At 67.4% G+C, this 57,414-nt stretch carries 50 protein-coding genes (2 of these 50 cut by a window edge); 23 read left to right on the top strand and 27 right to left on the bottom strand.

Annotated features, from left to right (window positions below):
- The 9 genes from HYU53_05225 to HYU53_05185 all read left to right on the top strand — a co-directional run.
- Window positions 1–376, top strand: the 3' end of a protein-coding gene (locus HYU53_05225) for an ATP phosphoribosyltransferase (protein MBI2220590.1). The gene continues 509 nt to the left of window position 1, outside the view; 376 of the gene's 885 nt are visible here — the last part of the coding sequence; the start codon falls outside the window, past its left edge; its stop codon occupies window positions 374–376.
- 1 nt (window position 377) lies between these two features.
- Window positions 378–1,616, top strand: coding sequence for a histidinol dehydrogenase (gene hisD, locus HYU53_05220; protein MBI2220589.1), 1,239 nt, complete (start codon window positions 378–380; stop codon window positions 1,614–1,616).
- On the top strand, window positions 1,613–2,641 hold the full coding sequence (locus HYU53_05215; GenBank protein MBI2220588.1) for a histidinol-phosphate aminotransferase family protein: 1,029 nt from the start codon (window positions 1,613–1,615) through the stop codon (window positions 2,639–2,641). The genes hisD and HYU53_05215 overlap by 4 nt, the downstream gene beginning before the upstream one ends.
- Window positions 2,638–3,225, top strand: coding sequence for an imidazoleglycerol-phosphate dehydratase HisB (gene hisB, locus HYU53_05210; GenBank protein ID MBI2220587.1), 588 nt, complete (start codon window positions 2,638–2,640; stop codon window positions 3,223–3,225). The genes HYU53_05215 and hisB overlap by 4 nt, the downstream gene beginning before the upstream one ends.
- Window positions 3,226–3,239: 14 nt before the next feature.
- Entirely contained in the window at window positions 3,240–3,833 is a 594-nt protein-coding gene (hisH, locus tag HYU53_05205) for an imidazole glycerol phosphate synthase subunit HisH (GenBank protein ID MBI2220586.1), read from the top strand.
- A complete protein-coding gene (gene hisF, locus HYU53_05200; GenBank protein ID MBI2220585.1) occupies window positions 3,827–4,582 on the top strand; it encodes an imidazole glycerol phosphate synthase subunit HisF in 756 nt (251 codons plus the stop codon). Before hisH ends, hisF begins: the two co-directional genes overlap by 7 nt.
- The gene (locus HYU53_05195) at window positions 4,576–5,265 is read left to right on the top strand and encodes a 1-(5-phosphoribosyl)-5-[(5-phosphoribosylamino)methylideneamino] imidazole-4-carboxamide isomerase (protein ID MBI2220584.1); all 690 of its coding nucleotides are present in this window, start codon (window positions 4,576–4,578) and stop codon (window positions 5,263–5,265) included. The genes hisF and HYU53_05195 overlap by 7 nt, the downstream gene beginning before the upstream one ends.
- A gap of 196 nt (window positions 5,266–5,461) precedes the next feature.
- On the top strand, window positions 5,462–7,759 hold the full coding sequence (locus HYU53_05190; GenBank protein MBI2220583.1) for a M28 family peptidase: 2,298 nt from the start codon (window positions 5,462–5,464) through the stop codon (window positions 7,757–7,759).
- 9 nt (window positions 7,760–7,768) lie between these two features.
- Complete coding sequence (locus tag HYU53_05185) at window positions 7,769–9,082, top strand: MFS transporter (protein ID MBI2220582.1); 1,314 nt, start codon at window positions 7,769–7,771, stop codon at window positions 9,080–9,082.
- Window positions 9,083–9,093: 11 nt separating this feature from the next.
- Here HYU53_05185 and HYU53_05180 read toward each other — a convergent pair whose 3' ends face one another.
- Together HYU53_05180 and HYU53_05175 are read right to left on the bottom strand one after the other, a co-directional pair.
- Complete coding sequence (locus tag HYU53_05180; GenBank protein ID MBI2220581.1) at window positions 9,094–10,065, bottom strand: hypothetical protein; 972 nt, start codon at window positions 10,063–10,065, stop codon at window positions 9,094–9,096.
- 42 nt (window positions 10,066–10,107) lie between these two features.
- Window positions 10,108–10,437, bottom strand: coding sequence for a hypothetical protein (locus HYU53_05175; GenBank protein ID MBI2220580.1), 330 nt, complete (start codon window positions 10,435–10,437; stop codon window positions 10,108–10,110).
- Between the two features lie 114 nt (window positions 10,438–10,551).
- On the opposite strand from HYU53_05175, the gene groEL reads away from it, so the two are divergent.
- Window positions 10,552–11,550: a chaperonin GroEL gene (gene groEL, locus HYU53_05170; protein MBI2220579.1), complete on the top strand. Its 999-nt coding sequence runs from the start codon at window positions 10,552–10,554 to the stop codon at window positions 11,548–11,550.
- An 87-nt stretch (window positions 11,551–11,637) separates the two neighbouring features.
- Window positions 11,638–12,276, top strand: a complete 639-nt coding sequence (locus HYU53_05165; protein MBI2220578.1) for a lipid-binding SYLF domain-containing protein — start codon at window positions 11,638–11,640, stop codon at window positions 12,274–12,276.
- Between the two features lie 20 nt (window positions 12,277–12,296).
- On the opposite strand, the gene HYU53_05160 is transcribed toward HYU53_05165, so the two are convergent.
- Window positions 12,297–12,641: a hypothetical protein gene (locus HYU53_05160; GenBank protein ID MBI2220577.1), complete on the bottom strand. Its 345-nt coding sequence runs from the start codon at window positions 12,639–12,641 to the stop codon at window positions 12,297–12,299.
- 276 nt (window positions 12,642–12,917) lie between these two features.
- Here HYU53_05160 and HYU53_05155 point away from each other — a divergent pair, with 276 nt between their 5' ends.
- From HYU53_05155 to HYU53_05145, 3 genes are all read left to right on the top strand, one after another.
- The gene (locus HYU53_05155) at window positions 12,918–13,688 is read left to right on the top strand and encodes a hypothetical protein (GenBank protein MBI2220576.1); all 771 of its coding nucleotides are present in this window, start codon (window positions 12,918–12,920) and stop codon (window positions 13,686–13,688) included.
- 139 nt (window positions 13,689–13,827) lie between these two features.
- Window positions 13,828–13,980 carry a lmo0937 family membrane protein gene (locus HYU53_05150; protein MBI2220575.1) on the top strand — a complete coding sequence of 51 codons (153 nt, stop codon included), beginning with the start codon at window positions 13,828–13,830 and terminating at the stop codon, window positions 13,978–13,980.
- A gap of 656 nt (window positions 13,981–14,636) precedes the next feature.
- Window positions 14,637–15,026: a response regulator gene (locus tag HYU53_05145; protein MBI2220574.1), complete on the top strand. Its 390-nt coding sequence runs from the start codon at window positions 14,637–14,639 to the stop codon at window positions 15,024–15,026.
- Window positions 15,027–15,042: 16 nt separating this feature from the next.
- Here HYU53_05145 and HYU53_05140 read toward each other — a convergent pair whose 3' ends face one another.
- The 6 genes from HYU53_05140 to HYU53_05115 all read right to left on the bottom strand — a co-directional run bounded on the left by HYU53_05140 (window position 15,043) and on the right by HYU53_05115 (window position 21,338).
- Window positions 15,043–15,696 carry a Crp/Fnr family transcriptional regulator gene (locus HYU53_05140; GenBank protein MBI2220573.1) on the bottom strand — a complete coding sequence of 218 codons (654 nt, stop codon included), beginning with the start codon at window positions 15,694–15,696 and terminating at the stop codon, window positions 15,043–15,045.
- 296 nt (window positions 15,697–15,992) lie between these two features.
- Window positions 15,993–17,003, bottom strand: a complete 1,011-nt coding sequence (locus HYU53_05135; GenBank protein MBI2220572.1) for a glycosidase — start codon at window positions 17,001–17,003, stop codon at window positions 15,993–15,995.
- The gene (locus HYU53_05130) at window positions 17,000–19,288 is read right to left on the bottom strand and encodes a glycosyltransferase family 4 protein (GenBank protein ID MBI2220571.1); all 2,289 of its coding nucleotides are present in this window, start codon (window positions 19,286–19,288) and stop codon (window positions 17,000–17,002) included. Before HYU53_05130 ends, HYU53_05135 begins: the two co-directional genes overlap by 4 nt.
- Window positions 19,289–19,328: 40 nt before the next feature.
- Window positions 19,329–19,529: a hypothetical protein gene (locus tag HYU53_05125; protein MBI2220570.1), complete on the bottom strand. Its 201-nt coding sequence runs from the start codon at window positions 19,527–19,529 to the stop codon at window positions 19,329–19,331.
- A 100-nt stretch (window positions 19,530–19,629) separates the two neighbouring features.
- Window positions 19,630–20,322 (bottom strand): hypothetical protein, encoded by a 693-nt coding sequence (locus HYU53_05120; GenBank protein MBI2220569.1) that lies wholly within the window; start codon window positions 20,320–20,322, stop codon window positions 19,630–19,632.
- A 122-nt stretch (window positions 20,323–20,444) separates the two neighbouring features.
- Window positions 20,445–21,338: a tetratricopeptide repeat protein gene (locus tag HYU53_05115; protein MBI2220568.1), complete on the bottom strand. Its 894-nt coding sequence runs from the start codon at window positions 21,336–21,338 to the stop codon at window positions 20,445–20,447.
- A gap of 25 nt (window positions 21,339–21,363) precedes the next feature.
- Here HYU53_05115 and HYU53_05110 point away from each other — a divergent pair, with 25 nt between their 5' ends.
- Window positions 21,364–22,839, top strand: a complete 1,476-nt coding sequence (locus HYU53_05110; protein ID MBI2220567.1) for a hypothetical protein — start codon at window positions 21,364–21,366, stop codon at window positions 22,837–22,839.
- On the opposite strand, the gene HYU53_05105 is transcribed toward HYU53_05110, so the two are convergent.
- Entirely contained in the window at window positions 22,798–24,660 is a 1,863-nt protein-coding gene (locus tag HYU53_05105) for a S9 family peptidase (GenBank protein MBI2220566.1), read from the bottom strand. The genes HYU53_05110 and HYU53_05105 overlap by 42 nt on opposite strands.
- Window positions 24,661–24,813: 153 nt before the next feature.
- Here HYU53_05105 and HYU53_05100 point away from each other — a divergent pair, with 153 nt between their 5' ends.
- The gene (locus tag HYU53_05100) at window positions 24,814–25,740 is read left to right on the top strand and encodes a TIGR01777 family protein (protein ID MBI2220565.1); all 927 of its coding nucleotides are present in this window, start codon (window positions 24,814–24,816) and stop codon (window positions 25,738–25,740) included.
- On the opposite strand, the gene HYU53_05095 is transcribed toward HYU53_05100, so the two are convergent.
- The 4 genes from HYU53_05095 to ada are packed head-to-tail and all read right to left on the bottom strand — an operon-like array spanning window position 25,670 to window position 31,120.
- Window positions 25,670–26,152, bottom strand: a complete 483-nt coding sequence (locus HYU53_05095; GenBank protein ID MBI2220564.1) for a hypothetical protein — start codon at window positions 26,150–26,152, stop codon at window positions 25,670–25,672. The two genes, HYU53_05100 and HYU53_05095, sit on opposite strands and share 71 nt — an antisense overlap.
- A 19-nt stretch (window positions 26,153–26,171) precedes the next feature.
- Entirely contained in the window at window positions 26,172–28,775 is a 2,604-nt protein-coding gene (locus HYU53_05090) for a PIG-L family deacetylase (protein ID MBI2220563.1), read from the bottom strand.
- A gap of 47 nt (window positions 28,776–28,822) precedes the next feature.
- A complete protein-coding gene (locus HYU53_05085) occupies window positions 28,823–30,058 on the bottom strand; it encodes an FAD-binding oxidoreductase (protein ID MBI2220562.1) in 1,236 nt (411 codons plus the stop codon).
- Between the two features lie 21 nt (window positions 30,059–30,079).
- Window positions 30,080–31,120, bottom strand: a complete 1,041-nt coding sequence (ada, locus tag HYU53_05080) for a bifunctional DNA-binding transcriptional regulator/O6-methylguanine-DNA methyltransferase Ada (GenBank protein MBI2220561.1) — start codon at window positions 31,118–31,120, stop codon at window positions 30,080–30,082.
- Window positions 31,121–31,223: 103 nt separating this feature from the next.
- On the opposite strand from ada, the gene HYU53_05075 reads away from it, so the two are divergent.
- Window positions 31,224–32,357 carry a hypothetical protein gene (locus HYU53_05075; protein ID MBI2220560.1) on the top strand — a complete coding sequence of 378 codons (1,134 nt, stop codon included), beginning with the start codon at window positions 31,224–31,226 and terminating at the stop codon, window positions 32,355–32,357.
- Here HYU53_05075 and HYU53_05070 read toward each other — a convergent pair.
- The gene (locus tag HYU53_05070) at window positions 32,332–33,384 is read right to left on the bottom strand and encodes a PD40 domain-containing protein (protein MBI2220559.1); all 1,053 of its coding nucleotides are present in this window, start codon (window positions 33,382–33,384) and stop codon (window positions 32,332–32,334) included. The two genes, HYU53_05075 and HYU53_05070, sit on opposite strands and share 26 nt — an antisense overlap.
- A gap of 37 nt (window positions 33,385–33,421) precedes the next feature.
- Here HYU53_05070 and HYU53_05065 point away from each other — a divergent pair, with 37 nt between their 5' ends.
- Together HYU53_05065 and HYU53_05060 are read left to right on the top strand one after the other, a co-directional pair.
- Entirely contained in the window at window positions 33,422–34,699 is a 1,278-nt protein-coding gene (locus HYU53_05065) for a hypothetical protein (protein MBI2220558.1), read from the top strand.
- Between the two features lie 72 nt (window positions 34,700–34,771).
- Window positions 34,772–35,758, top strand: a complete 987-nt coding sequence (locus tag HYU53_05060; protein ID MBI2220557.1) for an NAD(P)H-quinone oxidoreductase — start codon at window positions 34,772–34,774, stop codon at window positions 35,756–35,758.
- A gap of 31 nt (window positions 35,759–35,789) precedes the next feature.
- Here the strand turns inward: HYU53_05060 and HYU53_05055 are convergent, their stop codons facing one another.
- Genes HYU53_05055 through HYU53_05030 form a run of 6 tightly spaced genes read right to left on the bottom strand, consistent with a single transcriptional unit; the run spans window position 35,790 to window position 43,568 of the window.
- A complete protein-coding gene (locus tag HYU53_05055) occupies window positions 35,790–37,724 on the bottom strand; it encodes a type IIA DNA topoisomerase subunit B (protein MBI2220556.1) in 1,935 nt (644 codons plus the stop codon).
- 17 nt (window positions 37,725–37,741) lie between these two features.
- A complete protein-coding gene (locus HYU53_05050) occupies window positions 37,742–38,245 on the bottom strand; it encodes a DinB family protein (GenBank protein ID MBI2220555.1) in 504 nt (167 codons plus the stop codon).
- A complete protein-coding gene (gene odhB, locus HYU53_05045) occupies window positions 38,245–39,534 on the bottom strand; it encodes a 2-oxoglutarate dehydrogenase complex dihydrolipoyllysine-residue succinyltransferase (protein MBI2220554.1) in 1,290 nt (429 codons plus the stop codon). The genes HYU53_05050 and odhB overlap by 1 nt, the downstream gene beginning before the upstream one ends.
- A 10-nt stretch (window positions 39,535–39,544) precedes the next feature.
- Window positions 39,545–42,406, bottom strand: coding sequence for a 2-oxoglutarate dehydrogenase E1 component (locus HYU53_05040; protein MBI2220553.1), 2,862 nt, complete (start codon window positions 42,404–42,406; stop codon window positions 39,545–39,547).
- 29 nt (window positions 42,407–42,435) lie between these two features.
- The gene (locus HYU53_05035) at window positions 42,436–42,960 is read right to left on the bottom strand and encodes a DUF1572 family protein (GenBank protein ID MBI2220552.1); all 525 of its coding nucleotides are present in this window, start codon (window positions 42,958–42,960) and stop codon (window positions 42,436–42,438) included.
- 11 nt (window positions 42,961–42,971) lie between these two features.
- Complete coding sequence (locus tag HYU53_05030) at window positions 42,972–43,568, bottom strand: hypothetical protein (GenBank protein MBI2220551.1); 597 nt, start codon at window positions 43,566–43,568, stop codon at window positions 42,972–42,974.
- A gap of 44 nt (window positions 43,569–43,612) precedes the next feature.
- Between HYU53_05030 and HYU53_05025 the strand changes: the two genes are divergently transcribed.
- Together HYU53_05025 and HYU53_05020 are read left to right on the top strand one after the other, a co-directional pair.
- Complete coding sequence (locus tag HYU53_05025; protein ID MBI2220550.1) at window positions 43,613–46,000, top strand: DNA topoisomerase IV subunit A; 2,388 nt, start codon at window positions 43,613–43,615, stop codon at window positions 45,998–46,000.
- 15 nt (window positions 46,001–46,015) lie between these two features.
- Window positions 46,016–46,921, top strand: coding sequence for a PhzF family phenazine biosynthesis protein (locus HYU53_05020; protein MBI2220549.1), 906 nt, complete (start codon window positions 46,016–46,018; stop codon window positions 46,919–46,921).
- Window positions 46,922–46,988: 67 nt separating this feature from the next.
- Here the strand turns inward: HYU53_05020 and HYU53_05015 are convergent, their stop codons facing one another.
- Both HYU53_05015 and HYU53_05010 read right to left on the bottom strand, forming a co-directional pair.
- Entirely contained in the window at window positions 46,989–49,208 is a 2,220-nt protein-coding gene (locus tag HYU53_05015; protein MBI2220548.1) for a glutamine synthetase III, read from the bottom strand.
- Between the two features lie 278 nt (window positions 49,209–49,486).
- Window positions 49,487–50,302 carry a DUF1684 domain-containing protein gene (locus tag HYU53_05010; protein MBI2220547.1) on the bottom strand — a complete coding sequence of 272 codons (816 nt, stop codon included), beginning with the start codon at window positions 50,300–50,302 and terminating at the stop codon, window positions 49,487–49,489.
- On the opposite strand from HYU53_05010, the gene HYU53_05005 reads away from it, so the two are divergent.
- Complete coding sequence (locus HYU53_05005) at window positions 50,295–50,960, top strand: hypothetical protein (protein ID MBI2220546.1); 666 nt, start codon at window positions 50,295–50,297, stop codon at window positions 50,958–50,960. The genes HYU53_05010 and HYU53_05005 overlap by 8 nt on opposite strands.
- On the opposite strand, the gene HYU53_05000 is transcribed toward HYU53_05005, so the two are convergent.
- Window positions 50,870–52,444: a B12-binding domain-containing radical SAM protein gene (locus HYU53_05000; protein MBI2220545.1), complete on the bottom strand. Its 1,575-nt coding sequence runs from the start codon at window positions 52,442–52,444 to the stop codon at window positions 50,870–50,872. The genes HYU53_05005 and HYU53_05000 overlap by 91 nt on opposite strands.
- A gap of 130 nt (window positions 52,445–52,574) precedes the next feature.
- Between HYU53_05000 and dinB the strand changes: the two genes are divergently transcribed.
- Window positions 52,575–53,636: a DNA polymerase IV gene (gene dinB, locus HYU53_04995; GenBank protein ID MBI2220544.1), complete on the top strand. Its 1,062-nt coding sequence runs from the start codon at window positions 52,575–52,577 to the stop codon at window positions 53,634–53,636.
- 342 nt (window positions 53,637–53,978) lie between these two features.
- Here dinB and HYU53_04990 read toward each other — a convergent pair whose 3' ends face one another.
- The 3 genes from HYU53_04990 to HYU53_04980 form a co-directional block, all read right to left on the bottom strand.
- Window positions 53,979–54,887, bottom strand: a complete 909-nt coding sequence (locus HYU53_04990) for a hypothetical protein (GenBank protein ID MBI2220543.1) — start codon at window positions 54,885–54,887, stop codon at window positions 53,979–53,981.
- Between the two features lie 143 nt (window positions 54,888–55,030).
- Complete coding sequence (locus HYU53_04985; GenBank protein ID MBI2220542.1) at window positions 55,031–56,731, bottom strand: hypothetical protein; 1,701 nt, start codon at window positions 56,729–56,731, stop codon at window positions 55,031–55,033.
- Between the two features lie 16 nt (window positions 56,732–56,747).
- Window positions 56,748–57,414: the 3' portion of a hypothetical protein gene (locus HYU53_04980; GenBank protein MBI2220541.1), read on the bottom strand. It continues 329 nt past the right edge of the window; only the last 667 of its 996 coding nucleotides appear in the window; the start codon falls outside the window, past its right edge — the gene reads right to left on this strand; its stop codon occupies window positions 56,748–56,750.

The raw sequence follows: 57,414 nt of genomic DNA, 5'->3' as shown, positions 1-57,414 counted from the left end.
GTCGTTGCGCGCCAACCGCCTCCGCGTGATCGACACCGTCCTCGAGTCGAACACGCAGCTCATTGCCAACGCCGCGTCGATGAGCGACGAGTGGAAGCGGACGCGTGTCGAGCACCTGTCGCTCCTGCTGCGCGCGGCGATCGCGGCGCAAGGCCGGGTGGGGATGATGCTCAACGTGCGGCGAGGCGATCTGCAGGGGGTCCTCGATCTCCTGCCCGCGCTGCGCCGCCCGACGATTTCGCCGCTCAGCGAGGACGACTGGGTGGCGGTGAACACGATCCTCGAAGAACGGACGGTCCGGGAATTGATCCCTCGCCTGAAGGCCGCGCGTGCCGAAGGCATCGTCGAGTACCCGCTCAACAAGATTGTGGTGTGACGTGCGAGTGATAGCGTCGTCCAACGAACACGCTGTCGCCCGGATCCTCCGCGGCGCGAGGCAGCAGGATGCCGGCGTCGTGCGGCGCGTGCGGGGCATCGTCGCCCGCGTGCGGCGGCACGGCGACGCGGCGTTGCGCGCGTACGCCACGAGATTCGACGGGCTCCGCACGCGCGAGCCGCTGTTCGTAGACCCGGCCAGGATCCGGGTGGCCGGGCGCGACGTCGAACCGGCACTGCGGCGGGCGATCCGTACCGCCGCGGCGAACATCGAACGCGTGGCGCGACGCGAAGTGCCGCAAAGCCGTACAGTCCGCGCTGGCGCCGGGGTCACCATCGAGCTTTGGACGCGCGCTCTCGCGCGCGTCGGGTGCTACGTGCCGGCCGGCCGGAACCCCCTGGTCTCGTCGCTGCTGATGACGGCGATACCGGCGCGCGTGGCCGGCGTCCCGTCGATCACCGTGGCCTGCCCGAACCCGGTGCCCGCCATTCTCTATGCCGCGCGCGTCGCGGGCGTCACGCGCGTGCTGCGCGCGGGGGGCGCCCACGCCATCGCCGCGCTCGCCTATGGCACCGAGACGGTGGCGGCGGTCGACAAGATCGTCGGCCCCGGCAACGCGTATGTGGCCGCCGCGAAGGCGCTCGTGGCTGCCGACTGCGCCATTGATTTCTACGCCGGGCCGACCGAGCTGGTCGTGCTGTCGGAGGGCGGCGATGCGGAGTGGATTGCCGCGGACCTGATCGCGCAGGCCGAACACGACCCGGACGCGCGCGCGATTCTGGTGACGACCGACGCCCGGCTGGCCGAGGGTGTCGCGGCGCGCGTGCGTGCCGGCGCGGCGTCGTTCGGCGCCGCGGCCGAGAGCGTCCGGCGCAACGGCGCAGCCATCGTGACTCGCACGCTGCGCGAGGCGGTGGCGCTCGTCGATCGCATTGCGCCCGAACATCTCTGGTGCGACAACGACGGCATCGCCGCCTCCATCCGCAACGCAGGCACGATCTTCGTCGGCCCATACAGCGTTCCCGCGCTGGGCGACTACGTGACCGGCTCGAATCACGTGCTGCCCACGGCCGGGGCCGCGCGCGCGCGCGGCGGGCTGAGCGCCGCGGACTTCGTCCGGACCACCACGGTTCAGCACGTGACGAGGCGCGGCGTCGCCGCGCTTCGGCCCGCCGGCGTCCTGCTCGCCCGCTCCGAGGGGCTGCACGGCCACGCGCGGTCGATCGAGGTGCGCCGATGAATGCCACGACCGGTTACCGGCGCCCGCAGGTCGCGTCCGAGGGGTTGCGGCTCCACCTCAACGAGCACACGGGTGGCTGCTCGCCTCGCGTGCTCGCTCGGCTTCGGGCGCTCGACGCCACCGCCGCGTCGTTCTACCCCGACTACGCCGCGGCGGTCGCGGCCACGGCGACATGGTTTGCCATCCGCCCGGACCAGTTCGTGTTGACCAACGGGATGGACGAAGGGATCTTCGCGGCGGCCATCCTTGCGCTTCGCGGCCGGTCCGACGCCGAGGGCATCGTGATCGAGCCCGCGTTCGAGGTGTACGACGCGTGCGTGCGGTGCCTGTCGGGGCGCGTCGTGCGCGTGAGCCTCGGAGCGGACTTCACGCTGACCGCCGGACAGGTGCTCGACGCGCTGACGCCGCGCACCCGGATCATCTTCCTGAACACCCCGCACAACCCGAGCGGCGCGGTCGTGCCGCGAGCCGTCATCCAGCAGATTGCGGCAGGCGCGCCCGGCGCGATCGTCTTCGTGGACGAAGCCTACGTCGACTTCGCCGGCGGGTCGGTCGTCGACCTGGCCGTCACGTCGCGCAACATGCTGGTCGGACGTACGTTCGCCAAGGCGCACGGGCTGGCCGGGTTGCGCCTTGGCGTGGTCGTCGGAGCAGAGGACACGATCGCGGCGCTGAAGGCCATCGTCCCCCCCTACAGCATCAACTCGTACGCCGCTGCGGCGCTCGTCGCCGCGCTCGAAGACCGCGACTACGTCGAGGACTACGTGAGGCAGTCCGAGCGCTCGCGGCAGATGCTGTATGCCTTCTGCGAGCGGCGCGGGCTGTTCGCCTACCCGAGCGCCGCGAACTTCGTGCTGATCCGCGCCGGCGATCGGGCCAGGCCGCTGGCGGCCGCGCTGTCGTCGCGCGGGATCTTCGTGCGCGATCGCTCGGACCAGCCCGGCTGCGGCGGCTGCATCAGGATTACCGCCGGCCTCGTGCAGCACACGCAGGCGGCCATCGATGCGTTGGAGGAGCTGCTATGAGGCGGGGCGTCATCGATCGTCGGACCACCGAAACGCAGATCCTCGTGACGCTCTCGCTTGACGGCAAGGGGCGCTACGCCGTGTCCACCGGCATCCGGTTCCTGGATCACATGTTGGAGCTCGTGGCGCGCCACGGCGGCTTCGACCTGACCGTCCGGGCCACGGGAGATCTCGACGTTGACCAGCACCACACCGTGGAGGATCTCGGTATCGCGCTTGGCGAGGCGGTGTCAGCCGCGCTCGGCGACCGCCGCGGCATCAATCGCGCCGGATACTTCGTCATGCCGATGGATGAGACGCTGGGCGTCGCCGCACTCGATCTCGGCGGCCGGCCGCATGCCGTCGTCGATCTGAAGCTCCGGGTCAGGCGCGTCGGCGACCTGCAATCCGAACTGCTGCACGACTTTTTCGGCGGCTTTGCGCAAGGCGCCCGCGCCAACGTGCATCTCAAGGTGCTGTACGGGCGCTCCAGCCACCACCAGATCGAGGCGCTGTTCAAGGGCTTTGCCCGCGCGCTGCGCATGGCGTGCAACCGCGACGCGCGCCTCCGGCGCACGATGCCGAGCACGAAGGGGCTGCTGTGACCGGCTCGGTTGAGGTGACGCTCCTCGATTACGGTGCCGGCAACCTCTCGTCGGTTGAGAAGGCGCTCGTGCACGTGGGGTTCCGCGTGAGCCGCGCGCGGCGCGCGGCCGAGATCGTCGACCGCGGCGCACTCATCATTCCTGGTGTCGGACATTACGCCGCGACCGGCGCCCTCGGGGGCGAGTTTCGCGCCGCAGTGGCGCAGCACATCCGGCGCGGCGCGCCTCTCCTGGGTATCTGCCTCGGCCTGCAATATCTGTTCGAGGGGAGCGATGAAGCGCCGGACGTGCCGGGGCTTGGGCTGCTCGCGGGGCGCTGCTTCCGGCTCGGTGGCGACGTCAAGGTTCCCCACGTGGGGTGGAACACGCTCGAGACCGTTGGCGACTCGCGCCTGTTGCAGGGCATCGGCCGCCTCGCCGTGTACTTCACGCACTCGTACGCGGCGCCGGTGACCGGCCAGGCCGTCGCGACGACCACCCACGGCCTTCCGTTTGCGAGCGTCGTCGAGCGCGCGAACGTGTTCGGCGTCCAATGGCATCCGGAGAAATCCGGAGAGGCGGGCCTCTCGGTCCTGCGCAATTTTCTGGAGGTCGCGCGATCGTGCTGACCAGGCGAGTCATCGCGTGTCTGGACGTCCGCAACGGCTGCGTGGTGAAGGGTGTGCAGTTCGAAGGGCTGCGGAACGCCGGCGACCCGGCGGCGCTCGCGCGCCGTTATTACGAAGAGGGGGCCGACGAGATCGTCATCCTCGACGTCACCGCCACGATCGAGGAGCGCCTGGCCCTCGCTGATACCGTCGCCGCGGTCGCACGCCAGGTGTTCGTGCCGCTCGCCGTCGGCGGGGGCATTCACACGCTGGATGCGGCCTCGGCGGTGTTCGATGCCGGCGCGGACAAGGTGTGCGTCAACAGCGCCGCCCTTGCGGACCCTCCGCTCATCACGCGCATCGCGGAGCGTTACGGCAGCCAGGCGGTTGTCGTCGCCATCGACGCGAAACGCGAGGGGGCGGGCTACGCGGTGTATTCGCGCTCCGGGCGGGTCCCAGCCGCCCGGGACGCGATCGAGTGGGCCCGCGAGGCGACCGACCGCGGTGCCGGCGAGCTGCTGCTGACATCGATCGATCGCGATGGCACCCGCGCCGGATTCGATTGCGCGCTCACCGCCGGCGTGTCGTCCCTCGTCGCCATCCCGGTGATCGCATCGGGTGGCGCCGGCGCGCCCGAACATTTCGCCGAGGTGTTCACCGACGGGCGCGCCGATGCGGCGCTCGCCGCGTCCATTTTCCATTTCGGCGATCACGCCATCGCGGCGCTCAAGGGCTATCTCTCGTCGCGGGGAGTGCCAGTCCGATGCTGATCCCGGCGATCGATCTCCAGGGGGGACAGGTCGTGCAGCTCGTGCAGGGCGAGTCGCTGGCCCTCGCGTTCGACGATCTGGACGAGTGGCTGCAGAAGTTCGCCGCGTTTCCTCTCGTGCAGGTGATTGACCTCGATGCCGCGAAGGGAACGGGACGCAACGATGCGCTCGTCCAGCGCGCCTGCGCGGCGTTGCCGTGCCGGGTGGGCGGCGGCGTACGGAGCGTCGAAAGAGCCGTGCAGTTGCTCGAGGCGGGCGCGCGCGAGGTGATCGTCGGCTCCTCCCTGTTCCGAGATGACGGGGTCGATGTCGAGTTCGCGCGTCGAGCCGCCACGGCGGTGGGCGTCGAGAGACTGGTCGCCGCCGTCGATTCGCGCAAGGGCAAGGTCGCCGTCCGGGGCTGGAGGGCGTCCGTGGACCTCGAACCGGCGGAGGCGGCTCGCGCCCTCGAGCCGTTCGCCGGCGGCTTTCTCTACACCATCGTGGACGGCGAAGGGCTCATGCAGGGCATCGACCTCGCCGCGGTACGCGCGGTGCGGGACGCCACCAGCCGGCGGGTCACCGCGGCCGGCGGCATCCGGTCCAGGCGTGAAATCGACCTCCTCCACGAAATGGGAGTCGACGCGGTGGTCGGGATGGCCGTGTACACCGGAAAAATCGACCTTCGGCCTTCTGGCCGATGAACCTTTCGCAGCGGCGGCCTCAAGAGCGACCTGCCGCTGACGCTCGAAAGCGGAGGCCGGCGCAATATCCGGAGGCGCCTGAACGACGGCACCGGCTCGGATATCAACTTCAAGACCTTCTCCGGCGACGTCAGGATCAGAAAGAACTGAGCCTGCCCACTGGCCACCGGCCACTGCCTGAGATAGTCTCTCCGCGATGCGAAGAGCGTCTCGGGCAGTGGCGCCGCTGCTGTGCGCGGCCCTCCTCGCGGGCGGCTGCGCCCGTCCCTCCTCCACCGGCTTCTCGACCGAACGCGCGCGCACACACGTGCAGGTGCTTGCCGGCACGATCGGATCGCGCCCCGCTGGCAGTGAGGCCAACGATCGGGCGAGGCAGTACGTCGTCGATCAGCTCCGCTTGTTCGGATTCGACGTGCGGGTACAGGTGGCCGATGCCAGGCGGCCCGAGTTCGGGCACAGCGCCCGGGTCCAGAACATCATCGCCCTTCGCCGCGGCGTGCAGCCCGAGGCCATTGCGCTGGTCTCGCATTACGACAGTTCCTCTGCCGCGCCGGGCGGCGCCGATGACGGCCTCGGCGTGGCGGTCAGCCTCGAGGCGGCGCGGGTGCTGTCCGCGATGCCGCTGCGCCACACGCTGGCGGTGCTCGTCACCGACGCCGAAGAACTGGGACTCATGGGAGCGGCCGCGCTGAACACGGACCCGGTGGCGCGGCAACTCCGCGCCTACGTCAACATCGAGTCTGTTGGATCCGCTGGCCCTTCGCTGCTTTTCGAGACCGGGCCCGGCAACAGCTGGATCGTGGACGTGTGGGCAGCGCATGCGCCGCGCCCATACGGTGGCTCGTTTGCACTCGAGGTCTATCGGCGTATTCCGAACGACACCGATTTCACGATGCTCAGGCGCCTCGCCGTGCCGGGGCTCAATTTCGCGTCCATCCTGGACGGTTACGCCTATCACACGGCGCGCGATACCGCCGACCGCCTCGCCCCCTTCACCATCGACCAGACCGGCCACAACGTCGTCCGCGTGGTCCAGGCGCTTGATGGAACGGATCTCGCCCGGCGGACGCCGGACCAGGCGGTGTACTCCGACTTGCTGGGCCGCACGGCGTTCAGCATGGGGCCGATGGCCGCCGCGTGGATTGCGGGCCTGGCGGTACTGCTCGGGGCGCTCGCCTGGTTCAAATCGCTGCGCGCCGCGGTCGTCGTCGTAGGGGGCGGGCGATTTCTGCTGACGGCGTTCTGGTCTGCGATTGGCACCGCGGCCGTGCTGGCCAGCATGATTGCTGCGGCGTGGCTGCTCCGCGAGGCCCGCGAGGTCTATCACCCGTGGTATGCGCGCCCGGAGCGGTTGTTCGTGTTCACGGCGGCGATCGGCGTGCTCGCGGGCTGGACGATCGCGCGCGCCGGGGCGTTTCTGCCGTACGCGATGCGCGGAACGCGCCATCCGGTGCTCGCGTGGGCCATCGCGCTTCCCGTCTGGATTCTGCTCGCAGCCGCCGCGTCGTATTACCTGCCTGCCGCCGCGTACCTCTTTAACGTCCCGCTGCTGGTCGCCGGGGTGCTGCTGCTCGTAACACCGCTCGCGCGGACGGCCGCGGTCAGGCTCAGCTCGTTTCTCGTTCTGTGCGTCACGCTGGCCATGTGGGGATGGTTGCTGCTGCAGTTGCTTCGCTTCGCAGTGGCGCACTTCGGACGGCAACCCATCGTCACGCCCGTCTGGGTCTACGCGGCGTTGATTTTCATGGGGGGCATGATGTGGATGCCGCCGGCGCTGGCGGCGGTCACTGGCCGGCCGCTGCGCAGGCCCGCTTTCGCGACGGCGCTCCTGCTCGTCGCGGTCGTTGCGGCCGGCGGCTACGCGTACGCAGCGCCCGCCTACACCTACGATCAGCCGCTGCGGCGCGCGATACAGTTCGTGCACGATGCTGCCACCGCTCGCGCGTTCTGGCAGGTCGGATCGACCGAGCCGGGGCTCGACCTCGAGCGCACCTCCATGCAATGGGCGCCGCTCGGCGGTCCGCTGCCCTCTTCGGCGCCGACGGCGCGGCTTCGCCACCCCTTTGTGTTCTTCGCGGAGGTTCCTCCACCCGGCGAGATCCCCGGGCGCGTGACGATGCGCAGATCGCGGTTGGGCGATTCAGTCCAGTTCACGATCTCGGTGATACCGGCGGTGCGCGCCCTCGGCGCTTCCTTCGTGATGCCGGCGGGACTCACACCGGTCCGGCCGAACCTTCCCGGTATCGCGCGGGGCGGCCGGTGGGTGGCGTCCTTCGGGGCGGTGCCGATGGAGGGAATTGCGTTTCGCGGGTTCGTCCACGCATCCGACGAGCCGCGTCTCGACTCCGTGCAGGTCATCCTCCACACGTCCCGCTTCCCCGGCGGCGGCGGGTGGCAAGGTCTTCCGCCCTGGCTGCCCCAGGAGCGCGTCGTCTGGTCCGGGGAGGCGCGTTACATCGTGCGGCCGCTTCCCGAGGTGGCACCTCCGCAGTAGACTGCCCCGATGCTCAACCGCCTCGGACTGGATCGCCCGGAGCTCCGCGCGTGGGCCATGTACGACTGGGCGAACTCCGCTTTCCAGACGACGATCATCGCGTCGATCTTCCCTATCTATTTCCATCGAGTCGTGGCGGCGGATCTCGGGGGCCCGCTGGCCACCGAGCGGTTCGCGTGGGCGACGACGATCGCCATCCTCATAGTCGCGATCATCGCCCCGGTGCTTGGCGCGATCGCCGATTATGCGGGCGTGAAGAAGCGGATGCTGGCCGTGTTCGTCGCCTTCGGCGCGGCGGCGACCGCGGCGATGGTCGGCATCGGGCGCGGAGACTGGATGGCGGCGCTCGTCCTGTTCGTGATCGGCAACGTTGGCGTGGCCGGCAGCATCGTCTTCTACGAATCGCTGCTGCCGCACATCGCGTCGCAGCAGGAGCTCGATCGCGTGTCGTCGGCGGGCTATGCCATCGGGTATCTCGGCGGAGGCGTCCTGCTCGCGATCAACGTCGTCATGATCCAGAAGCCGGGTTGGTTCGGGCTGGCCGACGCCGGGGCCGCGACACGCTGGGCCTTCGCCAGTGTCGCCGTGTGGTGGGTCGTTTTTTCGTTCCCGCTCTTCTTGCGCGTGCCGGAGCCGAAGCGGCTGCTCGAGGCCGACGAGACCGGGGGCGAGCGGCCGGTCACCGCCGCCCTGCGGCGCCTTGCCGTGACCTTGCGCGAACTCAGGTCGTACAAGCAGGCGTTCCTGCTGCTCCTGGCGTTTCTTCTCTACAACGACGGGATCCAGACGATCATCCGCATGGCGACGACCTACGGCGCGGAGATCGGGCTGGGTGAGGTCGCGATGATGACCGCGCTGCTGATCACGCAGTTTGTCGGGATACCGTGCGCGTTTCTCTTCGGCATGCTGGCGGGCCGCATCGGCGCGAAGGCCGCGGTGTTTCTCGGTCTCGCGGTGTATGTCGGCATCACGATCCTGGGCTACGGGCTGCGGACCGAGGGGCAGTTTTTCGCGCTGTGCGTGCTGGTGGGCACGGTGCAGGGAGGGACCCAGGCGCTCAGCCGATCGCTCTTCGCGTCGATGATCCCGAAGGACAAGTCGTCGGAGTTCTTCGCGTTCTTCGGCGTGTTCGAGCGCTACGCCGGCGTGCTGGGCCCCGCGATCTTCGCCTGGACGGTCTCGCAGACCGGATCGAGCCGCAACGCCATCCTGTCGGTGATCGCCTTCTTCGTGATTGGCGCGGCCATCCTCTCCTTCGTCAACGTGGAGGAAGGGCGCCGCGGCGCGCGGCTCGCCGAACAGCGGGCTCATGCGGAAGCGTGAAGCCATCGTGGCTAGAACAGATCGCCACGCCAGTACAGCACGTCAGGGCTGGTCAAGTGCAGTCGCGGGACGCGCGCCGAAAGGACGCGCGCGAACAGCGCGGCGGGGGCTTGCGACGCGGACGCGATCGTGACCTGCGGAGGCAGGAAGCCTGGCGGCAGCCATCCTTGGATCACCGGTCGCGATTCAACCGGTTCACGCGCGATCAGCGCCTGCAGGAGGGCGCCCACGCGTGCGCCGGATGCATCGCGGTCGCCGCATTCTTCGATGGTCCACGTCCCACCGACGACGCTGATCACGGCGTACGCGGCCGCCGTTATCCCTTCTTCAGCGATGACGAACACCAGCTGGCGGACGCCCGCGGACCCCAGCCCCGCGAGCAATCGTTTTCGTGTGATGGCGTATTTGACGAGATCGACGTCTCGATCGATGTGGAATCGGTACTGACCCGCACGGATCTGCCCCATGGCGGCGATCGCTCCCAGATCCCGGTCCTCGCCACCGCGTACGAGCGTCATCGGGGCTCCGTGCCGGGACGATTCTGCCACGGTGAGTTCGACATCAATCGTCGGAACCACCTCGAAGCCGTCTGGCACAGGAGGTGCCGTGGTCGCCGTTCGGAAGAGTAGCGCCAGATCCGCGCCACCCAGTGTGGCATCCTCGAGTAGCCGTTCGACCAGGGCGCGCGCGTGACGATTCGCGTCGTCATGTGCCGGGTTGCTGAAGACCGCGCCGATCCCGCAGATGGTGACGGGGTGCCGATCGAGCGTCCCCGTCAGGTCGTACCGCTCCGCGCTGGCGAGCACGCCGCCGCCATCCACCAGCGCGAATCGGCGCAGATGACGGAGCGCCCAGGCCGTCTTCGTCTGAGCCGCGTCGAACTTGACGAACGCCTCACGGCTCAGACCGCGATACGAGACCAGCGGCGTAGATGCCACAACGCGCTGGAGGATGGTTCCGTCGACGGGGACAACGGTGCGCACCTCTGACCTCCGCACCCCTGCCGTGCCGGCAGCCGGTCCGGTTTACCGGCGGGAAAGATAGCGGGCCAGGAACAACGCGGCGGTGATGGCGACGATCACCGGCGCGGCCGTGGTGAGCAGCCCGAGGAACACCCCTTGCCCGATCTCCAACAGAACCCCGACAGACAACGCGACAGGTGTGCCAACCAGGAGAATCGCGGCAGGAATCAGCAGGACAGCCAGCAGCAAGAACACCGCATCGTCCAGCAGTCCCACGATCCGTCGTAACGCCCTTCTGCCGGCGCCGCCTGCGGTCCCTTTGCCGGCAGCACGGCTCCAGCTCTTCGCGGGGCCGATCGGCGAGCGGCTTTCCAGGGCGACTGATGCGTTCATGATCCGTTCTCCACGACGTCTTGCACCTCAACGGCAGAACCAGGCACGCGCAAGACTCAAGCGGGCTCTCCGTTCCAGTGTACGCGTCCGAGCACGGCGCACCTGCTCAGAACGATGTCCAAGCCGGTCACCGGGGAGATGATCGCTCAGGTCGGAACCATTTCGGCAAACCACGACAAGACGATCGGGCGGATCATCGCCGAAGCCATGGACAAGGTCGGCAAAGACGGCGTCATCACCGTCGAAGAGGCCAAGAGCATCGACACCTCTCTCGAGATCGTCGAAGGGATGCAGTTCGACCGTGGTTATCTCTCGCCCTACTTCGTCACCGATCCCGAGCGGATGGAGGTGGTGCTGGACAATCCGGCGATTCTCATCCACGAAAAGAAGATCGCCTCGATGAAGGAGCTCCTGCCGGTGCTGGAGCTGGTCGCGCACGCTGGCCGTCCGCTGCTGATCATCGCGGAGGACATCGAGGGTGAGGCGCTGGCAACCCTGGTCGTCAACAAGCTGAGAGGCACGCTTCAGGCCGCCGCGGTGAAGGCGCCGGGCTACGGGGAACGACGGAAGGCGATGCTCGAAGACATCGCGATCCTGACCGGCGGCAAGGCCCTTACCGAGGACCTCGGCCTGAAGCTCGAGAACACACAGCTGGAAGACCTCGGTCAGGCGAAGAAGATCACCATCGACAAGGACAACACCACGATCGTGGAGGGCGCCGGCAGCCGGCTGGCGATCGAGGGTCGCGTCACGCAGTTGCGCTTGCAGGCTGAAGACACGACCTCGGACTACGACCGGGAGAAGCTGCAGGAGCGCCTCGCAAGGCTGGTTGGCGGGGTGGCGGTCATCAAGGTCGGGGCCGCGACCGAGACCGAGATGAAGGAAAAGAAAGCGCGCGTCGAGGACGCGACCAACGCGGGTCACGAGGGCTCGATCGTCGTCCAGCGCGTCAGGGAGATGAACGACGAGGAGGGCTTCAACGCTCTGACGGAGCGGTACGAGAACCTCATGCAGGCGGGCGTGATCGATCCGACCAAGGTGGTCCGGTCGGCCCTGCAGAATGCAGCGTCGATCGCGTCGCTCCTGCTGACGACCGAGGCCGTCATCACGTAGATTCCCGAACAGCAACAACATGCGTCGACCCAAGCGGGGGGCATGTATTGAGGAGCGCATCTCGCGCTCACAGACTAGAGGTTACCGATGTTTCGTTATGGTAGTGTGGCGCTCTGCCTCGTGTTAGGCACAGCCACTCTCGAAGCCCAGAGCGGGAACCAGAACAAGGAAGAAGCTCGCCTTGCGAACGCCGGCGTCGTGATGCAGGAGATCCTCGACGTACCGGAGAACATCCCTCAGGATCTGCTGGTCAAGGCCGAATGCGTGATCGTCATTCCGTCGGTGACGACGGTGGCGGTTGGGATTGGCGGCAGCTACGGCCGGGGCGCGATCGTCTGTCGTCGGTCCGGCGAGGGTGACGGATCGTGGGGCGCGCCAGCGATGTACGCGCTCGACGGGGGCAGCATCGGGCTGCAGCTCGGCGGAAACGCCTCAGCGGCGGCAGGGCCCAAGGGACGCAGCGCGTCCGCCTCGACCGACGCGTCGCTGCGCGCCGAAATTCTCAGCTACTCGCGTTCGCGCGGCCTCTTCGCCGGCGTATCACTCGAGGGCACGTCGCTTCGTCCGGACAACGACGCCAGCCAGGAGATCTACGGGCGCAAGATCACCGCAAGGAACATCGTCACCGGGAAGCGCATTGCCGTTCCCGCGGCAGGCCGTCATCTCGTGGACGTGTTGGAAAGGCACGCGTCTCGCAACCGGTCGATCGGAACGACGGGTCGATAGCCCCTGCCGGAGGGCCGACGCTATGTCGACCCACCCGTCTTGTCGCGTTCCTGTATGTCGCGGAGGGCTCGCCGCATTTCCTCTACGACCCTCATGTTTTCGAGCGTTGCCTGCAGCGTGTCCGCGCTTGCGCGCACGGCATCCATCGCCGCGTGCCGCGCCACGTCAGCAGCGACTCGCGCCTCCTCGCCGGCGACCCTCGCTGTCTCTCCCGTCTCCCGAAGACGCTCGCGCTCCTGGCGGACGCTCTCGAGCGCCTCTCGATGCTGATCGCGGACCTCGCGCGCCTCCTCTGCCAGTCGCCGAAAGCCTTCCGCCTCGTTCCTGGCGGACTCCGCCGCAACGAGGTGTTCCTGGTCAAGCATTTGGGTTCCTTCCGCTCGATAGTCCCGAGCCTGTCTTGCACCGTACCAGAAAGGGCTGCCAGAAGGCTGTACTCAAAGCGACACCACGCAAACGGCTGTGATGTGTCCCCAATCGGACAGCGTCGCGGGTACGGTGACGAGTAGGCTTTCGTGTGACTCCGGGGATCGACGAGCGCCTTGCTCGGCGCGCGCGTTGAGTGAGCCCGCGCTCGCCCTCGGATCACGGGCGGCCGGAGTAGCGGAGCTTCGAGTCGTCAGTCCAGAAGGAAGTGTCAGATGAAACGAATCGTTATCGCTTCGGCGATGGGCCTGTGTGTGGTCTCGCTGGCGGCAATCTCGTCAGCCGACACATTGATCATGAGGGATGGCTCACGCGTTCAGGGCACATTGGTGGGCTTTGCCACGCGGACCATTACGTTCCGGCACGCCGACGGCGTGTCGCGGCGGTACCAAACCAGCCAGGTCGAAGCGGTGGAGTTCCTCTCGGCCGAGCGCGCGAATCCTCGTGCCGTCAGCGGCCTCGACCTCGAGGCACCCGCCGGGGCCGAGCTGGTCGTGCGAACGGTTGAAACGATCGACTCGCGAAACGCCGGCGCCGATCAGGCCTTTTCGGCCATTGTCGAGCGAGAGGTCACGAACACCGCGGGCCGGGTGATTGTTCCTGAGGGATCGAGCGCCCAACTGATGATCCGGCAGATGTCGTCGGGCGGCGCGACGGGCAGCCCCGAGATGGCGCTGGATGTCCAATCGATCACCGTCGCCGGCAGGCGATACCTGGTCAGCACGTCGGACGTGTCGCTCGAGAGCGGCACGGGAATCGGCAGGAACACACGTACGGCCCGGGCCATCGGTGGAGGCGCCGCGCTCGGCACGATCATCGGTGCGATCGCCGGTGGCGCCAAAGGCGCGGCGATTGGCGGAATGGCCGGCGCCGCGGGCGGCGCGGGCGCACAGGTGCTCACCAGAGGGCGCGATGTCCGCGTCCCGGCGGAGACGGTGCTCACCTTCAGGCTGGACAGGCCAGTGACGCTGCAGCCCGAACGGTAGGGGCGTCGATCCACGCGCCGGCACGCGCGGTGTGCCCAAGTGCACAGACACGCATCGCCACTTGCGGCATTCTGTGCTGGGGCGGTCCCTCCGACGACGGACCTCGGACAGACGCGCGCCAGAAGCCAAGGAGCTTTCCATGCTGTACACCATCGCCGTCGTTCTGTTGCTCGCGTGGTTGCTGGGAATCGTGGGGATTTACACGATCGGCACGTTCGTCCATCTCCTGCTGGTTCTCGCAATCGTCCTGCTCGTCGTAGCGTTGTTCAACGGACGCCGCGTGCTCGGCTAACGACCGAGGAGGCGCAAATGTCGAAACCCCGCACGAAGAAGCCGCACAACACACCCCGTCGATCGCCGTTGCTCGCGGTGTCGACGGGCTCGCCGATCCTCCAGGCGTCCACTCCCACGGCCTGCACCGAGCTTGGGAACTGGCGCTGGGGTCTGGCGGCCCGGTTGCCGCGATGGAGCGCATTTGACGGCCGGCGCTCACGGGTGTCCCTCAATTGACCCGGGCCGCCAGCCGAATGCCAAGCGTAGAAAAGGTCTGTCGGTGTTGATGCACTGCCGACGTCTGGGTGAACGCGTGTTCAAGGCCCTGGTAAACAGGCACCGGTCGAGGGCGCATGATCGGCCGTCCGCAGCCAGGAAGCCACCGGCCACGCCGCAACATTCTGGAGTGCCTCGCGAGTATCTATCCCTTCACACGTATCTGGACAACAGATTCGCGAACACCGTGGTCCTGACCTTCGCTCAGATCGAAGACCTTCTCGGCTTTGCGCTACCGGATCTCGCACGCCTTCACAAAGAGTGGTGGGCGAACGCGGACGCGGACAGCGCTCCGTCGGCTCAATCGCGTTCGTGGATACAGGCCAGCAGGAGCGCAACACCAAATCTGCCGGCACAGACCGTCGTGTTTGAGCGTGCCCCGGTCTGAGGGATCGAGCGGTGTCCAATCGAGGAGTTGGCCGCCGATGTCGCGTCGCTCGGTTTCGACCTCCCGCAGTTGATCGCGGCGCAGAAGCTCGCGGTCGACTATGTGCGCGGGCGGCCGACGGCGTCCGCGGCCTCGAACCGCTGAACGTCGCGCGTCCGGACGTGGGGATCATCGACATCAGTCTTCCGGGGATGGGCGGTTACCAGGTCGCCCGGCGGATTCGCGAGGAGCCGCACGGCCGTGCCATGCTGCTGCTCGCCTTGACCGGCTACGACTCCTCGCCCGACGCGAACCGCCCCCGGGAACACGGGTTCGACCATCACCTTGTGAAGCCGGTCGACCCGGAGCATCTTGCGTGCCTCCTCTCCGGAGACCGCTCGTCATTTTCTTCGGCTCCCTGAGCGCGCGGTCAGTCGCTCAGTCGCGCAGCACGACACGCAACAGTGAGTTGTTGACTTTCAAGACTCCGTTGTAGTCGATGAACCCGAGTTTGCGGAACTTGTTCATGAAGAAGTTCACCCGGGACCGAGTCGTCCCGACGATCTCGGCCAGGAGTTCCTGAGAAACCTTTGGAAGCGAGCGGTGTGTCGCGGCTGACTCGCCGAACCGCGCCAGCAGCAGGAGGGTCCGCGCCAGACGCTTCTCGGTGGAGTTGAAGAGCTGATCGATCAGGTCTTCTTCGATCCGGATGTTTCGCGTCAGCATGTGAGCGAGAAACACGTCCGCAAACGGTTGCCGGCTATGCAGCAACCGCAGGACCTCCGGCTTCTCGATCGCGACGATGGTGGACGGGGACATCGCCGTGGCGGTGGCCATTCGTTGCAGCTGACCCGCCAGACACCCTTCGCCGAAGAAATGGCCGGAATCAATGACGGCGATAATCGCCTCTTTCCCTGAGTGCGAGACGACCGACAGCCGTACGGCACCTGCCTCGATATACATGACGCTCGCGGCCGCATCTCCCTGAGCGAAGATGGTTGCCGCGGGTTCGTACTCGAGGCGCTCGGCCTTCACGGCCGCCCAATCCAGCCCGTCCGACACCGACGCCAATGCTCGCTTGAGTTTGCCCATGGCCTCTGCCCCCCAAACACCGAAGGGCGACCTGGTTACATTTTCGCTCTGCCGGGCTGGCGTTGCAATAGACAGGGAGGCGGCCGGCACTCGCGGCCGGTCGATGGCGAAAACTTCAATCCGTTGCGCGCGTCGGGCCGCCTTCGTCGTGCATGGCCGCAGATGCACGCGAGGCAGCGTCCGGGGCCGCTGTGGGGAGACGCTGTTCTGCCTCCCTCCGCAGTCTAGTCATCAACGCCCGAATGCGCTGTCGATTGCGCAGCTTGCGCTGGCGGTTCTTCTGGAATCGAGCCCGATCACCGTTCAGTTCCGACATTCGTCCCTACGCTTTCTGAACTGATTCGTCCCGCAACATCGCCGTGCCCGTTCCGGTCGAGCCATCGCAGCAGTTGGCTGATACTCCCTCTTGCCAGGGCCAGGCAGGTGTCCGCGGCGCCGTAGTAAAGATTGATGGTGTCGCCGTCGTCGCCGAGCGTGTAGCCGCACGGAAAGGCGACATAACCCACGTCCCCTTCGCGTTCGTAGGGCGCCTCGGGTCCAAATATCCAGGAATCCCCACGCAAGAGGCAGTGCTCCGCGGTTTCGAGGTCCAGCAACGCCACTCCGAGCCGGTACAGACAGCCGGCGCCTGTTCGTCGGACGCCGTGATACAGCATCAGCCATCCGCGGGACGTCTCGATCAGCGGCGGCGAAAGCCCCACGTGGTTGGCGTCCCACCACGATCCGCGGCGCGCGGGCAGCACGAGCTTGTGGCCGCCCCAGTTGCGGAGGTCCGGCGAGAACGAAATCCAGACGTGCGCGCCTGAGGGCGTCATCGGGCGATGGAGCAGGGCGAAGCTGCCGTTGATGCGACGTGGCAGCAGGGCCGCATCCTTGTCGTCGGGCTGCATGACCAGTCCGCACCGCTCGAAGTGGCGGAAGTCCTCCGTGAGCGCCAGAGCGACTCCGGGTCCCCCTTTGCTGAACGCCGTGTACGCGACGGCGTACTTCCCGAGCTCTTCGACGAACGTGATGCGGGGATCTTCGATCCCCCACAGTTCCTCCGGATGCCTTCCGGGATCCGGGCAGAACGTCGGCTCGGAGTCGATCGTCCAGCCGTCGATCCCATTGCGGGATCGGGCGGCGCACAGATGAGAGTGGCCTCGCCTGTCCTCCACCCTGCAGAGGAGCAGCGTCGTCCCGTCCCCGAGCCGCGTCGCCCCCGCATTGAAAACGGTGTGCGCAGGATACGGCCAGTCCGCCGCCGTCAGGATCGGGTTCCGTTCGTGCCGGGCGAAGAGCGTCTCGTAGTGCTGTGGTGACGTCATAATGTGGATTGCAGCAGCGCCGGCGCGGCGTGAACCTCGACTCGGTCGGCCTCGCGCATCTCGCAGAGCGCGAGCAGGAAGGACAGCGTCGCTTCGGCCCCCTGGTTCCGATTGACCCGGTCGGGATGCAGGCCGTCGCGGCAGCCACCGGTCGCCGGGTCGTAGAGCCACTGCTGGAGGTGGTTCTGCCCGAGGAACCAGTTGAACGCCCGCCGGCCGTGATCCAGCCACCGGGGGTCATCGCTCGAGCGATATGCCTCGAAACACGCGGAGGCGGTGGCGCACGCCTCGACAGGCTGCTGATCGAAGGCCGCCGGCGACGTGCCCCGTCGATAGAAGCCGTTGGACCCGATCGCCGCGAAGTGCCCATCTGCGGAACGCTGCAGGGACACGAGCCACTCGAGCGATCGCAACCCGGCCTCGCTCATGTCTTTGCGGTTCATACGTGAACCTGAGACGATGAGCGCCTGCGACAGGCGCGCGTTGCAGTAGGTCGCCGAGTCCTCAAACCAGGGCCAGTCGGGACGACTCGTGCGCTGGAACAGCCCCAGCAGGCGGTCGGCAAGGGCGGCGCGGAATGCCTGGACGCCGCTGTCGCCCTGGAACGCTCGAAGGTACTCGTCGATGCCAAGGAGCACGTAGGCCCACGCCCGCGGGCTCGTGAACGCCGGCACGGCCGGCGTGGCCGCCTGGAACAGATCGCCGGCGAGACTGTGCCGTCCCGGATCGCCGGCGCGGCCCACGACGGCGCCGAGCGCCCACAGGGCCCGCGCATGGCTGTCCTCCGACCCGGCCGGTTCGATCCACTGTCGCGCGTACGACAGAAAGTTCCGGAAGCGGCCGGCGCTCCTGTCGAACGCATGACTCACGAACGCCAGATAGCGCGACGCCAGCGCGCGGACCACCGGGGGATCCTCGGTGCCCGTGTCATCCAGGAGCGTCATGAGCAGCAGCGCTCGCGCATTGTCGTCAAGACAATAGCCGTCCTCGTACCGCGGAATGCTGAACGACGCGTGCTGGAGCATCCCGGTGTCGTCGGTCATGGCGTGCACGTGTCTCAGGTCAATCTCGGGCAGACCGGCGGGCCGGCTGGCGAGCGTCTGCGCGTTGAACGACGTGCGACGCCGGCGCGTGGCGTCCGCCCGAGCCCGCGAGAAGCTCTCGACATACTTTCGCGCGACAGCCGGCCAGGTCATGGCCACGCCATGCGCCGCCGCCCGGGCACACATCGCCTGGCGGCCGGCGTCATTGCCCATCACGGCGAGGACCTCTCGCGCGATTGCGGCCGAATCCCTCCACGGGACAAGCACGCCCCGCCCATCGGCCAGAAGTTCGCGGGCATAGATGTACGGCGTGGAGATCACCGCCTTCCCGGCGCCGACGGCATAGGCGAGCGTACCCGACGTGATCTGTTCCGGCTGGAGATACGGCGTGATGTAGATGTCGGTGGCCGACAGGAATTCCGTCAGCTCGTGCTGACTGACGAACCGGTTATGGAAGATCATGCTCCCGGCCACACCCAGTTGCTGGCCTCGGGCCTCGAGCATGAGGCGGTAGGCCTCGCCGTCGCGTTCGATGACATGGGGGTGGGTCGCGCCGAGGACGATGTAGACGACCCCGGGGTGAACGGCCAGGATCGCCGGCAACGCATCGATGACGTATTCGATGCCCTTGTCGGGGGAGAGCAGCCCGAATGTCAGGATCACGGTCTTGCCCTCGACGCCGAGCCGATCCTTGCTGCCGCTCCCGGCAGGTACTCGGGGAATCCCGTGGGGAATCAGATCGATCCGGTCATCGGCGATGCCATGCACGCGCCTGAGCAGTTCCCTGCCCGACGCGCTCATGACGACGAGCCGTTCCGAGAGCCGTGCCAGCTCCTCGAGGGCCGCACGCTGCGAGGCATTCGGCTCGCTGAGAATCGTGTGGAGCGTCGTCACGATCGGCATGCGCAGTTCACGCAGCAACGTGAGGAGATGCGCGCCGGCTTTGCCGCCGAAAATCCCGTACTCGTGTTGAACCGAGAGCAGGTCGACCTGGTTGACGTTCAGGAAGTCCGCCGCGCGCCGGTACGAGGCCAGGTCTCCCTCGTTGATTTCGAACCGGACCCGGGACGGGTACGCGTGGCGCCGGCCGGCGTCGTTCATCGCGAGAACGAAGCCATCCACCCCCGGCATCTGCTCGTCCAGCGCGTCCGCAAGGTGTGTCGTGAACGTCGCGATGCCGCACTGCCGCGGCAGGTGATTGCCGAGCATCGCGAACCGCCTGATCTGGTTGGGACTGCTCATCTCCGCTTCGACAGACCCCGTGCTGCCCCAACGTGGCTGGTCATCGAAGCGCCTCATGGATGCGCTCGGACATGCTGGGATCGTCTTTCCACAACCGCCCGATGACGAGGGGCGGCAGCAGGGCGAGGCCGGCCAGGACGGTCCAGCCGGTCAGGGATGTCACGCCGATGACGAAGCCACCCGCGCACATGGCCACAACCCAGAGGGCGGAAGCGGTCGTTTTGGTGTAGTTGAGTCGCATGAGCCGAGTGTATAGACACCCGCCGGACCGCGCTGTACCCGATTGCACAGCGCGGGATCGCGCTCGCGTGCGGGGTCGACGAGGGGAGCGGCAGGGGTGTTTACGGTCGGAAGGCGGCCTTGTTAATGACGCGCGCCTTCTCGCTCGCCATGCGGGCGTCGGTGAGGTCCTTCTCGCGCCGATCCAGTTCGCGTCGCGGTGCCTCCTGCGCATCCAGACGGATCGCCTCCTTGATGGCGGCATCGGCGCGCGCGTTCAGCGTCTTCGAGATCAGCACGAGCTGGTAGTGCGGCGGGTAGGTGCCCTTCGTGAGGGTCAGGAACGCCGTGGCGTCTTCCCAATGCGCGACGATCGTCGCGTCGGTGGCGGGCACGGACGCCGATAAGGGCCCGCGGGCGGTTCCCCTGGACGGCAGCAGCGGCGTCCCGTACGTCCTCGAGAGCGATTCGACCACGTCGCCGTGCGTCAGGCCCTCCGTGCGGTCACGATCGTACGTGACGACAATCTGGTGGAGCTTGTCGTCGTAGAAGCTGAATCGCACGTCGCGCACCGGATCCGCCAGCTCGCTTCCCGACGGCGCGTACGGTGCGCGCCACTCGACTTCCTGGATCCTGGCAGGCCGCTCGTGCAGCGTCTGTATCTCGTAATCACGTGCGCCGCTGGTCTTGACGACCGAGGCAACGCTGCTTTCGAGCGCATACTCGCGATAGCGGAGAGGCGCCTGCGCAACGAGGGACTGGCCCCCGAGTACGAAGCCGAGCGACGCAATAACGACGACACGCACACCAATCATCGAGACCTCCCGGGTCTTCTGCCGATGATCGTGGCAGGCCCGCCGGGAGATGTCTGTCCCGCTTTGCACACCCCGGAGCGATGGCGTCCGCGCCAAGATCCCGCGGATGCCCTGAACCCCTTCTAGCGCAAGTACCGTTTGGCCTCCGGCCACGAGTACGCCGCGTTGATGGTGTGGGCGGGCGTGGCGAGGACCTTCGCGAAGTACTCCCTCGCGCGGTCCTTCTGACCCAGCTTGTCGTACGCCTGCGCGATCAGCCCGAGGATGAACGGATCGCGCTCATCGCCCGCCTGCAGCTCTTTGACGGCGGCAGCGTAGTCGCCGGCGTAAAAGGCGACGTATCCCGCGAGGTAGGGCCACTGGATCTTCTGGTCCAGGTTCGTGCCCTTGTCGAGGATGCGACGTGCCTGTCGCATGTGCTCCCGGGCGGCGGCTGGATCTTGCCGGCGCGCCGCCAGCCGCGCCTGCGCGTGGTGCCGGCGAAACTCCCAGAGGTCGAGCTCTTCCGCCTTCAGCTGCGCGATCTGCCTGGCGGTCTCGCGCCCCGTGGAGTACCACTCCGCCGCCTTGTCCAGGTGGCCGGCCTCCAGGTACACCCGCGCGATCGCGTTCGCGGTTGCCGCCGCCGCGTCAAACCGGTCCGCGGCGGACTGGGCGTCGAAGACACGCTGGTAGTAGCCGGCGGCGTCATCCGGCCGCCCTTCAAACGCATAGGACACGGCGATGGCGGTGAGCGGCTGCTCGCGATCCGACTCCGGCGCAAGCGCCAGCGCCTCTTCGAAATGCTTTCGCGCGCGCGCGTACTCCCCGTTCAGGTCGAGAACGCGGCCGAGCGCGTAGTGCGCGTCGTAGGATTTCGGATCCTCGGCCACGGCGGCCTCGAAACGGGCCTGCGCTCCGGCGACGTCGCCGCCCCGCAGAAGCTTCTGGCCCTCGGCGAGCGGCGTCATGCCGGCCTGGGCCGCCAGCGCAACCGATCCCGCCAGCGCGCAACAGAATCCAATGGCCTCGCGCATACGCGTATGCTACACGAGGAAGGTTATGCGCCTCTCCGAGTTGACCAAAGGCTACGCGCTCAAGCCAGGCGCCGGCGACCCGGAAATCACGCTGGTCACCGAGGACAGCCGTCGCGTGCGGCCCGGCGCGTTGTTTGTCGCAATCGCCGGCACGACACGGGACGGCCACGCGTTCGTGCGCGAGGCACTGGACCGCGGCGCCGCAGCGGTCGTCGTGGAACGGCCCGAGGCGGCGCCGCCTGGCGCCGCCGCGCACGCCATCGCCCCGTCCACCCGGCGGGCGCTCGCCGTGCTGGCGTCGCGCTTCCACGGCAATCCGGCCACGGGTCTTTCGGTGATAGGTTTCACCGGCACCTTCGGCAAGACCACGACGAGCGACATCCTCCGCGCGCTGTTTGAGGCCGCTGGCAGGCGGCCGGCGGTCATCGGCTCGCTCGGCGCGCGGTTCGAGGACTTCTACGACCGCGGCGACGGCTTGACGACGCCCGCACCGCCACAACTGCAGGAGTGGCTCTCGGCGGTGAGGGAACGCGGCGCACGCACGGTCATCGTGGAGGTGACCAGCCACGCGCTCCGGCTCGAGCGCGTGCACGGGCTGAAGTTCGACGGTGGCCTCATCGCGGCAGTGATGCCCGGCGAGCATACCGATTTCCACCGCACGTACGACGACTACGTCGCGGCCAAGCGGTTGTTCCTCGACCATCTCAGACCGGAAGCCACGCTCGCGTTCGATGCGGACAACCGCGCCGCCCGGACGCTCGGCCTTGAAGCTCCGGTCGCGACACGGGCCGGAATGACGTTTTCAGGGCGGGGCGAGGCGTCGGTTTTTCTCGAGAGCGCGGTGTTCGACGACCGCGGCGTCTCGCTCACGGTGCGCAGCACGTTCTTCGATGGCCGCGCCGACGTGCGGAGCGCGCTCCTGGGGCGGCGCAACGCGAGAAACGCCGGCCTGGCGCTCGCCTATGCGGTCGCCGCAGGCATCCCGATGGAGACGGCCAGGGAGGTGCTCGAACGCCTGCAGCCGCTGCGCCGTCGCATGGAGCGCTTCGACGTGTCCGGGCGGACGGTCCTTGATGACACCGCCGGTCATCCGGACAGCCTTCACGCGGTTTTTGAAGTGGTGGGCATGCTCAGGCGCGAGCGCCTCATCGTCGTGTGGGCGATCCGGGGCGGCCGTGGGCCGCACATCAACACCGCCATCGCGTCCGCGCTCGCCGACCTGGCGTCGGAGCACGGCGCGGAGGAACTGATCGTGACCGCCGCGGCCGACGAGGTCGAGCCGAAGGATCGAGTGCGGGCCGGCGAGGTGGACGCGGCGCGTGCCGCGCTTGACGCGCGCGGGCGCCGTTATGTATTCGAGGAAACGCTCGAGCGCGCGATGGCGCGTACCGCGGCGTGCTCGCGCGCCGGCGATCTCGTCGTGCTCGCCGGCGCGCAGGGCATGAACGAGGGGCGGCGCCTACTTCACCAGGTACTCCTGGACGAACAGCGCCCACGCTGAAAACAGGTAATCCGACGTGTCGCGACGGCTGGCGAGCGCGTGCCCCTCGTCTTTCACGACGAGGAACCACACCGGCCTGCCGTTCTTTTCCACCGCCGCCGCCATCTGCTCGGCCTGGGCGAGCGGCACGCGCGTGTCGTTCTGGCCGTGCGCGATGAACAACGGCTGCCGCAGCTTCGACGCGTGCGCCATCGGCGCGATCCTTTCAAGGAACGCGCGGGTTTCCGGGTCTCGCTCGTCGCCGTACTCTCCCCGGCGCACGTCCTTGCCGGCTTCCGCCGTGTTGTCCAGATCGGTGGCGAGGTTGGAGATGCCCGCTCCGGCAAACGCGCAGCGAATCCTGTCTGGATACGTGCTGGCGACCGCGTACGTCATGTAGCCGCCGTAGCTAATCCCCGTGACCATCACGCGCGCGGGATCCAGGTCTGGCTGCGCCGCGATCCAGTCGAGCAGCGCGCCGATGTCCTTCACGGGCCCTTCGCGTTTCAGGCCGTTGTCCGCGTCCACGAACTCGCGCCCGAACCCGGATGAGCCGCGCACGTTCGGATAGATCAGGGCCACCCCCAGCTCGTTCGGGAAGTAGTTGCTGAACCCGAGAAACCGTGGCCGCTCCTGTCCGACGGGCCCGCCGTGGATGTTGATCATCACCGGACGTCTGCCGGTGAACCGCGAGGGGGGGCGGTAGAGGAAGCCGGTGATCGTCAACCCGTCGAAACTCTTCCACCGAATCAACTCGGCCTCGACGAGCTGCTCGCCGTTCAGGCCGTTCAGCTCGCCCGCCGTCCAGCGCGACACGCGCCCGGTCGCCACGTCCACGGAAAACACGTCCCGCGGGTGCCGCGACGACACCACGTCGAATGCGAGTTCCGTGCTGTTCGGCCGAAACATCGTCGTAACGACGGATCCGGCGGGCAACCCCCGCAGCGCGCGCAAGCGTCCTGCGGCAACGTCGTAGACCCGCAGCCTGCCGACTCCCTCCTCGTTCACCGCAAACGCGACGAGGCGCCCGTCGGATGAGACGCTCATCGACTCCACGTTCCCACGCGGTCGTGCGATGAGCGGCCTCATCCTGCCGCTCGCGGCGTCCGCGCGCACGACTCGCACGAACCCGCTGTCCGCATCCGTGGCCGCGAAGATCGTGGACGGCGTCGCGCCGAACCGCGCGGCGACAACCTGCGAGGGCTCCGCCGAGAGCTTCAGCTCGCGCATGTTGCCCGTCTTCACGTCAACAATCCAGAGCCGGTGCCGGGCGAATCCCGAGACGTTCTGCCGCGCGAGCAGCGACGCTCCGTCCGGCGACCAGTCGAGCACGCGCCAGGCGCCGGTGACCTGCGCGAGAACGCGGCGGCTCGCCGGATCCGACGGGTTCATCACGCTCAGGTCGTGGTCGCCGGCGCTCCGGCTGTTGGACGTAAACGCCAGCGCCCGGCCGTCGCGCGACCAGACGGGCGACTCGCTGCGCGACCGCCCGTCGGTCAGCAGCGTCGTCTTTGCGGACGCGAGGTCGTACAGGAAGAGCTGGTGCTGCTCGGCGCCCCGGCCGGTATCGCGAACGTAGACGAAGGCGCCGCCGTCAGGCCGGGCGGCCGCGAGCACGCTTTCCTGGCCGGGAAAGTTGATCCCGTCGGACACGAAGGTGAGCTGCGACCGCGCACCACCCGGCATGGCCACTCGATGTATCTGGTACGCGGCGCCGAGGCGCGTGCAGATCAGGATCTGCCGCGAGGATCCCAGCCAGGACAGCGATGCGGCCTGGCGATTCTCGCTGTACGTGGAAATGGCCGTGAAGATCGACTCCGGGATCGGAGGAATCCCCTTGATGACGAGGTTGTTGCCCGGTTTGAGCACCGGCTGCTGGGCGGCGACGGTGGTCGCCGCCAGCAGCAGCGCTGCAAGGGTCGTGCGCGGCTGGCGCATACCAATCTCGCTTCGGAATGATGACGTATGTGACGAAGGTCTGATTATACTGCGCGCATGCGGACCGTCATTGCGGGGGCCACCGGTTTTCTCGGGCGCGCGTTGGTCGGGACCCTGCGCGATGACGGACACGATGTCGTCGTGCTGACGCGCGACGCGCGTGCTGGTGCGGATCCCGACACGGTGCAATGGACGCCGGACGGCGAGGTCGGGGAGTGGGCGCGTGCGCTGGATGGCGCGGACGCGGTCGTGAATCTCGCCGGAGCGCCGATTGCCGCGCGCCGTTGGACGCGCGCCCAGAAACAACGGATCCTGGACAGCCGGGCGCTGGCCACCAGAAGCCTCGCGCGCGCGATCGGGCGCGCGAGACACCCGCCGCGCGTCTTCGTCAGCGGTTCGGGGGTGGGCTATTACGGATCTCGTGGCGATGAGATCGTGACGGAAGATACCGCGCCCGGAAACGACTTCCTCGCAGAGGTCTGCCAGGCCTGGGAGGCTGAGGCGATGGCTGCCGGGGGCGGTGGCACGCGCGTGGCCCTGGTGCGTACAGGCCTGGTGCTCGCCCGCGACGGCGGCGCGCTGGAGCAGATGAAGCGGCCGTTCGCCTTCTTCGCCGGCGGCGTGCTCGGGAGCGGCCGCCAGTACCTGCCCTGGATTCACCGCGACGATTGGGTGGGGATCGTCCGCATGCTGCTGCTGTCGGGCGATGCCGGCGGCCCGTTCAACGGCACGGGACCGTCGCCGGTCACCAACGAAAACTTCACGCGCGCGCTCGCGCGCGCGATGCGCCGGCCGGCGCTGATGCGGGTGCCGGGATTCGTCCTGAAGGCAGCGCTCGGCGAAATGGCCGAATCGCTGTTGCTCACTGGCCAGCGCGCGGTGCCCGCGCGTGCGCTGGCGATGGGGTACCGGTTCACCTACGCGACGATCGACGAGGCGCTGGCCGCAATCTTCGCGTCAACCACACGATCCATTTCGCACTGAACCGGCGCGCCCACTGCGGCGTGGAGTACGGCGGACGCAGGCGCTCCCCCGCACCGTAGATGGAATCGAGCACGCGATCCCGCAGCGCGCGCGGCAGCGCCACCGCCGGCGCGGGCAGCCGATCCCCGGGCACCGCGGCGTCCGCCGCGCGGGCGGCCAGCCGCTCGCGGGCGATCTCGAGCAGCCAGTCCATCGCATCGCGGCGCGCCGCCGCCCAGCTCTTGACCTCGAACCACGCCGCGGTGAACGTCTCCTGCACCACGTCCTCCGCGGCGATCCGGTCGCCGAGCGACGCGTACGCGTGCGAGAAAATCAGCGGCGCGTGGCGGTCATACAGCTCCAGCAGCGCCGCGGGCTGCCCGGCCATCACGCGCTGGAGCGCGCCGGCGTCGAGGTCGTCCGCAAACGTCATTTCTCTTACACCATACCAGCTACCGGCTCTGACCTGCCCTCTGGCCCCTGCCCAGGCTCACCAGATTCGCCATCAGCGCGTAGGCGCCCGGCGTGCCGGCCGGCAGTTGGCGCCAGATCCCGAGCCCGACGTAAATCCAACGTCCGCGGCCGACGCGCGCTTCGACCAGCGCGCCGCGCCTGGCACCCTTGTTGTACTCGAAGGGATCCTCCAGCTCGACGAGATCCGTGTACTGCGGGTCGCGCTCGCCCAGGAAATACAGCCCGCGCTCCTGCACCCAGCCCGCCCACGCGGCGGCATCGATCCGATTTGGCACGTTGAAGACGGGATGCGCCGGCGCCAGCACGGTCACCGGCGCGTGCTCATCGGTCACCCGGCCGCTGCCGACCTTGGCCGGAAGCGGTCCGTACTGCGCCTGGTTGAACTCGAACTTGTTGTACTGGACGATGACCGTCCCGCCCTGGCGCGCGTAGTCGATCAACCGTTCATTGTGGGCGCGCAGGTCGGCGCGCCGCTCGTACGCACGCACGCCGGTCACGATCGCGTCATACGACGACAGGTCTCCTGAAGCCAGATCCTCGGCGCTCAGCATGACAACCTTCGCGCCGAGCTGCTCGATCGCCGGAGGCACCTGGTCGCCGACGCCCATGACGTAGCCCACCGTCAGCCGTGGCGCGACCTTCACATCGAGCACCTTCAACGACGATGAGGCCTCGCGGACCAGGTGCCGGCGCTGAATGTGCGGATATTCGATGACCTGGTACCCGCGATCAAACGAACTGGCCTCGATCGTCGCGACCGCGCGGACGGCGTACTCTCCCGGCCTGATGCCAGGAGGCGGCACGACCGTGAAGGTGACCGCCTGCGCCTCGTCTTCACGTGCAAAGGCCAGCGGCGAGGACGCGGGCCTCGCCACCCAGCCGGACGGCACGACGAGCCTGACGTCTCCCCGCGCCGCCGTCTTGCCGCCATTCATCACGGTGACGGTCAGCTGCCGGCTCTTCCCGTGCAGCGGCAGAATAGCCACTTCGGGCGTCAGCGTCACGGCCAGCCGCGGCACCACACGAAGCTCGGTGCGTTTTTCGCCGCTGAAGATGTTGCCCTCGTAGCGAAACTCGATCGGGCGGTCCACCCTGACCTCTGCCCCGGAGAGATCGAGCGTCAGCCGCGCGCGAAACGGCGAAGGAGCGAACGGCGCCCCGAACGGCACATCGGGCTGGTACTCCCATCGGGCGGCGCCCGCCATCCTCTTCCAGTGCACGCCGGTCAACGCGGCCTCCGCTGGAACGGTTGCCTGGCCGGAGCAGGTGGTCACCCCGAGCACGGCCGGGGCGCCGCACGCGAGCGGCCGGGCGGCGTCGAATCCGGAAATCTCGGCCGTCCTGATCGCCGCCGGCAGTCCACTTCGGTTGCCGACAATGACGTCCACCTTGATCGCCTGTCCACCGACGACAAGCCCGTCGTCTGCGAGCGTCTCGATGCGGAGGGCGTGGGCGTGCACCAGCGCGTCTTCAAACTGACGTTCCTTCTGCGCCAGCCGGAAGTCCGCCTCGTACGGCGGACGCGTCTCGCGCAGGTCCCGGACTTCCCCCAGTCCAGCGACGAGCAGCTTCACGACGTCCCCGTCGCGCCCCTGCTCGAACGCCTGCCACGCGGCACGCGCGTCCTGCGCGATCGCGGCGACCGCCTGTCTGGCCGCCGGCGCGTACTGTGCGATCGCCTCGACGCTCAGATCGACACCGTCGAAGACGGATTTCTCATCCTTGCCCAGCAGCGCCGGATCGTCCGCGTCAGCCAGCTCGTACCGCGGCGTGTTCACCTGGCCGGGAAGGACGAGCAGCTGGCCGAAGCCCTGGCACTTGTGCATGCTGCGCGCCTCGCTGCCCAGCTCCGCGTACGTGCGACCGAGCAGCGGATCGTAGATGTCGGTCTGCAGCGTCAACAGCCTCTTGCCTTGCGGCACCGGCTCCCCGCGAAATCCGAAGGAGGCCATGAAGTAGAACTTCTTCGGCTGCCACGGCCGCACGCCCTGCTGCAGTTGCTCGGGAAAACGCGCGGGATCTGCCGCGGCGCGGAATGCCTCGCGCGCGATGCGCGCCGAGGCCTGGTGATGCTGTCCGCCGCCCGTTCCCGCCGGCGGCAACGCGACCACCACGTCAGGCCGGGTCGTGCGAATCAGGCGCACGACATCTCCGAGGATCTCGTCCTTGCTCCACTTCTCGAAGGTTTCCTCGATGCTGAAGGAGTAGCCGAAGTCGACGGCGCGCGTGAAGTACTGCTCTGCGCCGTCCGCCCGATGCGCGGCGAGCAGTTCCTCGCTGCGCAGCGCGGCCAGCGCCTCGAATAACTCCGGGCCAATCTCGTTCTGCCCACCCTCGCCGCGCGTCGCGGTCGCCAGCACGGCCCGCACGCCCAGCCCCTTGCCGGCCATCGCGAGCAGCGCATTGTTCTCATCGTCCGGGTGCGCGGTCACCATCATCAGGGTGGCCGCCGTGTTGAGACGGCGCAGCGCGAGCCCAAGCGCCGTGCGGCCGGATTCATTCGCCGCCTGCGGTTTCCCGCCGGCGATCACGAGGGTTGATGCGAGAAGTGCGGCAGGAATGCAGGGGCGGTATCGACGCATGCATCAGTTGTAGCACAGGGCCGCGCGCCTGCCGCGCCGTGCGGCCGCTAAAGTATCCGCGCGAAACCGAACGCGGCGTCCGGCTTTTCCGCGCTTCCCAGGTACTGGCGCAGCAACAGGCGCGCGGCGAGCCAGCAGTGACCCAGCCGGTGCGGATCGATCCCGAGCGCGAAGAGGTGCCTCGGGTAGTTCCGGTGCGTGCCGAGATACGGCAGCCCGTCGACCGTACGCGCCACCTCGACGTCCCACGCGTGCGTGGGCTGCACGCCCGACACGTTCGGATACAGGAGCGACAGCTCGTACATCAATTGCCAGGCCCGGGATTCGACGGCCTTCGCGCGGGAGCGGGACGGCAGGATGGGCGAGGCCGCGCCGGCAAACAGGATGCGATCGTCCCTCAGCCAGCGCAGCGTGTGCCTGGGCGATTCGACATCTTCCACCGATGCCGATCGTCGTCCCACGCCGCGCCGCACGGGAGCGCTCAGCGGATCGGTGGCGACGCAGTACGCAAGCTCACGCGTGAAATGCCGCCGCAGGCCCCGCAGGTCAGGCGGTGGGTACCCGGTCGCGATGACGACGGCGTCGGCAGAGACGGCGCCGGCCGCCGTCCGAACGTCCACCGTCCGCCGGCCCGCGCGGATGCGCAGCGCGGCGGTCTTCTCGAAGATCTGCGCGCCGCGTTTCACCGCGGCTGCTGCGAGTCCGAGCGCCGCGCGATAAGGGTCCATCTGCGCGCCGCCGCGCGTGCGGACTCCCGCGATGCCGAGGTCGATCGCCGCCTCGCGTGAGAGCGCGGATGAGGCGAGCCAGGACACTTCGAGTCCGGCCGCGCGCTGCGCGTCGTACTCGCGCCTCAACGGCTTCTCGAAGTCGTGCGTCCTGCGCGCGATGGTGAGGGCGTCGGCCGGTGCCGGATCGCAGCGAACGCCCAGCCGGCGCAGCGCGGCGGTGAAGTCCAGCGCCGATCGTCGTGTGGCCCGCCACAGGAAACGCGCATCGCGCAGGCCGTATCGGGCCGCAGCCTCCCGGAAAGAGCCGGAGGGGTCGGGGCGCAGCAATCCCGAGCTGCCCGCCGTGGACCCGCTCGCGATTCGGTCCGCCTCGAGGAGGATGGTCTCGATGCCCGCCGCCGCGAACGCATACGCAATCGCGCACCCGCTCAATCCGCCGCCCACGATGACAAGGCGGCTGTGGAGAGACCCGCGCAGCCGCGGATAGGCCGGGCGGCGCGAGGTGGGGAATTCGTCGGTCCAGATTGGCTGGAATCTGACGCGTGGGGGCATGTCGAGCGTCGCTATTGTATGTCAGCGACGCTCCCGTTCGAGCAGCGCCCGCTTGCGGCGGGTACCCCAGTGATAACCGCAAAGACCGCCATCCGCCGACACGACGCGATGGCACGGCACGACGACGCACACGGGATTGGTGGCGCATGCACGGGCGACCGCCCGGAACGCGGTCGGCCGGCCAATCCGGCGCGCGACCTCTCCGTAGGATCGGGTCTCCCCGCGCGGGATTTTCTGAAGCTCCTTCCAGACGCGCAGCTGGAAGGCGGTTCCGCGAACGTCGAGCGGGATGTTCCGCCGCGTGGGTTTTCCCTCCGCGAGCGCGAGCACGGTCGAAACCCACTGCCGCATCGACTTGTCGCCGCAATCGATCGTCGCGCTCGGGAACTCGTCTCGGAGCAGCGCGATCAGCTCGTCGTCCGATGAGCCCAGCTTCACCGCGCACACCCCGCGTTCGGTCGCCGCGACGAGCACGCGCCCGATGGGCGAGGACGCCGTGGTGTATCGGACGACGGCTCCAGAGCCGCCGCGGGCGTACTGGCCGGGGGTCATGCCGAGCCGCCGGGCTGATTGTTCGTACACACGGCTCGAGGATCCGAATCCAGCATCGTAGATCGCTTCGGTCACCGACGTCCTCTCCTTGAGCGCACGGCGCAGCGCGTCGAGCCGCCGCGCCTCGGACAATTCCCGCGGTGAAATTCCCAGGACCTTCCGAAACGTGCGCTGCACGTGCCAGGGGCTGGATCCCACCGCCTCGGCCAGCGCGCTGAGCGGCACGCGGCCATCCTCTCGAGCGCCGGCCAGGCGCGTCCACGCGCGCACCGCCTTTTCCACGAGCGGCACGCCCGCCGCGCTCTCCGGGGCGCACCGCCGGCACGGGCGAAACCCGGCGCGTTCCGCCTCCTCTCCGGTGCGGAAGAACGTCGTCCGATCCGCTCTGGGCTTGCGGCTCGGGCACGACGGCCGGCAGTACACGCCCGTCGAGCGGACGGCATAGACAAACGACCCGTCAGCGCGGGGGTCCCGGGCAAGCACGGCCTGGTATTGGCGTTCGGCGGTCATCTTCCTCGGTCCTCCGGCGCATTCTCGCCCGTCCGCACCACGGCCGCCATCCGCTTCTTGCGGCCGAATTGTCGCGGCACACAAGTTGCGAACTGGAGCGGGCATGAGCCAGACAAGCCCACTTTCGGAACAGCTCGATCGCCTTGCTGAGTTCGAGCCCGCTACAGGACCGTTCATTAGTTTGTATCTCAATACGCAGCCGAACGATCGCGGGCGCGACAACTTCTCGGTGTTCCTGAAGCGGGAGCTGCACGGGCGCGCGGCGACCTACGCACTGGATACGCCCGCCCGCGACAGCCTCGAGCGGGACATCCAGCGGATCGAGGCGTACCTCGCCACCGAACTGAAGCCGTCAGCCAATGGCGTGGCCATCTTCGCCTGCGCGGCGGCGGATGATTTCTTCGAGGCACTGCAGCTCGAGGCCCCCATCGACGAGCACCGCCTCTATATTTCGGACCGCCCCCATCTGTATCCGCTCGCGCGCCTGGACTCGAGGTACCCGCGCTGCGCGGCCGTGCTCTGCGATACCAACCGCGCGCGGATCTTCGTCCTCGCCCTGGCGCGTATCGAGCGGGAGCACCAGGTGGAGGGGACCAAGACGCACCGGCATTCGATGGGCGGATGGTCGCAGGCCCGCTACCAGCGCCACATCGAGAACTACCATCAGCAGCACATCAAGGACGTGGTCGACACCCTCGAGCGCATCGTCCGCGGCGACGAGATCCCGCACGTCGTGCTGTTCGGCGATGCCGTCGCCATTCCCATGTTACGCGCGGAGATGTCAAAGGAACTGCAGGACCGTGTGATCGACGCGGCGAGCCTGCCGACCGGGTCCAACGAGCCCGTGGTGCTCGAGCGGACACTCCGGGCGTTGCAGAAGCACCAGGCACAGAGCGAGCGCGAAAAAGCTGAAGAGGTCATCGGCGCGTGGCGCGCCGGCGGCCTCGGTGTGGCCGGCATCGAGGAAGTGCAGAAGGCGCTGGAGGTGGGCCAGGTTGACGAGCTGCTCATTGCCGGCGCCGGCATCGGCAACGGCCGCGAGCCGCTCAAAGCGGGCGTGGCGGACGAGCTCGTCGCCAAGGCCCGCCAGACCGCGGCGACCGTCACCATCCTCGAAGACGCGTCACTGCTCGCGCCGGTAGGAGGCGTGGCCGCGCTGCTCCGCTACAGGGTCCCGGGGCTCAACGGCCGATCGGAGGCGCGCCGCTCGATCAGTCCTGAACCCACTCCGCAATGAACACATTCGTCTCCCCTTCGACCTTCGCGTCGCGGTTCGACGCGAAGAGGAGCGTTCGGCCGTCGGGGGAGAACATCGGGAAGCCGTCAAACGTGTCGCTGAACGTGATCTGCTCGAGGCCCGTCCCGTCGATGTTGATCGTGAAGATGTCGAAGTTGCGGCCGCGCGGGTTGTGGTGGTTCGACACGAAGACCAGTCGCTTGCCGTCCGGGGTCCACGAGGGCGCGAAGTTCGCGCCGCCGAGCTTGGTCACCTGCCGCAGGTTGCGGCCCGTGCGATCCATGACGAAGACTTCCAGCTGCGTCGGCCGCCACAGGCCGTCTTTCAGCAGCGCGAGGTAGTCGTCCAGTTCGCGCCCGGCCGCCAGCTCGCGGCCGCGGAACGCGATGTGCTGCCCGTCGAAGGAAAAGAAAGGCCCTCCATCCGGACCGGGACGGTTCGTCAGCCGCTTCACGTCCGAGCCATCGGCGCGCATCGTGTAGATTTCCATGTCGCCATCGCGTGTGCTGGTGAACGTGATGAGTCCGTCCGGCGCGATCGTCGCCTCGGCGTCGTAGCCGGGGCTCCTGGTGAGCGGCGCCAGCTCCGTCCCGTCCCCTTTGACGCGATAGATGTCGTAGCTCGAATGAATCGGCCAGACGTATCCCCGCTCGTATCCGGGCTTCGGCGGGCACGCGGCGCCCGCCTCGTGGGTGGAGGCGTACACGATCGCGTCGCCGCCAGGCACGTAGTAGGCGCACGTCGTCCGCCCCTTGCCCGTGGACACGAGCCGGCGATCCGTACCGTCGATCGCCATCGAGTAAATCTGATCGCATCCGCCGCTGGCGGAGGTGGACTGGTACACGAGCCGTTTTCCGTCGGCGGAAAAATAGGCCTCGGCGTTCTCGCCACCGGACGTGAGGCGCTTCACGTTGCGCAAGTGCCTTTCCTTCGCCTTCCAGTCAGGCTGGCCGGATGTCTGCTGCCGGCCGGCAACGAGGGCCACGCCCGCGGCGCACGCAATGATGATGATGGCGATCCCGCGTATGAAACGCTCCTGCATGACGGAATGATACTTTAAGAGCATGGTGCTACCCCTCGCCGCCCTGCTTCTCGCCAGCGCGCTTCCCCCTTCCTCAGATATGAACCAGATCGCGGAACGCTACGTGAAACTCGTGCTCGCACTCGGCGAACACGATCGTGATTACGTCGACGCGTACTACGGCCCTCGCGAATGGCGCGACGAGGTGAGGACGCAGAAACCGGATTTGAGAACCATCGATGCGATGGCCGCGGAGCTGCTGCGCGTGCTCGGCGAGACGGCCCCATCGGCGTCAGCCGACGAGATGCTGCGCCTCCGGCACGGGTATCTGACACGGCAGCTCGAGTCGCTGCGCGCCCGCGTGTCCATGCTCGGCGGGCGGCGCTTGTCGTTCGACGAGGAATCTCGCGCGCTGTACGACGCGGTCGCGCCTGTGCACCCCGAAGAGCACTTCGCACGGCTGCTCGCCTCGCTGGACAGGCGTTTCCCGGGCCGGGGCCCATTGATCGATCGATACGAAGCGTGGCGCCGCCAGTTCATTGTTCCGCCGGCCAGGCTCGACGCGGTGTTCACCGCGGCCATCAAGGAATGCCGCAGCCGGACCTTGAAGCACATCGCACTGCCGCCGGCCGAGTCGTTTACCGTCGAGTACGTGACGAACAAGTCGTGGAGTGCATACAACTGGTACCAGGGCGGATTGAAGAGCCTGATCCAGGTCAACACCGACCTGCCGATCCACATCGACCGCGCCGTCGATCTCGCCTGCCACGAGGGCTATCCCGGGCACCACGTGTACAACGCGCTCCTCGAGCAGGCCCTCGTCAACGGGCGCGGCTGGCGCGAGTTCACGGTATACGCCCTGTTCTCGCCGCAGTCGCTCATCGCGGAAGGCGCCGCGAATTTCGGGATCGAGGTGGCATTCCCGGGCCGCGAGCGCGCCGGCTTCGAGCGGCGCGTGCTGTTCCCGCTCGCCGGGCTCGACCCCGCGCGGGCGGATGATTACTACGAAGTGTACGAGCTGATCGATCAGCTGGCCTATGCCGGCAACGAGGCCGCGCGCCGGTACCTGAACGGCGGGATCGACGCGAAGGGGGCTGCCGACTGGCTCGAACGGTACGCGCTCACGCCGCGCGCGCGCGCCGAGCAGCGCGTGCGCTTCATCGACCAGTACCGCAGCTACGTCATCAACTACAATCTGGGCAAGGACATGGTCCGCGAGTACATCGAACGGCGCGGCGGTGTCGGATCCGCGCCCGCAAGGCGCTGGGAGGAGTTCGAAAGGCTGCTCTCCTCTCCGCGCCTGCCGTCGGCGCTCAAGTAAGGGGGACAGTCACACTTCCTGAACCATGAACGAGTGACGGTCAGGAAGTGTGACTGTCCCCCTTTTCGCCTTATGAACGCAGTCGAGATTTCTCGGCCCGGTGGCCCGGAGGTGCTGCGCCCGGTCGAACGACCCGATCCACGGCCCGCTCCAGGTGAGATCCTCGTGCGCGTCGCGGCGGCCGGCGTGAACCGGCCCGACGTGATGCAGCGCCAGGGCAAGTACCCTCCGCCGCCCGGCGCCAGCGACATTCCCGGGCTCGAGATCGCCGGCACGGTCGTGGATGCGCACGGGTCGAACCGGTGGCACAACGGAGACCAGGTCTGCGCGCTCGTCGCCGGTGGCGGCTACGCGGAGATCTGCGCGGTGCCCGAACCCCAGGCGCTGCCAATTCCTCCCGGCCTGAGCCTCGTCGAAGCGGCAGGCGTTCCGGAGACGTTCTTCACGGTGTGGGCGAACGTGTTCGAGCGGGGCCGGCTGTCCGAGGGCGAAACGCTGCTCGTTCACGGCGGCACGAGCGGCATCGGCACGACGGCGATCCAGCTTGCGCGCGCGCGGGGCGCCCGCGTCATTGCCACCGCCGGCTCCGATGACAAGGTGCGCGCGTGCGTGGAAATCGGCGCCGCGGCCGCCATCAATTACCGCACGGACGATTTCGTGGCCAGGACGCGGGAGCTGACCGATGGCCGCGGCGCCGACCTCATCCTCGACATCGTCGCGGGTGACTACATCCCGCGGAACCTCGACGCGCTCGCCCTCGACGGGCGCCTCGTCGTCATCGGCATGCAGGGCGGGGCGAAGGCGCTCGTCAACTTCGTCGGCGTGCTCCAGAAGCGCCTGACGATCACCGGCTCGACGCTGCGCGCCCGCAGCATCGCGGAAAAAGGACGCCTCGCGCGCGAGGTCGAGCGCCACCTCTGGCCGCTCCTCGCCAGCGGCGCCGTCAAGCCGCTCATCCACGCCACGTTCCCGCTCGAGCGCGCCGCGGATGCGCATCGGATGCTCGAAGCGGGAGCGCACGTGGGAAAGATCGTTTTGGTTCTGGACGAAAGGTTCTAATTTAGACAGGAGGTTCCAAACGGAAGGTTCTTCAGACGTCGAGCTCCTCCGCCTCGTCCGCGCGCTCCATGATGAACTTGAACCGCGCGGAGGCGTCCTTGCCCATCAGCTCGTTGATCACACGGTCGGTCTGGATCTGGTCCTCGATGTCCACGCGCAGCAGCCGCCGCGTCTTCGGGTTGAGCGTCGTCTCCCACAGGACTTTCGGCATCATCTCGCCGAGCCCCTTGAAGCGCGTGATTTCCGGGGCGCCGCGGCCGTTGCCGTGCAGCTTCAGGATCCGATCGCGATGCGCATCGTCCAGCGCCCAGTAGGTGTCCTTGCCGACGTCGATGCGATAGAGCGGCGGCTGTGCGAGAAACACCTTGCCGGCGCCCATCAGCTGCGGCATGTGACGGTAGATGAACGTGAGCAGCAGCGTGGCGATGTGGTGCCCGTCCGAGTCCGCGTCAGCCAGCAGGATGACCTTCCCGTACCGAAGGCGTGACAGGTCGAAGTTCTTCCCGAGCCCGCACCCGAGCGCGGTGACCAGGTCCGCCAGCTCCTTGTTCTCGAGCACCTTGGCGATCGACGCGCTCTCGGTGTTCAGCACCTTGCCGCGCAGCGGCAGGATCGCCTGGCGCGCGCGATCGCGTCCCTGCTTCGCGGACCCGCCTGCCGAGTCCCCTTCGACGATGAAGATCTCGCTGTCGTCGCGGCCGGGCGACGTGCAGTCGCTGAGCTTGCCGGGAAGCGTGAGGCGGTTCGATGTGGCGCTCTTGCGCGTCACTTCCTGCTGCGCGGCGCGGCTGGCCTCGCGCGCCCGGGCCGCCAGGATGATGCGCGCGACGATCGACTCGGCAATCGAGATGTTCTGGTTCAGCCACGCCTCGAGCGCCGGGCGCACGGCGGAATCCGCCGCGGAGGTGATCTCGGGGTTGTTCAGGCGATCTTTCGTCTGTCCCTGAAACTGCGGGTCCGCGATGAACACGCTGACGACCGCCACCAGGCCTTCCCGGATGTCTTCCGCCGTCAGCGCCACCCCCTTGGGCGTCAGATTGTGCGTCTCGATGAAGTTGCGCACCGCTTTGCCAAGGCCCGCGCGGAACCCGTTCTCGTGCGTTCCGCCCGATCCGGTCGGGATGCCGTTGACGTAGCTGCGCACGTGCTCGTCGGTGGACTGGGTCCACTGCAGCGCCAGCTCCATCTTCATGCCGCCGTCCTCGCCGTCACGCGAAAGCGTGAACGGCGTTTCGTGCACCGTGACGGCGCCGCGCTCGGCGACGATTTTCTTGAGGAATGCGACGAGCCCTTCGTCGTGCTGAAACGTCTCCTTCTGCCCCTGGAGTTCGTCCTCGAAGACGATCCGGACGCCTTTGTGCAGGTAGCTCGACACTTCGAGCCGCTCGCGAATGACGGCCGCGTCGAACTCCACCTTCGGGAAGATCGTGGGGTCCGGCCTGAAAAACACGGTGGTGCCGCTGCCGCGGGCCGGCCCGAGCTTCTTCACCGGGCCCGCAGGTTTCCCGAGTTTGTAGCGCTGCTCCCACGATGCGCCGTCCCGCTTGACGGTGGCCACCAGTTCCTTCGACAGCGCGTTGACCACGCTGGCGCCGACGCCGTGAAGGCCGCCGGCTGTCTTGTAGTTGCCGTGCTCGAACTTGCCCCCGGCGTGAAGGGTCGTGAAGATCACCTCGAGCGCGCTCTTCTTCGTCGCCGGGTGCTTGTCGACCGGGATGCCGCGGCCATCGTCGGTCACGGTCAGCGATGAACCGTCTTCGTGGAGCGTGACCGTGATGTTCGAGGCGTAGCCGTTCATCGCCTCGTCGATCGCGTTGTCGAGGATCTCCCAGACGAGATGATGGAGGCCTGTTGCCCCAACACCCCCGATGTACATGCCCGGGCGTTTGCGTACTGGCTCGAGCCCTTCGAGGACGGTGATGTCTTTTGCGGTGTAGGTGGCCACTGACCAGGGTTCAGGGTTCAGTGTAGCAAAACTACACCCTAAACCCTGAGCCCTGAATCCTTCTTCAGCAGCGCGATCTGTCCCGTGTGATATGCATCGTGCTGCGCGAGGCCGTGGAGCATCGCCGCATGGGACTTGCCCGTGCCCATGTGCTGGTCGCGGGCGTCTTTGACCGGCGCGTGCAGCTTTGCGGGATCGAGGGCCCGGACGGCATCGAGGAGCTCCCGCTGCGTGGCGGCCAGGTCTTCCAGCGCGCCGCGCCAGGCGGCTTCCGCCGCGCCCTCTCCCGAAGGCGCCGCCGGCCAACCGCCTGCGGGCGGCTCGCCCGCGGGGTTTCCGCGCATCCGCGAGGCCACCTCGCGCCGCCAGGCGGTGATGTGCAGCACCAGCTCCCAGATGGTGTGTGCTGCAGAAAGCGGACGGTGCGACGCCGCCCTGGCCGTGACGCCCCGCAGGATGTCCATCAGCGAATCGCCATGCCAGGGGTCGCCGTCAAACGCCTGCTTCAGTTCGTCAACGATGAAATCGGCTTCGGTCATCATCACGATTCCAGCAGCAGCGTCCCCGGATCCTCGGCCAGCTCCTTCACGCGCACGAGAAACCTGACCGCCTCCGCGCCGTCCACGATGCGGTGGTCGTACGTGAGTGCGAGATACATCATCGGCCGCACTTCCACCTGACCGTCGATCGCCACCGGGCGATCCTGGATCTTGTGCAGCCCGAGGATGCCCACCTGCGGCGGATTGATGATCGGCGTGCTCACGAGCGATCCGAAGACGCCGCCGTTCGTGATCGTGAACGTGCCCCCCCTGAGGTCCTCGAGCGTGAGGGTGCCGTCGGTGGCCTTCTTGGCGAACTCCCGGATCTTCAGCTCGATTGCCGCAAACGACATCCGGTCGGCGTCGCGCAGCACCGGAACGACCAGGCCTTCGGCGGCGCCGACTGCCACGCCGATATCGTAGTAGTGCTTCAGCACCATTTCGTCGCCCTGGATCTCCGCGTTGACGCGCGGGAACGCTCTGAGGGCGCCGATGGCAGCCTTGACGAAAAACGACGCGATGCCGAGCGAGACGCCGTGTTTCTCTTTGAAGATCTGCTTGCGCCGCTCGCGCAGGGACACGATGCCCGTCATGTCCACCTCGTTGAAGGTGGTGAGCATCGCCGCGGTGCGTTGCGCCTCGACCAGCCGGCGCGCGATGGTGGCGCGCCGCTTCGACATCCGGATCCGCTCTTCCCGCCGCTCGCCGGCCGGCGGTTCGGCGGCCCGCCCTGACAGCGGCGCCTCGGGCCACGGCGTGGGGGACACGGCCGGCTGCACCGGCCAGGTCACGGTGGGCATGGCGGCCGGCGGCTGCTGCGCCTGCGCTCCTTCGCCGGGCCGCGCCGCGATGTAGCTCTCCACGTCCTTCCGCGTCACGCGTCCCGCTTCGCCGGTGCCCTTCAGCCCGCTGATTTCCACGTCGTGCTGATCGGCAAGCCGGCGTGCCGACGGCGTCGCCCTCGTCTTCTCGTCGTCTGAGGGGACCGCCGCGGGTTCCGGCGTCGCGCGCGCCTGCGCCGCCGAAGCCGGAGGCGCAGCCTCCAGCGAAGGCACGCTGGTGTCGACCACCCCGATCACTTCGCCGATCTTGACGTCATCCCCCGGACCCCGCGTGATCTTCTGGAGAACGCCTCCCTGCGGCGCGCCGACCTCGACGTCAATCTTGTCGGTTTCGAGCTCGACGAGCGCCTCGCCCGCCGAAACCGCTTCCCCTTCGCGCTTCAGCCACTTGGCGATCCGCGCGTCGACAATCGATTCGCCCATCTCGGGCACGACAACATTGGCTGGCATAGTATGGCGACTACTTTCGGCTGCCGATCGCGACGCCCCGCGTCTCGCCGGACGGCGATGCGGCCGGCGATGGCGCGGGCGGCGTCAGCACGCGCATGTCGAACGCGCGGGCGATGAGTTGCTGCTGGACGCGGGCGTGGCGCGCCGACGAACCCTCCGCCGGACTCGAGCTTCTCGGGCGCGCAATCAGCCGCAGGTTGAGTTCGCGGCGCAGCATTGTCCGCAAGTACGGGGCGGCGTAGTGCCACGCCCCCATGTTCTCCGGCTCTTCCTGCGCCCAGACGAGGTCCTCGAGCGCGGGATAGCTGGCGAGGATCTGCTCGATGTCGGAGACGGGCAGCGGATACAGCTGCTCGACGCGGCAGATGGCGATCGCGTCGGCGGACTGGTACCCGTCGCTCGTCATCAAGTCCACCGCCATTTTGCCGCTGCAGAGCACCAGCCGGCGCACGCCGTCGCGCCGGCCGACGCCGGAGGCGAACCGCGGGTCATCAATCAGCGGCTCGAAGCGGCCTTCGGCGAGCTCCCGCGGCGACGAGGCCACGGCAGGATGGCGCAGCAGGCTCTTTGGCGTCAGCACGACGAGCGGCAACGGGTCTTTCTCGAGCAGCAGCGCCTGCCGGCGCAGCACGTGGAAGAACTGCGCGGCCGTCGTGCAATTCACGAGGCGCATGTTGGTGTCCGCGCCGAGCTGCAGGAAACGTTCCGGCCGGGCGCTGGCGTGATCCGGCCCCTGCCCCTCGTGTCCGTGCGGGAGCAGCATGACCAGCGACGGCGCCAGCCCCCACTTCGCGCGGGCCGACACGATGAACTCATCGATGATCACTTGCGCGCCGTTCACGAAGTCGCCGTACTGCGCCTCCCAGATCACCAGCCACTGCGGCGCCTGGATGTTGAAGCCGTACTCGAACCCGAGCACGCCGTTCTCGCTGAGCGGCGTGTTGCGGATCTCGAACGCCGCTCTCGCCTGGGGTAGCGCCTGGAGCGGCACGTGAACCCGGCCCGTTCTCGCATCATGGAGGACGGCGTGCCGCTGGCTGAACGTGCCGCGCTCGACGTCTTCGCCGGTCACGCGAACGGGCGTGCCCCCCGCGAGCGCGGATGCGAGTGCCAGTTCCTCGGCGGCCGCCCATTCGATCGTCCGCTCGTCGGGCGTGTCGAACGCGTGCCGACGGCGCTCGCGCGCCTTCTCGAGCTTCCGGTGAGCGGCAAAGCCTTCCGGCAGGGTGAGCAGCGCCTCGTTCATGGCCTTCAGGTCTTCGTAAGGCAGTGCCGTCACCATCCCGCGGGCCGTGCCGGCCGGGGCGATTTCCGGCATCGGCTCGGCGATGACCTCCTCGGGCTTGAGCGACTGCAGCAGCGACTGCAGCTCGTCCATCCGCTGCTTCACGCGCGTCTCGGGCACGCCTGGTGGCACGGCGCCGCGTTCGACGAGCGCGCGGGCCCAGGTGTCGCGCACGGTCGGGTGATTCGCGATGCGCTCGTACATCACCGGCTGCGTGAACGCGGGCTCGTCCCCCTCGTTGTGGCCGTGCCGCCGGTAGCCGACCAGGTCGATCAGGAAATCGCGCTTGAACTTCTCGCGGTAGGCGAAGGCCAGCCGAGAGACCTCCACGCAGGCCTCCGGATCGTCTGCGTTGACGTGCACGATCGGCATCTTGAACCCGCGCGCGAGGCCGCTCGCATACGACGTGCTGAAGGAATCCTCGGGCGAGGTGGTGAACCCCAGCTGGTTGTTCGCGATGATGTGAATCGTGCCGCCGACGTGATACCCGGGCAGCCGGCAGAAGTTCAGCGTCTCGGCCACGATGCCCTGCCCGGGAAACGCGGCGTCGCCGTGGATCAGAATCGCGAGCACGCTCGACGCGTCGAAGCCCGGCTCACCCGGTGTCGTGCCGCGCGTGCCCGACGCGCGCGCCATGCCCAGCACCACCGGATCGATCGCCTCGAGGTGGCTCGGGTTCGGTGGCATCGAGATGTGGAGGTCCACCTCCTCGCCGTCCCGCACGGCGCGATGCGCCCCCATGTGGTACTTCACGTCCCCGGTCCACGCCATGTCCTCGTGGAAGCTCCGGGAGTGCAGCGGGTCCTTGAACTCGGCCAGGATCTGCGCGTACGGCTTGTTCAGCACGTGCGCCATCACGTTCAGCCGGCCTCGATGCGCCATGCCGATGATGATCTGGCAGATGCCCGCTTCCGCGGCCCCGGCGATGACCTCGTCGAGGACCGGAACGAGCATGTCGAGCCCTTCGATCGAAAAGCGCGTCTTGCCCGGAAACGACCGGTGCAGGAAACGTTCGAAGACCTCAACGACCGTCAGCCGCTCGAGAATGGCCACCGGATCGATCGGGTCGTTCGGGGCGCGGAAGCGCCCTTCCTCGATGGCGCCGCGCAGCCAGTAGCGTTCCTGCGGAACGAAGATGTGCGAAAGGTCGTAGCCGATCGTCGAGCAGTAGATCCGCCGCAGGCGGGTGATGGCGTCGAGCGCCGTCTGCGCGCCGGCCACGGCCGTCTGCGTCGGCTGCCTGATGACCGACGCCGGCAGACGCCGCAGGTCCTCCTCCGTGATGCCGTGTGTCGCCGGGTCGAGCGAGGGATCGCCGCTTGGCTTGCTGCCAAGCGGGTCGAGTTGCGCCGCCAGGTGGCCGTAGCGGCGGATCGACTGCGCAAAGTTCACCGCGCCGACGATCTGAGAGGAAAGGGGGACAGTCACACTTTTCGTCGCATCACTGTGAAAAGTGTGACTGTCCCCCTTCTGCTCAAAATACCGTCGCGATCCGGGGTCCACGGACCCCGGATCGCGACGGTACTTCTCGTACAGCTCGGCTACGTACGCCTCGTTGACTCCCTGGAACTCGTCCCACCCCGGCATAAGCTATATATTCTAGCCGAGAGATTCCGTCAGATTTTCTGCGTGTTCCGCGCGTTCTGCGGCGATCTCTTCGGAATACTCAGGGACTGCCAGTCGCCGGCCCGGAAGTGGCGCGCGAGGAACACGATCTGCCCCACGTGATAGGCGGTGTGCTGAAACGACCGGTTCGCCGCCCGCACCACTGAATGTCTCTCGCCACGGATGAACACGTCACGCGCGAGATCGGCTGGCGCCAACGCCCGCAGCTCGTCCAGCAGGACGCGCCAGCCCGCTTCCCAGACCTCCAGGACCTCCTGGCGCGTCCTGTCCGAGGCGACAAATTCGCCGTCGCGATCGCGGTCCGGCTTCTCGCCGTCTGTGGTCAGGAAATCCCGCCAGCGCGAGCGGAGGTTGCCCCCCACGTGCTGCAGGATCACGGCCAGGCTGTTCGAGGCCTGATCGATCTCACGAAAGAACTCCTCGTCTGAAACCCGCGCCACCGCCTTGTCGGCGAGCGATTTCAGCTTCTCGAACTGCTCCGGGAGGTCGCGTAGGTACTCGGCGGCAATGTCCATGGGCCCTCCTGCTAGCGCGGCGCGGTCACCTCGAAGGAAAACACGGCAAAATCATCTCGGGTCCCGTCCGGCTTGATGCCGCTCAGCAGCAGCGAGTACGCGCCCGGTGCGAGCACGTCGACCGGAACAGCGACGAACAGGCGGCGGCGGTCAACCGTCGCCGTGACGAGCGCGTGCACCCACAGATCGTCGCCCCCCGTCCATCGCTGGATCGCCGCGCGATACCGGTCGAATCGCCTGTCGCCAACCGGCAGCACCAGCTGCACGCGCGTCGCGTCTGGGGGAAGGCGTACTTGCTGCCTGGGCTTGCCGGACGGGTCGAGCCCCGGCTCGAGAGGAATTCCGGGCAGCGTGTTCGCCGCACGCTCCCTGCCAAGTCCGATCTCGAACGCGTCGCGTGCCGATCGCTCGCGTGCCAGCTCGCGCTCGGGCGCCGATTCCCGGGATTGCGCCTGGCGGAGTTCCTCTGCCATCGCGCGCATGCCCCTCTGCATCTCGCGGTCGCGCCTGACCAGCAGCGCCGCCAGGCCGACGATGATGAGACAGAGCGTCAGAAGGAGCCACTGGAGGAGCGGATTGTCAGCGCCGGGAACGCCGCGGATGCGCACGGTTCGTTGATAATATCTCCAGCGAGTTCCTGGAGGCACACCGGTTGGCAAAACGGAAGAAGGACCCGTCGCTGTTCGATCGTCTCGACAACGGCGGCGCAGAAATCCAGGCGCGCCCGGCGGATCCGGCCGGTCCGGATGCCGTGGCGCTCCATGAGGCCGCGCAGACGCGGTATCTGAACTACGCGCTCTCGGTCATCACCTCGCGCGCCCTGCCGGACGTGCGCGACGGGCTCAAGCCGGTGCAGCGCCGCATCCTCTTAACGATGTGGCAGCAGAACCTGACCGCGGACGCCAAACCCCGCAAGTGCGCGAAGGTCGTCGGCGACGTGATGGGCAACTATCACCCGCACGGCGACATGGCGATCTACGACACGCTCGTGCGGATGGCGCAGCCCTTCTCGCTGCGGTACCCGCTCGTGGACGGGTCCGGCAACTTCGGGTCGCTCGACGGCGACAGCGCGGCGGCGATGCGGTACACGGAGTGCCGCCTCGCGCGGCCCTCCGACGAGATGCTGTCGGAGATCGATCAGCGGACGGTCCACTTCCGTGCCAACTACGACGGCACGAAGACCGAGCCGGTCGTGCTCCCCGCCCGGATCCCGAACCTGCTCGTGAACGGCGCCACCGGTATCGCCGTCGGCATGGCGACCAGCATCCCTCCGCACAACCTGTCCGAGGTCTGCACCGCGCTCGTCAAGCTCCTCGACAACCCGGATTTGTCCAGCGTGCAGCTCTGCCGGTACGTCAAGGGCCCCGACTTCCCCACCGGCGCGCAGATCCTCAACACGCAGGAGGAGCTGAGGGAGATCTACAGGACCGGGAGCGGTGCGATTCGCATCCGTGGCACGTGGGAATCGGGCCCGGTCACGCGCAGCGGCCGCACGATCTACATCACGAGCATTCCTTACACCGTGAACAAGGCGTCGCTCGTCGAGCGCATCGCGGAAGTCGCGATCAGCCGGAAGCTGCCGCCGCTCATCGACGTCAAGGATCTCTCGACCGAAGACGTCCGCATTGCCCTGGAGCTGAAGGGGGACGCGGACGTGAAGCTGGTGATGGCGTATCTCTACAAGCACACGCCGCTGCAGACCAACTTCGCGGTGAACCTCACGTGTCTCGTGCCGACGGAGGGGAACCCCGAGGTGGGCCGCCCCGAGCGGCTCGGCCTCCACGAGATGCTCTGGCACTTCCTCCACTTCCGCCTCGACGTCGTCACCAGGCGTCTGGAGCACGAGCTGGACGCGCTCAAGAGGCGCATCCACGTTCTTGAAGGCTTCGAGAAGGTCTTCGACGCGCTCGACGAGATCCTGAAGATCGTGCGGAGGTCCGACGGCAAGGCGGATGCCGCAGAACAGATCATGAAGCGGTTCTCGCTCGACGCGGAGCAGACCGACGCCATTCTCGAGCTGAAGATTTACCGGCTCGCACGGCTCGAGATTCTGGTGATCCAGAAGGAGCTGGACGAGAAGCGCAAGCGCGCCAGGCAGATCAACGTGCTGCTCAGGAATGAAGACTCGCGGTGGGCGCTGGTGCGGGAAGAAATCGATCAGATCCAGAAGAAGTACGGCGACGCGCGGCGCTCCAGGATCGAGAGCGTCGAGGAGGTCGAGTACACCGCCGACGACTTCATCGTCGAGGAGGACACCGTCGTCATCGTGTCGCGCGACGGGTGGGTGAAGCGGCAGAAGGAGGTGCGCGACCTCTCCTCCACGCGCCTCCGCGAAGGCGATGAGGTGCTGGCCGTGCTGCCGGGCAGCACGCGCAGCACGGCGGTGCTCTTCACGAACTTCGGCGTCGCGTATACCGCCCGCCTCGCCGACGTGCCGGCCTCGACCGGCTACGGCGAGCCGATCCAGCGGCTGTTCAAGTTCCGGGACCAGGAGCGTGTCGTCGCGGCGTTCAGCCTCGACCCGCGCGTGTCGCCGAAGATCCGGGCGCCCAAAGAGGGCCAGGAGCCGCCCGTGCAGGGACTCGCAGTCACCAGCGATGGTTTCGCGCTGCGCTTCAGCCTCGAGCCGTTCATCGAGCCGAGCACGCGCGCGGGCCGCCGCTTCGCGCGGCCGGCCGAGGGTACGGAAGTCGTCGGCGTGGCGAAGTACACCGGCGATGAGACAATCATCGCCGCCACCAGGCAGGCGCGCGCGATTCTCTGCCCCGCAGAAGAGATCAACTTCCTGTCAGGGCCCGGTAAAGGGGTCACGCTGATCAAGCTGCAGAAGGGGGAGGACCGGGTTCTCGGTTTCGTCGCGTCGGTGGGCGATCGCCATTTGCTCACCGTCGAAACGAACCGCGGCGGCACCCAGACGATCAGCACGGCGAAGTACGAAGTCACCGGCCGCGGCGGCAAGGGGCGGGAGCTGCTCCAGCGCGGCCAGTTCACGCGCGTCATTCCGCCGCCGCCCGAGCTGACGCAGCTGGGAGGCGACTAGGGCTCGCACCACCGTATGCGCCAGTACCGCTACCTCCACCTGGACGTGTTCACCGACCGCGCCTTCGAGGGGAACCAGCTCGCCGTTTTTCCCCAGGCCCAGGGGCTGGAGCCCGCAGCCATGCTGCGGATGACGCGCGAGATGAACTTCTCGGAGAGCACCTTCATCCTGCCTCCCGAGAAGACGGGCGACGTGCGGATGCGGATCTTCACGCCCGGCGAAGAGATGCCGATGGCCGGGCATCCGACGATCGGCAGCACGTTTGCGCTGGCGCACCTCGGTGTGATCGAGCCCGGGCGGCACGTGTTCACCTTCGAGCTCCCCGTCGGCCCGACGCCCGTGGAGCTCGAATGGGAGGCCCACCGGCTGTCGTTCGCGTGGATGAGGCAGCAGGTCCCGACCTACGGCGCGGTGGCGGAGCGGCCGCGCGCGCTTGCCGACGCGCTCGGGATCGATCCCGACCAGGTGATGGACCTGCCGGTCGAGGAAGTCTCGTGCGGCGTGCCGTTCGTGTTCCTGCCGCTGAAGTCACGGAAGGCTGTGGACCAGGCCGAGCCCGACCGCCTCGCGATGCATCGCTTCTTCCACGATCGGAACCTGCCGCTGTACCCGCTGTTCCTCTTTTCGCTCGACGAAGGGCCGGACGAAGCGACCGCGTACAGCCGCATGTTTGCCCCGGGGCTGGGCGTCTCCGAGGATCCCGCCACCGGTGCCGCGAGCGGGCCTCTGGGCTGCTACCTGGTCAGGCACGACCTGCTCGACGCGGATCGCGCGAGGCACTTCGTCAGCCTGCAGGGCGTGAAGATGGGCAGGCCAAGCCGCGTTCACGTGTCGATCGATGCTGAGGGGGACGAGGTCACGCGGGTCCGCGTGGGCGGGAAAGCGGTCCTCGTCGGCGAAGGAACCCTTCAGGCACAATAAAAAAGGGCCGGCATCCTTCAGCCGGCCCTTCGTCCGTACCTGGCCCCTGGCCACTGACCACTGACCACTACTTGATAAACAGCATCTCTCTGTACGTCGGCAGCGGCCACATCGCGTGCGGCACGAGCGTCTCCAGCGTGTCGCCCGTCTCCCTCAGCGCGGCCATGGCCGGCACCACCGTGTCGCGCATGTAGCGCGCGTGCGCGTCCGACGACCCGGAGTTCTCGTGCTCGCAGGCGGACGCCAGCGCATCTGTGCGCGTGCGCAGCTCGCTCACGAGCGAGGCCACGCGCGCCAGCATCTTCGGCGTCTCCCCCGGCTCCACGCCCGCCGCCCTGGTCGCATTCACCGTATTGGCGACGGCGGTCTGGTACTCGAGGGCGGCCGGCAGGATGTACCGGTTCGCCATCAGCACCATGAGCTGCGCCTCGACGTTCACGGTCTTGCAATAAGCCTCGACGTTCACTTCATAGCGCGCGTGCAGCTCGCGCTCGTTGAGGACCTTGTACTTCTCGAACGCCTTGACCACCTCGGGCTTGATCAGCTCGCCGTAGGCGTCGACCGACGTCTTCAGATTCAGCAGCCCGCGCTGCTCGGCCTCGGCGTGCCACTCCGGCGCGTACCCGTTGCCGTTGAAGACGATCCGCTTGTTCTCCTTCACGAGCGAGACGAGCAGGTCCTTCACCGCGTCCTCGAGCTGCCGGCCGCTGCTGAGCGCGTTCTCCAGGTGCGTCGCGACGTAATCCAGCGACTCGGTGACCGCGAGGTTCAGCGAGATCGCCGGGAACGCGACGTTCTGGCTTGACGCCACGGCGCGGAACTCGAACTTGTTGCCGGTGAACGCGAAGGGGCTCGTGCGATTCCGATCCCCCGCGTCGCGCGGAAGCTTCGGCAGCACGGTGACGCCCGTCTCGAGGATGCCGCCGCTCCGCGTGGACTTCGCCCGGCCGTGCTCGATCTGCTCGAAGATGTCGGTGAGCATGTCGCCGAGGAAGATCGAGATGATCGCCGGCGGCGCCTCGTTCGCGCCGAGCCGGTGATCGTTTCCCGCGCTCGCGACGCTCGATCGGATCAGGCCCTGGAAGCGGTTCACCGCGCGCATCACCGCCGAGCAGAACACCAGGAACTGGATGTTGTCGTGCGGCGTCTCTCCCGGGTTCAACAGGTTGTTCCCCAGGTCGTCGCTGATGCTCCAGTTCAAGTGCTTGCCGGAGCCGTTGACGCCGGCAAACGGCTTCTCGTGCACCAGGCACGCAAGGCCGTACTTCGGCGCCACGCGCTTGAGCGTCTCCATCGTCATCATCTGGTGATCGGTGGCGACGTTGGCATTCTCGAAGATCGGGGCGATCTCGTACTGGCTCGGCGCAACCTCGTTGTGCCGCGTCTTCACGGGGACGCCGACCTTGTACAGCTCGCGCTCGACCTCCATCATGCACGCGAGCACGCGGTCGGGAATCGACCCGAAGTACTGGTCCTCCATCTCCTGGCCCTTCGGCGGCCGCGCCCCGAACAGCGTGCGGCCGGCGTTGATCAGGTCGGGACGGTTGAAGTAGAAGTTGCGATCGATCAGGAAGTACTCCTGCTCGGGGCCGCACGTCGTCACCACGCGCTGCGCCCGCGAGCCGAACAGCTTCAGGATCCGCACCGCCTGCTTCGACAGCGCCTCCATCGAGCGCAGGAGCGGCGTCTTCTTGTCGAGGGCCTCGCCCGTCCAGCTCACGAAGGCGCTCGGGATGACGAGCGTCGTCCCGTTCGAGCTCACCAGCAGCCACGGGGCGCTCGTCGGGTCCCACGCGGTGTAGCCGCGCGCCTCGAAGGTGGACCGCATGCCGCCGGACGGAAAGCTCGACGCGTCCGGCTCCCCCTTGATCAGTTCCTTGCCGCCGAACTCGGCGATCGCCCGGCCATCCGGCGTCGGCACGAGAAACGAGTCGTGCTTCTCCGCCGTGATGCCGCTCATCGGCTGGAACCAGTGCGTATAGTGGGTCGCGCCGTGTTCGACCGCCCAGTCCTTCATCGCCGTCGCGATGATGTCGGCGATCGTGTGGTCGAGCGGCTCCCCCATCGTCACCGTGCGCCGCAGCGCGCGGTACACCTCCTTGGGCAGGCGCGACCGCTGCACGTCGTCGTTGAACGTCAGGGAGCCGAACAACTCGGCCGCGTGCTGTATCTGCTGCACCTGTTCGTCGATCCGCGCGCCGTTGGTGTCGGCCTGTTGCGCGCGGCCGACATTGATGCCCCACTCAGTAATGCTTCTGATCGCTTCGCTAAGTGCCGCGGAACCCATCGGCGCGTCCTTCCTTCTGGAATGCTGGAGTCGGGTGGGACGGGGAGTGCCCCTCGCTTCCCCGCCAGAGATTGGACCTGCATTATCAGGCCTGACACCCGTCTCCAGCAAGTGCGAACCTGCGCGGTTCCGTGCCATAGCAGGCAACCGCTGAGGTCGTTCGCCCCGCCCCTCGAGCAAGGGCGCTGCCAGAGGGCGGGGGACGAGGCAGAAGGCACGGCTCGTATGTCATGCCCGGAGCCCGTTGCCTGACGCTTCGTTCTTGTGCCTTGTGCCTGTTACGGCCGTTTTTCGCCCGCCGGAATGCGAAACGGCAGCTGGTTTTGCGGCGGCGGCAGGGGGCAGGTTGCGTAGTCGGTGAATGCACACGGCGGGCTGTATGCCCTATTGAAGTCCACGACGACCGCGCCGCTCCCCGTCTTGGGAAGATCGGCATACAGGTACCTGCCGGCATGGTAGGTCTCGGTTTCGCTCGTACGGTCGCGGAAGATCAGGAAGAACTCCTCTTTCTCGTCGGTCTCGTACAGGGCCTCGAGGCGCACGGTATGGCCGTCGATTGTCAGCTCGATCCGGCCCGGGTTGATCATCTCGAACGTGCCCCCCAGCACGTTCGCGATCTCGACGCGCCGTTCGTCGTGCGGGATGAACCGGCCCCTGACCCGGTACTCCGGCTTGACCGGATACCAGCGCAGGCCTCTGAACTCCCGGCGACGCGCGTTCTCCGTGTCCCGAAGCCTGATGGCATGCCGGTCGCCGCGCTTGATGGGGAACATCGTCAGCGGGCCGAAGCGCACGAGGCCCTCGTGCTCGGCCGCGGCCACGCCCGGCGCGGCCGTGAACGTCACCGTCTGCCGCTTCAACTCGAAGCGGCCGAGCCGCGGCGGCGCGGCGCCGGGCAGCACGATGTCGTTCGATGCGGCGCTGCCGGCGGTGTTGATGCCCTCCTTCAGCCAGTACAAGCCCGCGACGCTCAACCACCCGTCGTCGGCACGCAGCGCCGCTTCGCGCCCGGCGCGCCACTTCTGGATTTCAGCGACATACCCGTCAACCGCGGGCTGTATCGCCAGCGCCATTACAATGAGCAGTGTGTTCATAGGTCACGTTGCCGTGGGTCTTGCCGCCAAGCGGATTGCGCCGCGTGTTTCGCTGGGTACCCTGTTTGTCGCCGTCTCGTTGGTCGATCTCCTCTGGCCGATCTTCCTCGTTCTCGGCCTCGAGCACGCTCGCATCGATCCGGGGAACACGGCGTTTACGCCGCTCGATTTCTATGACTATCCGATCACCCATAGCGTTCCCGGCGGCCTGCTCTGGGCCGCGCTGGCGGCGGGCCTGTGGTACTCGCGGCATCGCGCCGGGCGGGCTGCGCTTGTCGTCGCTGCAGCCGTGATGAGCCACTGGGTGCTCGACTTCGTCAGCCACGGTCCGGACATGCCCGTGCTGCCGGATGGCCCTCATGTCGGGCTCGGATTGTGGAACTCCGTTCCCGCGACGCTGCTCGTCGAGGGCACCCTGTTCGCCGCAGGCCTGGCCGTTTACGTCCGCTCGACGCGGCCGCGCGACGCGGTGGGCCGATGGTCACTGCTCGGCCTTGTCGCGTTTCTCCTCGTCATCTATCTACTGAACGCGTTCGGTCCTCCGCCGCCGGACGCGCGCGCGCTCGCCTACGGCGCGCTTGCCGCCTGGCTGCTCGTGCCGTGGCCGTACTGGATCGACCGCCACCGCGTCGCCTTCGGCGCGTCCGGCCCCATGTAGTCCCGCTCGCGCCGGCGGATCGCCTTGTAGCGTGCGAACGCCGTTCGCTCGTCCTCGAGGCCGAGAATCGTGCGCACGCCGCACCCGCGGAACGTGTGAGCGAACATCCGTCTGGCGTGCCTCAGCACGAACGCGGGATCGTGGCGCAGCACGTTCGGAAAATGCCGCGACTTCATCCATCGCTCGGCGCGCCACCGCAGGAACTCCACGTCCTCGGCGGCGAGATGCCTGGTGCGCACCACCGCGGTCGTCCCGTCGTATTCGTCCACATTCTCATTGACGATGAGGCCGTGCTCCCGGAAGTCCTTCGTCATGGGCGTCCCCGGATACGGCGTCGGGTGCTGGATGTAGGGCCAGTCCACGTGCTCGCGCGCGAACGCGAGGTTCGCTTCAATTGATTCGCACGTATCGTCGGGGTTGCCGACGATGAGCCCCCCGACGACGAACATGCCGTTTCGCCGGATGTGCTCGCACGCCCGCGCGCTGGCGTTCCCCGCCGCCCGCCCGCCCGCCCGCGCGGTATTCTTCGCCGTGGCCTTGAGAAACGCCAGGTCGCGCTCGACGATGTTCTCGATGCCGAGAAACACGTAGCGGAACCCCGCGCGGCGCATCAGCGGCGCCAGCGCCTCCCCGTGAGCGGCAATGGACGATGTCATCGCCTGCACGATGTAGTCCACGCGATTCAGCCCGGCAGCGATGATCGCCTCGCACAGCGCCTCGAAGCGGCGCACGTTCAGCGTGATGTTGTCGTCGACGATGAAGATCGTGCGCGCGCCGTGCCGCTGCGCATCGGCGATGTCCGCCAGGACGCGGTCGAAGGCCCACGTTTCGAAGTTGCGGCCCCGCATCTCGATAATCGAGCAGAAGCTGCAGTCGTACGTACAGCCTCGCGATGTCTCCACGATGTCGATGTGCCGGCCGAGGAACGTGTACCCGCGCAGCACGCGCGCGGCGCGGTTCGGCGGCCGGATCTCGTCGCCGAGCCGGCTCACCGGGCGCGGAGGGTTGCGCACGACCTCGCCGTCCCGCCGCCGCCATGACAGCCCCGCGATGCCGTCGAACGGCTCCGCTCTCTCCAGCGCGCGCAACAGATCGCGGAACGTCAGGTCCCCTTCCCCGCGCACGATGAAATCCACGCCTGACTCCGGCCGCTCGTACTCCTCGGGCGCGAGGCTCGCATCGTATCCGCCGACGACGACCCGCGCGGATGGCGACAGGTCCCGGGCGATGCGAATGATGCCAAGGGCGGTTCGCCGCTGAAACGTCATGATCGAGAGGCCGACGACCTCCGGCCGCAGTTGCGCCATCAGCTCGCGCACCGTCGCCGCCACGCGGTTCTGCACGCAAATCAGGTCGGCCACGTAAACCTGGTGATGCGCGTCCACGTTGCCCGCCAGCGAGGTCAACGCCGCGTTCGGCATCCGCATGGTCAGCGCGGGCGTGTGCTCGAAGGAGTCGGGCATGGAGAGGAGGAGGGCTCTCACGTCAGGGGCTGGGATTTAGGCTTCAGGGTTCAGGGTCAATGAGGGTGAATGCTGCGCCCGTCGCGACTGCGAGTCAAGCAAGCCGTTTGAGAAGCTCTACCGTGGCATGATGGTCTCCCTGAACCCTGTGATGCGCCGCATCCTTCACGTCGACATGGACGCCTTCTACGCGTCTGTTGAGCAGCGTGACGACCCGTCGCTGCGCGGCAGGCCGGTGGTCGTCGGGGGATCGCCCGAGCATCGGGGCGTCGTGGCCGCGGCGAGCTACGAGGCCCGTGCCTTCGGTGTGCATTCGGCGATGTCGATGGCCAAGGCGGCCCGCCTGTGTCCCGAGCTGGTCATCGTGCGGCCGGATTTTGCGAAATACACCGCTGCCTCCCGCCAGGTGTTCGACATCTTTCGATCGGTCACGCCGCTCGTCGAGGGCTTGTCGCTGGACGAGGCGTATCTCGACGTGACCGAGAACGCGTGGCACGAGCCGCTCGGGGTGAACGTGGCCAGGCGGATCAAAGAGGCGATCCGCGAGCGCACGCAGCTCACCGCGTCAGCCGGCGTTGCGCCGAACAAGTTCCTCGCGAAGATCGCGTCCGGATGGAAGAAGCCGGATGGCCTGACGGTCATCGCGCCGGAGCGGATGGAGTCGTTTCTGCAGCAGCTCCCGGTCGACGCGCTCTGGGGGGTCGGGCCGGTGACCGCGCGGAAGTTGCGCGCGCGCGGGATAGAAAGGCTGGTGGACGTCCGGAACGCGGATCCGAGGGTCCTCGAGGAAGCCGTGGGCAGCTGGGCGGATGGTCTCATCGATCTCGCCCACGGCCGCGACGACCGCCAAGTCGAGCCGAACCGCCCGGCGAAGTCCTGCGGGACGGAGAATACTTACGCGAAAGACCTCACCGACATCGACGAGATGCGCGAGTCGCTCGGCGAGATGGCAGACGAGTGCATCCAGTGGCTCGAACGAAAGCGCCGCGTCTGCCGCACGGTCACGATCAAAGTCCGGTACTCGGACTTCACCACGATCACGCGAAGCCGGACGTTTCCGGCCCCAACCCGCGATGCCGCCCTGATCCGCGCTGCCGCAATCGACCTGCTCTCCAGGACGGGCGCCGCGACGACCCCGGTGCGCCTGCTCGGCGTCAGCGTGCACAACCTGCTGACCGACGAAGAAGCGGCGGCCGGCTGGCTGCCGTTTTGAAGGGTGCCGTTTTGAAGGGGACAGTCACCCTTTTCGCGAGACCCGGACGAAAAGGGTGACTGTCCCCTTCGCTCTTTCAGCTGACTCCCGCCGCGAAACCCGCAGAACTCCTTTTTCAAAACAAGCCTCGGAGTTTTCTGCGTGTTCAGCGGTGAGAGCTCGCGTTCGGCGTTTTTCAGGGTTCCGTCAGAACTCCACCGCCAGGGGACACCAGGCTGCACGCACGTTCGGCCCATACGTGCATCGCATCGATCCAGTCATCGCTGATGTCGCAGGCGTTCCGAAGAACAGGCCGCCTTTGGCTTGGCAGCTACGAATCATCAACACACTTGAGACTTATCGTCAGCGAACACCGAAGTCAAAGATCTTTCTGGGCGTAAGGCCTGTCTGACCTGATCCTGTGACCTGGGGAACCACCAACAGCGAGTACTCCCCTTCGGGCAGCGCCGTTTTGGGCGTCACGAAGTAGATGTCCCTGTCGAGGCGTTTGGCATCAACCAGAAAAATGTCCTTCTCCGCGAACCCGGCTTGTGCTTTGCCAAAACCAGCCGAGCCGACTTCAAGCTCCCGCCGTCCCTGTTGCTGTTTGACCGTGAAACGAACGAGATAGTACTCACCTACTGACTCATTTTCGGCAAGGTGTACGTAGAATCCTGGCGACTGACTCACCTGAAGATCGGCGCTCAACCCAGGCAGCATCGCGTTCAACCTGGCCTTTTTGATTCCGAATGTCAGCCGGCTCACCGCCGTGCTACCGGTTCGTGTCTGGTAAGGCGTCTTCGCCTCGATTCGGTGCACCGAACGATCCTCGGCATAGTAGACGCCGTCCTCGGTTCGAACGGCTGCCGGAATCGCGGGCAACACACCTGCAAGAGACTTCTTCTCGGAAGACACCGCCGGTGAAACCCTTGCAGGGCTCGCCGCATCCGCCGCGGCAGAGCCGCCGTTCCCGGCGCGGGCGTCACCCGCTTGCATCGACAGAATCAACGTGTCAGATGCCCCTGCCTTTTTCAGCGTCACGAGGCCGGCCGGAGTCAGATCGAAGTTCTTTGCAGATGCTTGGCGGATCGCCTCCATGATGACCTGTTCCGACAATCCGGCCGATATCATCTGAATGACGTCACCGTTGGTCATCTTCGCCGATGACACGGCGGCCCGACCAGACGGCTGCGGTTTTGGAGTGGTTGTTTGGTTGTCTGATATGGGGGCGATCAGGCCAACACAAAGTGCGATAGCGGCCGCAAGAGACATGCACGTTCTCCTTGCTGTGTTGGAAGAAGGGCAGTCTACGGCTGATAGGGAATCAGGTCAAGGCGATCTGAGTCCCCGCGCAGCACGTGATGAAAGCCGGTCGTGAAGCAGGCTTCGGCTTCGCTCAATCATGCGCAGCGGCGTCACGGCAGCGGCCTGGCTGACAGCCAGTCTTGGACCCGTGCTTTGTGCGCTCCGTTTCCCGCAAGATACCTCGTCGTCTCGTCGACGAACGCGCGGCGATCCGGTGAGCTCTCGTCCTTCCCGGCGGCAAGATCGCGTAGAGCTGCGAGACGGAGCACCACTGCGGCATCGGACCAGGACTCTTTCTGCTGGCTGGTGATTTCGCGCACGAGTTCCGGCTTTCCCTGCAGTGCTGCAACCAGCACCCGCCGGTCGAGTAGCGCCTTATGCGTCGGCCATCGGTCGAGCCCCTCCAGCACGATCGGTTCGGCGGAGCTCGGACGTCCGAGTCGCAGCCAAGCGTCGATGGCAGCGACATAGGTGGCCGGTTCTGGGTCTGGCGCCAAGGTCGCCATCTGCCACGCGGCTGCGGCCTCCGCGTCGCGTCCCGAAGCAGCATGGCATACACCAAGTAGAAACATCGTCGGCCCGAAGTCCGGCGCAAGGCTGGCAAGCCGGTTCACGGCAGCGTGCCCTTGCGGCACTTGCCCAGCAAGGAGGTGCGCCAACGATTCAAGGACATGATTCTGGATGTTCTCGCTGGCGCCACCTGCCGTAAGCGACGGCAATGCGTCAGCGGCAACCGGCTGGTCCTGACGCAAAGATGCGACAATCGCCTGGCGGTCCCTATTCAACGCACCGGTGCGCGCGGCCAATTTGTCGAGAATACCGTCCAGCCGGTCGCGAAGGAGGTCGCGAAGTGTGAAGGCGCGGATCTGTGAGGCCGCTTCGTTCTGCAGGACGGGCGCGGCTCCTGCCGCTCTGGCACGGGACATCGACGTGGCGCGACTGAGCCGGACCGATCCCCTCCACGAGCCGAGGGGCCTGTTCGCGTCATCACCCACCTGCACTCCGAGGGTGTACGTTCCCGGTGCGAGCGTGGCGACCGGCAGCTCCAGCTTCACGAGTGACGGTGCCCCTGCCGCGAGTTCCGTTTTTGACACCCGGCTCGTCGCGACTGCCGCTGCTCCTTCCGCGAACAATTCTGCTCGTATGTTCACGCTCGGCGACGACTGCGATGTCGAGGCGTATAGCTCGATGGCGACCGACAACGTATCGGCCACCTCGATGTCGTCGCCGGCTCTCGGAGAATCGACACTCTCTGGCGTACCGATCACCGGATCCGAGAAGACCACCGTGCCCGCTGTGTTGAGGCGCGCCAGCAAGCGGTGTTCGATCGATCCGCCACGCCCCCGATCATCGAGGGCGGCGAGATGGAGCGTGTACTCCCCCGGTGGCAGCACCTCGGATACTGCCATCCGCGTAATCGTCTGCCCTGAGTGGGCGCGGCGATCGCGCGCGACTCCCGCGGACACGGCGTCGCTGTTTCCGCCTGACAGTACGTAGGCCGTTTGAATGGGGCCGGGCCCATCTGCCTGGACGGCGATGAGGAGCCGCAATCCTGCGCGGCCGGCATCTCGGGAAACGTACGTTTTCAGCGCAAGCGGCAGCGACTGATCCATGTCGCGTCCACCGAGCAGCGCCGTCAATCGTTCGTCTGGAGATGTCGCAGACGCAGAATTGGGAGTCTTGGCCGGAATCAGCACGTTCCGCGTCCGGACGACGACGCCTTGGCGCTGGCTGCGTATCTTCACGTTGAGGCCGTCCGCCTCTAGATCGGCCGGATCGAGCTCAACACCGATTCGATAGACTGCCAGCATCTCACCAGCTATCCGATCAAATGCGCGCTGAAGCGCCGGCAATATTTGCCAGTGTGCTCTTGCCTTCAGCCGCGTCGCGTCCGGCTGTTGGCGAGCGGCCCGGCACGGCTACGTCCGACGCATTCGGTCGAACGTATAGCACATGAACGATCACACTGGCGGCTGCCCCCTGGCGCTGGAGGGACCGCCAAGGCATCTGTTCGCCTGGCGCGATGATCCCACCGCTCACAAGCACGAGGTGCTTGATGCCCGGCCAGCGGCTGAGGGCCGTAAGCACTTTCAGGACGGCATTCGACTGAGCCTGTGCCTTCTGCCGCGCCGCGGCCATAATGGCAACGGACTGCCGCTCGATGTCTGCGACGCATAACGCGTGCTCGTTTGGCTTCTCGGTGAACGGCCAACACAGTCGATCGATCGCGCTGTCCTTGGCAAACCGGTTTCGTTCCGAACTGATCTCGATCGCTTCCACGATTCCGATTGCGCCTTCGCGCACAATCGGCCCGACGCCGTAGGACGCGAGCGGCCTTGTGCCGCGGAGGGCCGCGGTCACAAGTGCCGCGATCGACGAAAAGTCCGAGGCGAACGTGAGGGCGCCATTGGTGGAGGTATATCCGACGCCATATTGGTTCGCTTTCGGAGCCGCGGCCGCAAAATCGACGGCGGCCTTGAGAACGCCCATGCCT

The sequence above is a fragment of the Acidobacteriota bacterium genome (genome assembly GCA_016184105.1).
Taxonomy (GTDB): domain Bacteria; phylum Acidobacteriota; class Vicinamibacteria; order Vicinamibacterales; family 2-12-FULL-66-21; genus JACPDI01.
Note: the sequence above shows the minus strand (reverse complement) of the source record. Positions and strands in the feature narration are given on the sequence as shown.

Excerpts from the sequence above, each read along its gene's own strand:
- HYU53_05130 (MBI2220571.1), bottom strand. The coding sequence starts at position 19,288 with ATGAGCAGTCCCAACCAGATCAGGCGGTTCGCGATGCTCGGCAATCAC.
- HYU53_05215 (MBI2220588.1), top strand. The coding sequence starts at position 1,613 with ATGAATGCCACGACCGGTTACCGGCGCCCGCAGGTCGCGTCCGAGGGG.
- HYU53_05110 (MBI2220567.1), top strand. The coding sequence starts at position 21,364 with ATGCGCCTCTCCGAGTTGACCAAAGGCTACGCGCTCAAGCCAGGCGCC.
- HYU53_05090 (MBI2220563.1), bottom strand. The coding sequence starts at position 28,775 with ATGCGTCGATACCGCCCCTGCATTCCTGCCGCACTTCTCGCATCAACC.
- HYU53_05040 (MBI2220553.1), bottom strand. The coding sequence starts at position 42,406 with ATGCCGGGGTGGGACGAGTTCCAGGGAGTCAACGAGGCGTACGTAGCC.
- HYU53_05075 (MBI2220560.1), top strand. The coding sequence starts at position 31,224 with ATGAGCCAGACAAGCCCACTTTCGGAACAGCTCGATCGCCTTGCTGAG.
- odhB (MBI2220554.1), bottom strand. The coding sequence starts at position 39,534 with ATGCCAGCCAATGTTGTCGTGCCCGAGATGGGCGAATCGATTGTCGAC.
- ada (MBI2220561.1), bottom strand. The coding sequence starts at position 31,120 with ATGACCGCCGAACGCCAATACCAGGCCGTGCTTGCCCGGGACCCCCGC.
- HYU53_05065 (MBI2220558.1), top strand. The coding sequence starts at position 33,422 with ATGGTGCTACCCCTCGCCGCCCTGCTTCTCGCCAGCGCGCTTCCCCCT.
- HYU53_05185 (MBI2220582.1), top strand. The coding sequence starts at position 7,769 with ATGCTCAACCGCCTCGGACTGGATCGCCCGGAGCTCCGCGCGTGGGCC.
- groEL (MBI2220579.1), top strand. The coding sequence starts at position 10,552 with ATGTCCAAGCCGGTCACCGGGGAGATGATCGCTCAGGTCGGAACCATT.
- HYU53_05120 (MBI2220569.1), bottom strand. The coding sequence starts at position 20,322 with ATGATTGGTGTGCGTGTCGTCGTTATTGCGTCGCTCGGCTTCGTACTC.
- HYU53_05165 (MBI2220578.1), top strand. The coding sequence starts at position 11,638 with ATGTTTCGTTATGGTAGTGTGGCGCTCTGCCTCGTGTTAGGCACAGCC.
- HYU53_04990 (MBI2220543.1), bottom strand. The coding sequence starts at position 54,887 with ATGTCTCTTGCGGCCGCTATCGCACTTTGTGTTGGCCTGATCGCCCCC.
- dinB (MBI2220544.1), top strand. The coding sequence starts at position 52,575 with ATGCGCCGCATCCTTCACGTCGACATGGACGCCTTCTACGCGTCTGTT.
- HYU53_05140 (MBI2220573.1), bottom strand. The coding sequence starts at position 15,696 with ATGGGCAAACTCAAGCGAGCATTGGCGTCGGTGTCGGACGGGCTGGAT.
- HYU53_05155 (MBI2220576.1), top strand. The coding sequence starts at position 12,918 with ATGAAACGAATCGTTATCGCTTCGGCGATGGGCCTGTGTGTGGTCTCG.
- HYU53_05060 (MBI2220557.1), top strand. The coding sequence starts at position 34,772 with ATGAACGCAGTCGAGATTTCTCGGCCCGGTGGCCCGGAGGTGCTGCGC.
- HYU53_05160 (MBI2220577.1), bottom strand. The coding sequence starts at position 12,641 with ATGCTTGACCAGGAACACCTCGTTGCGGCGGAGTCCGCCAGGAACGAG.
- HYU53_05115 (MBI2220568.1), bottom strand. The coding sequence starts at position 21,338 with ATGCGCGAGGCCATTGGATTCTGTTGCGCGCTGGCGGGATCGGTTGCG.
- HYU53_05050 (MBI2220555.1), bottom strand. The coding sequence starts at position 38,245 with ATGATGACCGAAGCCGATTTCATCGTTGACGAACTGAAGCAGGCGTTT.
- HYU53_05020 (MBI2220549.1), top strand. The coding sequence starts at position 46,016 with ATGCGCCAGTACCGCTACCTCCACCTGGACGTGTTCACCGACCGCGCC.
- HYU53_05175 (MBI2220580.1), bottom strand. The coding sequence starts at position 10,437 with ATGAACGCATCAGTCGCCCTGGAAAGCCGCTCGCCGATCGGCCCCGCG.
- HYU53_05015 (MBI2220548.1), bottom strand. The coding sequence starts at position 49,208 with ATGGGTTCCGCGGCACTTAGCGAAGCGATCAGAAGCATTACTGAGTGG.
- HYU53_05190 (MBI2220583.1), top strand. The coding sequence starts at position 5,462 with ATGCGAAGAGCGTCTCGGGCAGTGGCGCCGCTGCTGTGCGCGGCCCTC.
- HYU53_05100 (MBI2220565.1), top strand. The coding sequence starts at position 24,814 with ATGCGGACCGTCATTGCGGGGGCCACCGGTTTTCTCGGGCGCGCGTTG.
- HYU53_05195 (MBI2220584.1), top strand. The coding sequence starts at position 4,576 with ATGCTGATCCCGGCGATCGATCTCCAGGGGGGACAGGTCGTGCAGCTC.
- HYU53_05150 (MBI2220575.1), top strand. The coding sequence starts at position 13,828 with ATGCTGTACACCATCGCCGTCGTTCTGTTGCTCGCGTGGTTGCTGGGA.
- HYU53_05135 (MBI2220572.1), bottom strand. The coding sequence starts at position 17,003 with ATGACGTCACCACAGCACTACGAGACGCTCTTCGCCCGGCACGAACGG.
- hisB (MBI2220587.1), top strand. The coding sequence starts at position 2,638 with ATGAGGCGGGGCGTCATCGATCGTCGGACCACCGAAACGCAGATCCTC.
- HYU53_05035 (MBI2220552.1), bottom strand. The coding sequence starts at position 42,960 with ATGGACATTGCCGCCGAGTACCTACGCGACCTCCCGGAGCAGTTCGAG.
- HYU53_05010 (MBI2220547.1), bottom strand. The coding sequence starts at position 50,302 with ATGAACACACTGCTCATTGTAATGGCGCTGGCGATACAGCCCGCGGTT.
- HYU53_05085 (MBI2220562.1), bottom strand. The coding sequence starts at position 30,058 with ATGCCCCCACGCGTCAGATTCCAGCCAATCTGGACCGACGAATTCCCC.
- HYU53_05095 (MBI2220564.1), bottom strand. The coding sequence starts at position 26,152 with ATGACGTTTGCGGACGACCTCGACGCCGGCGCGCTCCAGCGCGTGATG.
- HYU53_04985 (MBI2220542.1), bottom strand. The coding sequence starts at position 56,731 with ATGCTGGCAGTCTATCGAATCGGTGTTGAGCTCGATCCGGCCGATCTA.
- HYU53_05125 (MBI2220570.1), bottom strand. The coding sequence starts at position 19,529 with ATGCGACTCAACTACACCAAAACGACCGCTTCCGCCCTCTGGGTTGTG.